This window comes from Nocardia sp. NPDC056064, assembly GCF_042266925.1.
In the GTDB taxonomy this organism is placed as follows: Bacteria; Actinomycetota; Actinomycetes; order Mycobacteriales; family Mycobacteriaceae; genus Nocardia.
The window spans coordinates 2,406,145-2,463,815 of sequence record NZ_JBHJWO010000001.1 but is presented as its reverse complement, the minus strand read 5'-3'; the positions used below and the strand labels follow the sequence as shown (position 1 = coordinate 2,463,815).

Sequence of the window (57,671 nt, the reverse complement as noted above, 5' to 3'; positions counted from 1 at the left end):
AACGTCGACAAGGGCTCGATCTGCGGCGCGATCGCCGAGGGCGCCTGCGATATCGCCCAGGTCAAGAGCTGCACCAACGCCGGTACCTCCTGCGGTGGCTGTGTGCCGATGATCAAGAAGCTGCTCGAGCAGTCCGGCGTGGCGATGTCCAAGGCGCTGTGCGAGCACTTCGAGCAGTCGCGCGCCGAACTGTTCGACATCGTCGCCGTCACCGGCATCCGCACCTTCTCCGAGCTGATCGTCAAGCACGGCAAGGGCACCGGCTGCGACATCTGCAAGCCGACCGTCGCCTCCATCCTGGCCTCGACCTCGAGCGATCACATCCTCGAGGGCGAGCAGGCCGCGCTGCAGGACACCAACGACCACTTCCTGGCCAACCTGCAGAAGAACGGCACCTACTCGGTGGTGCCCCGGATGCCCGGTGGTGAGGTCACCGCCGAGCAGCTGATCGTGATCGGCGAGGTCGCCAAGGAGTTCGGCCTCTACGTCAAGGTCACCGGTGGCCAGCGCATCGACCTGTTCGGCGCCACCGTCGACCAGCTGCCCCCGATCTGGCAGCGCCTGGTGGACGCGGGCATGGAGTCCGGGCACGCCTACGGCAAGTCGCTGCGCACGGTCAAGAGCTGCGTCGGGTCCACCTGGTGCCGCTACGGCCAGCAGGACTCGGTCGGCATGGCCGTGCTGCTGGAGAAGCGCTACCGGGGTCTGCGCTCGCCGCACAAGATCAAGCTGGCGGTGTCGGGTTGCGCGCGCGAATGCGCCGAGGCCCGCGGCAAGGACGTCGGCGTGATCGCCACCGAGCACGGCTGGAACCTCTACGTCGGCGGCAACGGCGGCCTGACCCCCAAGCATGCGGTGCTGCTGGCCGGCGAGCTCGACGACGAGACGCTGATCAAGTACATCGACCGCTACCTGATGTTCTACATCCGCACCGCCGACCGCCTGCAGCGCACCGCGCCCTGGCAGGAGGCTCTCGAGGGTGGCATGGACTACCTCAAGGCCGTCGTCTGCGAGGACAGCCTGGGCATCGCCGACGACCTCGAGGCCGCCATGGCCAAGCACGTCGAGGGCTACAAGGACGAGTGGGCCGCGGTGCTCGAGGACGAGAACAAGCTCTCGCGCTTCGTCTCCTTCGTCAATGCCCCTGACGAAACCGACCCCACGATCTCGTTCGACGACAGCGGCGAGCGCAAGGTTCCCGTGCTCCTGGGCCTGCCCCCCATGCCCGTGGGTGTTGGGTCCGACACAGCAGCAGCCGGGAAATAAGCGCTTAACCCTGCGGAAACAGGGCGCCTGTACCAATGAGTAAGGCGTTCGGAGGAGGAACCCGATGACCGTAATCGACACACCCACCATCACCACTCAGACCTCGACCGGCTGGACCAAGGCCTGCCGGCTCGACTTCCTGATCCCGGGCCGCGGCGTTGCTGTCCTGCTGACCGGCGGCCGGCAGGCCGCCCTGTTCCTGCTCCCCGACGGCACGCTCGCCGCCGTCGGCAACATCGATCCGTTCGGCCGGGCCGCGGTCATGTCCCGCGGCATCGTGGGCGACCGCGGCGGCCAGCCCGTCGTGGCCTCGCCGCTGCTCAAGCAGGCGTTCTCGCTGATCGACGGCCACTGCCTCGACGACGCGACCCAGTCGCTGCCGGTCTACGCGGTGCGGCTCGACGGTGGCATGGTCTCGGTGTCGAACGAACCGGTGACTTCATGACCTCTCCGATCGACAGCGGCCCCTGCCTGGCCGGCTTCACCATCGGCGTCACCGCCGCCCGCCGGGCCGAGGAGTTCGGCACCCTGCTCACCCGCAAGGGCGCGACCGTGGTCTCCGCCCCCGCCATCCGCATCATCCCGCTGGCCGACGACACCGAGCTGGAACGGGTCACCGAACAGCTCATCGCCGATCCGCCGCAGATCACCGTCGCCACCACCGGCATCGGTTTCCGCGGCTGGATGGAGGCGGCCGAGGGGTGGGGCCTGGCCGAGGTCCTGCGCGACACCCTCGCCTCGACCCGCATGCTGGCCCGCGGCCCCAAGGCCAAGGGCGCCATCCGCGCCGCCGAACTGCGCGAGGAATGGTCACCGGCCTCGGAGTCCTCGGCCGAGGTGCTCGACCACCTGCTCGCCGAGGGCGTGGAGGGCGTGCGGATCGCGGTGCAGCTGCACGGCGCCACCACCGAGTGGGAGCCGGTGCCGGACTTCTGCGAGGTGCTGCGCTGCGCGGGCGCCGATGTGGTTCCGGTGCCGGTGTACCGGTGGGAGCCGCCCGCCGACCGCGGGCCGATGGACACCATGATCGAGTCGATCGTCGCGGGCAGCCTGGACTGCGTCACCTTCACCAGCGCGCCCGCCGTGGCCTCGATGCTCATGCGGGCCAAGGAGACCGGGCTGCTCGAATCGCTGCTGCACGCGCTGCGCGGGCGGGTACTGGCCGCCTGTGTCGGCCCGATCACCGCCGCACCGCTCGAGGAACTCGGTGTGCCGACCACCATGCCGGGCCGGGCCCGTCTCGGTGCGCTGGCCCGCCACGTCGCCGAGGAGCTGCCCCGGCGCGCCAACCGTATCTACGCGGCCGGTCATCTGATCAGCGTGCGCGGTGGCTGCGTCGTCGTCGACGGCGAGGTGCGTTCGCTGGCGCCCGCGCCGATGGCGTTGATGCGGTCGCTGGCCCGTCAGCCCGGCCGGGTCGTCTCCCGCGAGGACCTGCTGTCCGCGCTGCCCGGCGGCGGTGACGACACCCACGCCGTGGAGACCGCCATCGCCCGGCTGCGGGCCGGTCTCGGCACCCCCAAGGCCATCCAGACCGTGGTCAAGCGCGGCTACCGGCTGGCCCTTGACGCCGCCGACTGCGCCGACACCCCGGTGCGCCCGCCGGTGCAGCCGCCGCACGCGGCAGGCATCGGCACCCCCGCCCGGTCACCGCGCGCGGTGCAGCCGATCGGAGTGTGGTGAGTACCGCGCGGCCGGGTGAGCCGGCCCTGGTGCTCGTCGCGCACGGCACCCGCAGCACGCGCGGTGTGGAGATGATCGCCGCGCTCGCCGAGGCGGTCGCCGTGGAACTGGGCGCGCAGGCCGAAGGCGCGGCGCCCAACGCGGCCCTGCGTACCGCCTTCGTCGACGTGCTCGGCCCCTCGCCCTCGGAGGTGCTGCGCGATCTCGACGGTCCCGCCGTGGTGGTCCCGGCCTTCCTGGCCTCGGGATACCACGTCTACCAGGATGTTCCGCGCGAGGTCGCCGAGAGCGGGCACAGCTCGGTCGCGGTGACCGCCGCCATGGGTCCCGATCCGGCGCTGGCCGCGATCATGGGCGTGCGGCTGCGCGCGGCGGGCTGGCGTCCGGGCGACGCGGTGGTCTTCGCCGCCGCCGGGTCCTCGGATTCGCGAGCGCGCCAGGATGTCCGGCGCGCGGCGGGCATGCTGGCCGAACAGCTCGGCGCACCGGTCCGCATCGCCTACGTGGCCACCGGTTCGCCCCGGGTGCCCGAGGTCGTCGCGTCGCTGCGCGAGACCGGGGCGCGCAAGGTCTTCATCGCCTCGTACCTGCTCGCGCACGGCCTGTTCCATCAGCGCCTGCACGACGCGGGCGCCGACGGGGTCGCCGAGCCGATCGGCGTGCATCCCGAGGTGGTCCGGCTGATCGCCGACCGCTACCGCACCGCCGCCCGCGAGCTGGTCCGCGCCCGCGTGCGCTGACCGGCCGGCGGGGCGGTGTCCGCGGGGTGGACCTCCGGCCGCCGGGCAGCCGGTGTCGGTCCCGGCCGATAGAGTGGGCCGGACTTCACCAGGAGGGGGCCAAGACCGTGCCGGATTCGTCGGCAGACCACAAGCATCCGCACACCGGGGATGAGCTGACGTCGTACCCCGACGCGGTCCCACCGCCCGCGGTCGCGTCCCACCCGCCCGCTGGTGCGGCCGTGCCGCTTCCGCCCGCCGGGGGAGTCCCTTCGGGAGCGATCCCGGCGCAGCCGTACCCAGCGGCGGTGCCTGTGGGGGCGGACCCGTACGCACCCGTCGCGGCGCCGCATCCGGGTGCGGCACCCGCCCAGCCGTACGCGCCCGCGGCTCCGTATCCGGGGGCGATGCCGTCGCCGTATCCGGCTGCCGCACCGTATGTGGACCCCGCGTACCAGGGCGCGCCCTACCCGGGCCTGCCCGGCGGACCCGCGGTCCCGCGTGTGGTTCCGCCGAGTGTGCAGAACGCCTTCTACCTGATGCTCGCGGGCGCGGTCGTCACCCTGCTCTCGCTGGTCTACTCGTTCACCATCCTCGACCAGACCCGCGGCGAGGTGCTGGATTCGACCGGCGGTGTGGTGCGCGGGTCCGATCTGGATCTGCTCATGTCGGTGACCGTGGGGTTCAGCATCGTCACCTCACTGATCACCGCGGGCCTGTGGGTCTGGATGGCCTTCGCCTGCCGCGCGGGCAAGAACTGGGCCAGGATCACCGGCACCACGTTCTTCGGGATCAATGTGGTGATGTTCCTGTTCGGCCTCCTCACCGCGATGCTGAGCTCCGGGCTCACGCTGGTGTTCCTGTTCTCCGGCGTCGGAATCGCCATCGGGCTCGCGGTGGTGATCCTGCTGTGGAGCGGCCGGTCCAAGGAGTTCTTCGCGCCGGCCCCCGTCGGTTACGCCCCCTATCCGGGCTATCCCGCGACCGGGCCGTGGTGAATTCCGGCGGATGTGTCGAAAGCGGGAGGACGGCTCCGACCGAAGGGTGACAGTCAGCCGGAACTCATCCCCCAGGAGCACATCATGTCCGTCACGACCTTCCTCTGGTTCGACGCCGACGCCGAAGCGGCGGCCCGCCTCTACACCTCCACGGTGCCGAACTCCCGCGTCACCGAGATCACCCGCCAGGGCGACGGCACCGCCTTCGTCCTCGAGCTCGACCTCGACGGCCACGCCGTCACCCTGATGAACGGCGGCCCGGGGCATCCGCACAGCGACGCCGCGTCACTGCAGGTCATCGTCGATTCCCAGGCCGAGCTCGACCGGATCTGGGACGCGCTCACCGAGGGTGGGGCGCCGGGCCCGTGCGGCTGGCTCACCGACCGCTTCGGTGTCTCCTGGCAGGTCGTGCCCACGGTCCTGCCGAAGCTGATGGGCGGGGAACCCGAGCGGGTCATCGCCGTGGGCACCGCGCTGCGGTCGATGTCCAAGCTCGACATCGCCGCCCTCCAGCGGGCCTACGAGGGGGCCTGACCCCCGAAACGACGACGGCCGCCGCGGATCGGTAGTCCGCGGCGGCCGTTTCGGCGGGGGAGGGGAGTCAGCCCGCCGAGCCGGTCAGCAGTCCGCCCAGATCGGCCGAACCGGTTCCGCCGCCGCCACCGGGGGTGGTGGGCTTGGCCGAGACCTCGACGGTCACGGTCTTGGAGCTGATCAGCTCCTGCACGGCCTTGATCTCGTGGGTCCCGGTGGTGGTCGGGGTCCAGGTGATGGTGGCCTTGCCGTCGGAGACCGACACCGGCTCACCGATCTGGGTGCCGTTGTCGGAGAAGGTCACCTTGAACAGGAACGAGGTCGCGGTGACGTCGGCGGTCACGGTGTAGGACGTGCCCACGTAGTGGGTGCTGCCGCTGACCGTGATGCCCTGGACGAGGGCCGAGGCCTGCGGTGCGGTGAGGACCGCCGCCGCGGCGACCGCGGTGAATGCCGTGAAGCCGAAACCGGCCCGGCGCGCCTGATAGGTCTTCATGTGTGTGCTCCTGTTCGCGCTGACCACTGCTGTGGTGTCGCGACAGTAGCGAGCCGTTTCACCCACTGTCCCGGAAACAGAAAAACACATGTTTAAAAATAATTCCGGCCGGGCACGCGCAGGTGGCACCCGATTTCACCCGGAGGGGGTGAGGTGCGCGATCCGACCGGCGCCGACACTGGGGAACATGTCGACGTCCGGACCTCTCCGCTATCAGTTCGTCATCGAGGGCGAACTCACCGAGCGCGTCCTCGCGGCATTCCCGGAGCTGCGCCGCAGTTCCCATTCGGCCACCGGAACCACCACCCTCTACGGCGTCGTCGCCGACAGCACGGCCATGCGCGGCGTGCTCGCCCGCCTCGACACCCTCGGCCTCACCCTGCTCGGCATGTCCCAACTGCCCGACTGAGCAGCCCGCCGGCGATGGCGTCGATCTGATAACGAGCCCGCGCTCAGGCCCGTACGGGCAAACGCGCAGCCTCCGATTCGCCTACCGTCGATCTCGGCGATCGCACGCGCGCAGCGCGGTGAACAGCGAGTTCAGGAGGGTGCGGATGACCACGTCGTCGGATTCGCTGGATCTTCGCGGTGGCAGCCCGGCGGTAGCTGTGAGCGGGGCGACGATCCCGGAACTGTCCTTCGCGCCGGTGCGCTGCCCGGCCGCGAGCACCCGGCTGGACCGCGCGCTGGCCTGCGGCGGCACCACCGTGCTGCTGTGCGGTCCGGCGGGCAGCGGCAAGACCGTCGCCCTGGTCGACTGGGTGACCCGCGCGCCGCGCACCAGGACGATCCCGGTGGCCTGGCTGTCGGTCATCGATCACCCCGACGACCTGCTGTCGGCCCTGGCCGGCCTGCTCGACCCCTCGCTGGTGCCCGACGGCGCCCTGCGCACCCCGGCCGACCGCGCCGCCGACCTGGTCGCGGCCCTGGCCGCGGGTGGCCCGGCGATCCTGGTCATCGACGACGCCCATCTGCTCACCGACCCGCTGGAACTGGCCGCGCTGGAGTACCTGCTCGCGCACCTGCCCGCCCACGTCACCGCGCTGGTCGCGGGCCGTTTCGATCCGCCGCTGCGCTGGCACACCCTCGAACTGGCCGGGCGGCTCACCCGGATCGGTGGCGCGGAGCTGGCGCTGTCGCCGGAGCGCGTCGCCCAGTTGCTCGCCCAGCACGGCTGCCGCCTCGACGAGGCCGACCTCGCCGTGGTGCACACGCTCACCCGCGGCTGGGCCGCGCTGGTCCGCATCGCCGCGATCTATCTGTCCGCCAACGCCGAGGACCGCGACACCGCCCTGACCGCGCTGGCCCGGCCCTCGCACGCGGTGGCCGATTTCCTCGTCGCCGAGCTGCTCGGCTCGCTGCCGCCGGCGACCCTGGACTTCCTGCTCGCCACCGCGGTGCCCACCCAGTTCTGCCTGCCGCTGGCCGAGGACCTGGTCGGTGAGGACGCGGCCCGCATCCTCGACGACCTGCTGCGCGCGAACTTCCCGCTGCACACCGTCGCGCACGGCGGCGAACTCTGGCACACCTATCACCCGCTGCTGCGTGCCTACCTGCTCGCCGAGGGCGCGCACACCCGCCCCGAGCGGGCCCCGGTCCTGCACCGCCGGGTGGCCGGGTGGTTCGCCGCGGCCGCCATGCCCGCCCCGGCACTCGAGCACGTGCTGGCCGAACCCGGCGCCCCCGGGCTGGTCGCGTTCCTGCGCGACTGGGGGTTGCGGATGGTGCTCGACGGCACCGGCCAGCTGCTGCTGGCTGCCGTCGAGCATCTGCCCGAGCCCGCCGAGGACACCTATACGCGGCTGCTGCGCGCGGCCGTCGCGGTGGAGGCGGGCGATATCGCCACCGCCGAGGTGTACCTGGAGGCCGCCCACATCGGCGCGGGCCCGGAGTCGCGGGTCGTCCCGGCCGCCTGGATCGACGCGCTCGACCGGGCGGTGAGCGCGGGTGTCGCGGTGCTGGTGGGGGATTCGTCGTCCACGCGGTGGCCGCTGCCCGCGGTGACCGGTCAGCCGGATCTCGACTGCTACGCGGGCCTGCACTGCGGCATCGCCGGGATCAGCGCGCGCGAGATCGACAGCGGCACCGCGGCGCTGCGGCACGCGATCGTGCACGCCGAGGAGGTGGGTCTGGGCCGGGTGGTGGTCCGCGCCAGGACCGGGCTGGCCCTGGCGGCGGGCATCGCCGGGCGGATCGGCGAATTGCGGTCGCTGGCCGAGCAGGCCGTCGAGAGCGCCGCGCGCTACGACCTGTCCGGTGAGGCCGGGCTCGCGCGGGTGGTCGCCGCGTACGGCGCCTACCAGCAGGGACTCGATTTCCCGCGGCCGCTGCCCGGCATGCCCGCCGCCGAGCGCGAGATCTGCCTGCCCGCGCCGCTGCGCCAGGCCGGCCTCGTCACCGCCCTGCTGACCTTCCCCGACGCACCCGACCGCGCGGCCGCCGCGACCGCGCTGAGCAGGCAGCTGCACCGGCTGCTCGACGAGGCCCCGGCACTACTCGGCAACGGCCGCGCCACCCTCGACGTGCTGTGGCTGCTGCTGCGCCTGCAGGCGCGCACCGAGGCGCAACAGCTGGTCGAGCACGCCATCCGGATGCTGGGCGCGACCCCGGAGACCGCGCTCGCCGAGGCCGGCCTGGCCGTCTACACCCATCGCCCGGCCGCCGCGTTGCCGCTGGTGGAACCGCTGCTCGGCCGGGTGCCCCCGGATCTGTCCGGCGCCGGTGTGGTCACCGGATGGCTGCTGGTCGCGGTCGCCGCCGACCGGCTCGACCGCCCGCGCAAGGCCGACGAGGCGTTCGAGCAGGCACTCACCCACGCCTGCGCCGAACGCCTGGTACGCCCATTTCTCGATGTGCCGGGCGCCCTGGAGGTGCTCGACCGTCTCGGCGGCCGCTTCGGCCGGTTCGACGCCTTCGTCGATCTGGTGCGCGCCCAGCGCGGCGCCACCGAGGGTGCCCCGCAACTCACCGAGACCGAACTCGTCGTACTGCGCCAGCTGCCCTCCGGGATGACCGCCATCAATATCGCGAGCGACCTGGGCGTCTCGGTGAACACCGTGAAGACCCACCTGCGCGGCATCTACCAGAAGCTGGGCGTCAACGCCCGCGCCGAGGCCATCGCCACCGCCAGGGGCCTCGGCCTGCTCTGACCCCCGGCATCTCGCGGAGTCGCCGGAACACGGTTACCGGGTGCGTTACGCTGTGGCTCGCGTCACTCGGCCGGGTCGGCGACCGCGGTCCGTGCGACGCGCCGCGCGACCCCGATGGAGCAGAGCATGACCGATGTCGTAGACCCGCAGCAGCTGGCGGCCCAGGTCGCCGCGGGCCTGACCGCGCCCGGCGCTCCCTTCGAGCTCACCGTCGAACCCGTGCTCGGCGTGCCGATTCCGGTGCTGGCCCACCGTAGCCGCAGCTTGCGCGCACTGCTCGAACACTCGCTGCGCTGGGGCGAGCGCGACTACCTGGTCACCGAGGACCGCCGCCTGTCGTTCACCGAGCACGCCGCCGCGGCCGGGGCGCTGGCCACCGCGCTGGCCCGGCGCTACGGCGTCGGCAAGGGCGACCGGGTCGGCATCCTGGCCGCCAACGGCCCCGACTGGGTGATCGCCTTCTGGGCCGCGCAGTGTCTGGGCGCGATCCCGGTCGGCTACAACGCCTGGTGGGCCCCGCCGGAGATCGCCTACGGCCTCGCCCACACCACCCCGAGCGTCGTGATCGCCGACGCGAAAAGGGCCGCGCGCCTGGCCGAGACGGGGACAGCCATCCCGGTGCTGGCCATGGAGACCGACCTGCCCGCGCTGCTCACCGAGTTCACCGGTGCCGAGATCCCGGAGACGCCGGTCGCCGAGGACGATCCGGCCGTCATCCTCTACACCAGCGGCACCAGCGGCAAACCCAAAGGCGTGGTGCACTCGCAGCGGAACATGGTGGCCGTCAGCGACTATCACCGTTTCACCGACGCGATGCTGGCCGCCTTCACCGGGCAGCCGCTCGGCGAGGGCCCCAGCGAACGCCGCTACCTGGTGACCGCCCCGCTGTTCCACATCGCCAGCCTGCACAATCTGGTGATCCCGCGCCTGGTCACCGGCGCGGCGGCGGTCTTCCCGCACGGCGCGTTCGAGCCCGGCCGGGTACTGAGCCTGGTCGAACGCGAACGCGTGACCAACTGGGCCGCGGTACCGACGATGGCCTCGCGCCTGCTGGAACACGATGTCGCCCAGCACGATCTGTCCTCGCTGACGGCCCTGTCGCTCAACTCCGCGCCCACCTCACCCGCTCTGCTGGCGGCCCTGCGCGCGAAACTGCCCACCCTGAACCTCTCGCTCACCACCAGCTACGGCCTCACCGAGAGCGGTACCGCCGCCACCGTCGCGACCCCGCCGGACCTGGCCGTCGACGACGCCTCGGTCGGCAGGCCGATCTTCGGTGTCGAGGTGCGCATCCGCGACACCGACGGCACCGTGCTGCCCGACGGCACCGAGGGCGAGATCTGCATCCGCAGCCCGTACGTCATGCTCGGCTACTGGAACGACGACGCGGCCACCGCCCGCGCCATCGACGGCGAACGCTGGTTGCGCTCCGGCGATTTCGGCACCCTCACCGACGGCAGGCTCACCGTCTCCGGCCGCCGCACCGACCTCATCCTGCGCGGTGGCGAGAACGTCTACCCCGTCGAGATCGAGAACGTCCTGACCGAGCACCCCGCCGTCACCGAATGCGCGGTCTTCGGCGTCGCCCACCCCGACCTGGGTCAGGAGGTCGCGGCCGTGGTGGTCACCGAGCCGGGCACGGTCGACCCCGCCGACCTGCGCGCCTTCGTCGCCGCCCGGCTCGCCCACTTCAAGGTCCCCGTCCACTGGCGGCTCACCGCGGAACCGTTGCCGCGCAACGCGACCGGCAAGGTGACCCGCCGCGACCTCGCGGTATGAGCGCGGCCGACACTCGGCGCGCGGCGGCCCCGTGTGCGGCCCCGGCAGCCTGATCTGCCACGCTCACCGGTGACCCCGTCCACCGCCGAGAGGATGCGACATGCCGGACGCGAACCGGATCACCTGGGGCAAACCCCGCAAGCCCAGCGACGCCGACCGTGCCGCCCTGCGCGCCGACCTGCTCGCCGAGGCCCGCGCGGTGCGCGCCGACGGCTGGGCCGCCCACCGCGACACCTGGCCCGCGGGCCGGGTAGCCGTCGTCGCCTACCTGCTCGGCGACACCGAGATGCTCACCGACCTCGAGGAAACCGACGCGACCGTGCTGAGCCGCTTCGCCGCCGACCTGTTCGGCTTCGTCGGCGGCCGCAAGGACAACGAGAAGGGCCTGGTCGAGACCCAGTCCTGGTTCGCCGCCGTCCGCGAGGAACTGGGCGCGTAGCCGCTCACACCGGGGCGTCGGTGCGCAATACGCATCGGGTGGTCGAGTAGATCGTGGGCATGCACTCGTTGCAGTGCGTACACAGCGAGCGGGTGTCCGCGTCGGTCCGCCAGCGCCGGATCAGATCGGGTTCGCGCAGCAGCGCGCGACCCATCGCCACGAAATCGAAACCGTCGTCGAGGGCCTGCTGGGCGGTCGGGCGATCGGTGATCCCACCGAGCAGGATCAGCGGCAGCGAGAGCTCGGCGCGGAAGCGCGCGGCCTTCTCGGCGAGATAGGCCGGGCGATAAGGGTATTCGCGCAGGAACTGCTTGCCGACCAGCTGGAACCCCCAGCGCACCGGCACCGGCAGGGTCTTGGCGAAGTTCTTGCGTGGCGCGTCCCCGCGGAAGATGGCCATCGGGTTGAGCAGCGAACTGCCCGCGGTGAGTTCGATGGCGTCGACCGCGCCGTCGTCCTGCAGCCAGCTCGCCACCTGCAACGATTCCTCGATCGGGAACCCGCCGCGCACGCCGTCCTCCATGGTGAGCTTGGCCGTCACCGCCATCGTGTCGCCGACCGCGTCGCGCACCGCGCGCACCAGTTCCCTGGCCATCCGCGCCCGGTTCACCAGCGGCCCGCCGTAGTCGTCCCGGCGCCGGTTGAGCATCGGGCTCAGGAACGAACTCGCCAGATAGTTGTGCCCGAGATGCACCTCGACGGCATCGAACCCCGACTCCTTCGCGAACCGTGCCGCCCGCGCGTGCGCCGCGACCACCTCCGCGATCCCGAGCGCGTCCGGTGTCTTGGTGAACCGCATCCCGAGCGGATTGAACATCCGGCTCGGTGCCAGCGCGGGCGCCCGATTGGACTTCGCATTGGCCACCGGCCCGGCATGCCCGAGCTGTGCGCTCACCGCGGCCCCCTCCGCGTGTACCGCGTCGGTCAGCCTGCGCAACCCCGGCACCGCCTCCTCGCGCATCCAGATCTGATGCCGATCGGTCCGCCCACCCGGCGCCACCGCGCAGTACGCGACGGTGGTCATCCCGACCCCGCCCGCGGCCACCTCCCGATGGAACTCCACCAGCTCATCGGTCACCAGCGCGTCAGGCGTGCGCCCCTCGAACGTGGCCGCTTTGATCACCCGATTGCGCAGGGTGAGCGGACCGAGAACCGCCGGTGCGAGGACATCGCTCATGCGCAAAAGTGAAACACGTTTCAGTTCGGTCCGGCAAGGGGTGCGGCCCGCTCAGTGGACGGCGAAACCCCGCCGGGACCGGGTCCGGGCGGGGTTTCGCGGGGTGCGACCTACCAGCGGTCGGGCGTGACCGGGGCGTCCCAGGCTTTGGCGAAGCGGGTCTTGTCCTTGGTCTCCACTTCCTTGCGGCGGTAGACGATGTAGGGTCGGGTGAGGTAGCCGATCGGCGCGCTGAACATGTGCACCAGGCGGGTGTAGGGCCAGGCGAAGACCAGGGCCAGCACGACCAGGCCGTGCAGCTGGAAGGTCCACGGGACACCGACCATCAGGCCCGGTTCGGGGTTGATCGAGAACAGGCTGCGGAACCACGGCGAGACGGTCTCGCGGTAGTTGTAGGTGCCCCACAGCAGGTTGGAACCCCAGGTGTTGAGCAGCCCGGTGACCAGCGCCAGCGTGAGCAACGTGTACATCAGGACGTCGTTGCGGCTGGTGTTGGTGCGCACCGACGGGATGACCACGCGCCGGTAGCACAGGATCGCCACCCCGGCGACCACCATCAGCCCCGCCACCGAGCCCGCGCCCACCGCCAGCAGGTGGTAGGCGTGCTCGGAGATCCCCACCGCGTGCGTCCACGACTCCGGGATGAGCAGTCCCATCACGTGCCCGAAGAACACCCCGAGCATCCCGAAGTGGAACAGCGGGCTGCCCAGCTGCAACAGCTTGGACTCGTAGATCTGCGAGGACCGCGTCGTCCACCCGAACTGATCGAACCGGTACCGCCAGACATGGCCCAGCACAAACGATGTCGCGGCGATGTAGGGCAGGATCAGCCACAGGCCTTCGGGAACGGGAATCGTGGCGTTCATCGGCGGCCTTCCGTGGCGTCGAACAGCGAGGGGTCCATGGCGAAGGGTTCGAGTCCGACCTCTTCCTCGGGCGGGCCCTGGGCGGCGAGTTCGGAGATGCGGCGGCGGTCGGCGGTGGTGACCGGGGGCAGCGTGGTCAGCACCGCGGCGAGCGCCCCGGCGTAGGGAGAGTCGTTGTCGCCCAGCGACAGTCGCAGCAGTTCGAGCACGGGCACGTGCTCGCCGAGCAGGCGCTCGCCGCCGACCGGGTCGACCGTGGCGGCGAACTCCAGCAGCACCGGCAGGTGGTCGGGCAGTTCCTCGTCGCCGAGTTCCACGCCCGCCTGACGGTAGGCGTGCTTGAACCGCAGCAGCGCCATCCCGCGCTTGCGGGTGTCGCCGTAGGCGTAGAAGGTCAGGTGCAGGCTGGCGCGGCGGCGCAGGTCGAAGGTCTCGACATAGCGCTGCGCCACCTCGATCGACGGGGTCTCGCGCAGGTAGTCCAGCAGGCCCGTGAAGTGCGCGCGCACCTCCTCGGGCAGCTGCGCGGCCGCCGCCGACACCCGGTCGAGCAGGCCGAGGGTCTGCTCGCCGGGGTAGTCCAGCAGCAGTGCCGCCAGCCGCCACACCATGCGCCGGTCGTGTTCGGCCAGCGCGGTGACCGGCTGGGGCCGCCTGCGGATCGAGAGCAGGCTCATGGCGCCACTCCGCTGACGGTGGAGCCGGCCACGGCAGCGCCGTTGCTGCCGTTGCCGTTGCTCGCGGCGCCGTTGCCGCTGCTCCCGTTCCCGTTGTGCCCGTTGCCGTTCGCGGTGGGCACCAGGCCGCTGGTGTTGCGTCCGTCCCAGTTGAGCAGGTTTATCCGCCCCGACTTGTCCTCGGGCGCGGCCTGATTCGTGTCGGCCAGCGAGAACTTCTCCACCACCTGGTCGAACGCGGTCATGCCGGGCCCGCCGTCGGTGTCCAGGCTGCACCCGGTCGCCAGCGAATCCAGTTCGTGGGCACGGGAAGTCGCGCCGGTGGGGATCACGTAGCGGTGCTCGTACTTGGCGATGGCCAGCAGCCGGTACATCGCCTCGATCTCCTCGGGCTCGAGCCCGATCGAGGGGGCGATGTGCTCGGCGGGTTCCTCACCGAGGTTCACCGACCGCATGAACGCGCGCATCCCCGCCAGCCGTTGCAGCGAGGCGCGCACCGGCCCGATCTCCCCGGCCGTGAACAGCTCGGCCAGGTACTCGATCGGGATGCGCAGCGCGTCGATGGCGCCGAACAGGTTGCCCGCGTCCTCGCCGTCGTGCCCGGTCTCAGTGAGCACGTCCACCACCGGCGACAGCGGCGGCACGTACCAGACCATCGGCATGGTGCGGTATTCCGGATGCAGCGGCAGCGCCAGCTGGTAGTCCACGATCAGCTTGTAGACCGGCGAATCCTGCGCGGCGGCGATCCATTCCGGCGAGATACCGGCCTTCTCCGCCTCGGCGATCACGCGCGGGTCGTGCGGGTTGAGGAACACCCCGAGCTGCGAGGGGTACAGGTCTTTCGGGTCGGTCACCTGGGCCGCCTCGAGCACCGCGTCGGCGTCGTAGAGCATCACGCCGATGTAGCGCAGCCGCCCGACGCAGGTCTCCGAGCACACCGTCGGGATGCCGACCTCCACGCGCGGGTAGCAGAAGGTGCACTTCTCGGCCTTGCCCGTCTTGTGGTTGAAGTAGATCTTCTTGTACGGGCAGCCGGTGATGCACTGGCGCCAGCCACGGCACTTGTCCTGGTCGACGAGCACGATGCCGTCTTCCTCGCGCTTGTAGATCGCGCCCGACGGGCACGACGCGGCGCACGAGGGGTTGAGGCAGTGCTCGCAGATGCGCGGCAGGTAGAACATGAAGGTCTCTTCGAACTCCAGTTTCACCTTGTCCTCGAGCTTGCCGAGCAAGGGGTCCTTGCCGACCGCTTCGGGACCGGAGCCGAGGTCGTCGTCCCAGTTGGCACCCCAGGTGACCTTGGTGTCCTGACCGGTGATCAGCGACTTGGGCCGCGCGACGGGGGTGGTGTCGGTGGGCGGGGAGGCCAGCAGGTTGTCGTAGTCGTAGCTCCACGGCTCGTAGTAGTCCTCGACCGTGGGCAGGTCCGGGTTGGCGAAGATGTTCATCAGGCGCTTGAACCGCGAGCCCGACTTGAGGGTGAGCTTGCCGCGCTTGTTGAGCGTCCAGCCGCCCTTCCACTTCTCCTGATCCTGGTACTGGCGCGGATAACCCTGTCCCGGACGGGTTTCCACATTGTTGAACCAGACGTATTCGGTGCCGCCACGGTTGGTCCACGCCTGCTTGCAGGTCACCGAGCAGGTGTGACAGCCGATGCACTTGTCCAGGTTCATCACCATGGCGAGCTGAGCCATTACACGCATGTCAGTACTCCACGTTCTGGTTACGTCGACGGATCGTGGTGACCTCGTCGCGCTGGTTTCCGGTGGGCCCGTGGTAGTTCAGGGCGAAGGACTGCTGGGCGTAGCCGCCGATCAGGTGCGAGGGCTTGATCAGCACCCGGGTCAGCGCGTTGTGGATACCGCCGCGCTTGCCCTTGGCTTCCTTCGTGGTCGCCTCGGTGCCCTCGATGCGCGGCACGTCCACCGCGCGGTCCTGCGCGTGGTACATGAACACCGTGCCCTCGGGCATGCGGTGCGAGACGATCGCGCGGGCCACCACGATGCCGTTGCGGTTGGTCGCCTCGATCCAGTCGTTGTCGGCCACCCCGATCTTGGCGGCGTCGCGATCCGACATCCAGATCGTCTGCCCGCCGCGCGAGAGCGTCAGCATGTGCAGGTTGTCCTGGTAGGCCGAGTGGATCGACCACTTGGAGTGCGGGGTCAGGTACCGCACGGTGACCCCGCCGCCGGCCACATTGCCGATCGACGGTTCGCTGAACAGCGCGGTCATGTCCAGCGGCGGCCGGAAGATCGGCAACTGCTCGCCGAGTTCGATCATCCAGTCGTGGTCGAGGTAGAAGTGCTGACGCCCGGTCAGGGTGTGCCAGGGCTTGCTGCGCTCGACATTGATGGTGAACGGCGAGTACCGGCGCCCACCGGACTCACTGCCCGACCATTCCGGCGAGGTGATCACCGGAACCGGGCGGGCCTGGGTGTCGGCGAAGGTGATCTGCTTGCCCTCGGCCTCGGCGGCGAGGTCGGCCAGTTCGGTGCCGGTGCGCCGTTCCAGCGCCTCGAAACCCTCGACCGCGAGGCGGCCGTTGGTGGTGCCCGACAGCGCCAGGATGGTCTCGGCGGCGAAGGTGTCCTTGGCCAGCGAGGGCCGCCCGGCCGCGACGCCGGAGACCACGGTGCCGTTCTTGCCCGCGAGGTAGGTCACCTCTTTGTCGGGGTAGGTGGTGATGCCCTTGGTGGTCACGCCCAGGGTGTCGACCAGCGGGCCCAGCGCCGCGAGCTTCTCGGCGATCTTGGTGTAGTCGCGTTCGATCTGCACGATCTTGGGCATGGTCTTGCCCGGAATCGGTTCGCACTCACCGGCTTTCCAGTCCAGCACCTTGCCGCCCGCCTGCGCCAGCGCGTCGGGGGAGTCGTGCTGCAGCGGCACCGCGACGATGTCCTTGCGGGTGCCCAGGTGCTTCTCGGCCAGCCAGGAGAACCCGCGCGCGATCCGGTGGAACGCCTCGAAGTCGGTCTTGGCCTCCCACGGCGGGGAGATGGCGGGGGAGAAGGCGTGCACGAACGGGTGCATGTCGGTGGAGGACAGGTCGTGCTTCTCGTACCAGGTGGCCGCGGGCAGCACGATGTCGGCGAACAGGGTGGTGCTGGTCATGCGGAAGTCCAGCGCCAGCAGCAGATCCAGCTTGCCCTCGGCGCCCTCCTCCCGCCATTCCAGTTCCTGCGGGCGCACGCCGGTGGCATCGGTGGTCTGCAGGTTCGAGCCGCAGCCCAGCAGATGCTTCTGGAAGTACTCGTTGCCCTTGCCGGAGGAGCCGAGCAGGTTGGCCCGCCAGACGGTGAGCACGCGCGGGAAGTTCTCCGGGGCGTCGGGGTCCTCGCAGGCGAAGCGCAGGTCGCCGGACTTCAGGCCGTCCACGACGTGCTCGCCGGGTGTCTTCCCGGCCTGCTCGGCCTCGTCGGCGAGGTCGAGGGGATTGCGGTTGAAGGTGGGGTAGCTCGGCATCCAGCCCAGCCGCGAGGCCAGGGCGATGTTGTCGGCGGCGGTGCGCCCGGCGAAGGTGCCCTTGCCCAGCGGGGAGGCGAACGAGTCGGAGGTGAACGGGTCGTAGCGCCACTGGTCGTTGGTGAGATACCAGAACACGGTGCCCTGCATCTGCCGCGGCGGACGCTGCCAGTCCGCGGCCGAAGCCAGTGTGGCCCACCCTGTTACGGGACGGCACTTCTCCTGGCCGACGTAATGCGCCCAGCCGCCACCGTTCTTGCCCTGGCAGCCGGTGAGCAGCGTGAGGGTGAAGAAGGCGCGGTAGATCTGGTCGGAGTGGAACCAGTGGTTGGTGCCCGCGCCCATCAGGATCATCGAGCGACCGCCGGAACGTTCGGCGTTGTCGGCGAATTCGCGCCCGATGCGCGCGGCCTGCACGGCGGGCACGCCGGTGATGCGTTCCTGCCAGGCCGGGGTGTAGGGGGAGTCGGCGTCGTCGTAGCCCTTGGCCCACTCACCCGGCAGGCCGTCGCGGCCCAGGCCGTACTGCGCCAGCAGCAGGTCGAACACGGTCGTGACCCGCTTGCCCGCGACGATCTTCGTCGGCACGCCGCGCAGGATGGTCTGGGCGGTGTCGGTGTCGAAACGCGGCAGCGCGATCGTGGCGGGGGCGTCGTCGGAGTGGCCGAGCAGGGTGAGCAGCGGGTCGACACCGTCGAGGTCGAGATTCCACTTGCCCGTGTCGCCCTCGCCGAAGCGATGGCCGAGGGAACCGTTGGGCACCACCGGATTTCCGGCCTGATCCAGCAGCACGGGCTTGTGCTCGACACTCTCGCCCGTATGGCCCAGGTCGGCGGCGGTGAGGAACTTGCCGGGCAGAGCGCCCTGCCGATCCGCCGCCTCGTCGAGGCAGATCAGGTAGGGCAGATCGGTGAAACGCTTGATGTAGTCGGTGAACATCGGCGTCTGCTTGTCGAGGAAGAACTCCTTGAGCACCACGTGCCCCATCGACATCGCCAGTGCCGCATCGGTTCCCGGGCGCGCGGCCACCCACTCGTCGGCGAACTTGGTGTTGTCGGCGTAGTCGGGCGAGACCACCACGACCTTCTGGCCGCGATAGCGCGCCTCGGTCATGTAGTGCGCGTCCGGGGTGCGGGTCACCGGGACGTTGGAGCCCCACATGATGAGATAGCCCGCGTCGAACCAGTCGGCCGATTCCGGCACGTCGGTCTGGTCGCCGAACACCTGCGGCGAGGCCACCGGCAGGTCGGCGTACCAGTCGTAGAACGAGAGCATGTAGCCGCCGAGCAGCGAGACGAACCGCGCGCCGGTGGCGTGGCTGACCATCGACATGGCCGGGATCGGCGAGAACCCGGCGACCCGGTCGGGCCCGTACTTCTTGATGGTGTGGACGTGCGCGGCCGCGGCGATCTCGGCGGCCTCCCACCACTCGGCGCGGACGAAACCGCCCTTGCCGCGCGCGGTCTTGTAGGTCTTGGCCTTGACCGGGTCCTCGACGATCGACTCCCAGGCCAGCACCGGGTCCTTGAGCTCGGTCTTGGCCTTGCGGTACAGATCCAGCAGCGCGCCGCGCACATACGGGTAGCGCACGCGGGTCGGGGAGTAGGTGTACCAGGAGAACGAGGCGCCACGCGGGCAGCCGCGCGGCTCGTACTCGGGCTTGTCCGAGCCCACCGACGGATAGTCGGTCTGCTGCGATTCCCAGGTGATCACGCCGTCCTTGACGTAGATCTTCCAGGAACACGAGCCGGTGCAGTTCACGCCGTGGGTGGAGCGCACCACCTTGTCGTGCGACCAGCGGTCGCGATAGAAGGCGTCGGCGTCGCGGCCGCCCACCTTGTGCACCGACCGGTGGTCGGCGGAGACCTCGCCGCGCTGGAAGTACTTACCGAGGTTCAGCAATGTGTCGCCGAAATCGGTGGGCGACGGACCATGAGTGCGCGAATTAACCACGACGCCCCCTTCGAGCTGTGCAAATCGGGCTGTTGAGGGCAACTGTAAAGAGGGGCGCTGATCCCGCAAAACCAACTTTTCACATCCTCGTTCGGGCTGCTGTGAGGTGTGAGGTCGGCGAAATCTCGTGGTCACGGGCGGGCCGCGGCGCCCGCCCGGCGAATCGGGGCCGACCAGGGTGAATGGGCGGCGAGCAGGCCCGACGCGGCTGCCGGGGAGCATGACCCCGGCTCCGCGGTGATGCTTCGGAAACGCTTGCTTCTCGGGCGGTTTACATTTGTTTACACAGCCGGGATGCCCGCTGAACAGGCCCGATGTGACGCCCCGCACATCGCGGCACCCGGTGCGCGGCGCCCGCCGGGTGCCTGTCGGGAAGGCGGATGGCCGAGGTGGGTGGTGGTGCGCGCCGGTGTTCGCGACGCCGTGATCGGGGTGGGCGTGGTCATCGGCGCGGGTCCGGCGGCCGGGTACCGGCGCGGAATTCTATAGCATTGCCGGAGGGAAGAATTGAAATCCTTTTAATTCGGTCCGGCGCACGGCATTTCGTGACCGGGCGCACAGTTGCCCACCGTTAACTACCCAAATGGCGGCGCGTCAATATAAAGAAACTGCATCTTTTCCGTTCGGTGCGTGGATCATGGTTGAACCGTCATCCAGGATTGGCCCGTGCAGACAGGGAGGGTTGGGGTGATACCGAAGTCGACGTCCGACGGTCCGGCGGGTCCACCGAAACCGCCGACACTCGGGGGGTTGCTGCGGCGGCTTCGCGACGATCGGCGGATTTCGCGGGAGAAGCTGGCCTTCGCGGCCGGGGTCAGCTCGAGTTACATCACACATCTGGAAAGTGGGGACCGCGATCACCCCACGCGTGCGGTGGTCGAAGCCTTGGTTCGCTATCTCGACCGGATCACGCCGGTCAGTGATATCGAACGCAGGCATCTGTTCGATCTGGCCGGGCTGGCACCGGTGGACAATCCCACCGTCGAGGACCTGCGCGCCGAGATCACCGCCGAGATGCGCCGCACCCTGGCACTGCAGGAGCCGGATCTGGCGGCCTACGTCGACACCCGCTGGAATGTGCTCGCGGGCAACGAATCCTACGATCGCGCGTTCCCCGGTCTGGTCGAGGACGTCAACATCCTGCGCTGGTTCTTCGGCAATCCGCTCTCGCGCAAGGTGATGGTGGAGTGGGAGACCGAGTCCACGCTCACCGTGCACTGGCTGCGCGGGCTGATCGGCCAGCAGGGCGGCGGCGACTGGGCCACCGACCTGCTCGACGAACTGGCGCAGTACCGCGACTTCCGGCGGATCTGGGACGACGGCGACACGGTGTACGGCCGCGAGCACACCGCCATGCGGCTGTGCGATCTGCACACCGGGGAGTACTACACCGTCGACGTCCAGCTCTTCCGCCTCGACTCGGTCGCCTACCCCGGCCGCATCCAGTACTACCTGGGCGTTCGCGGCCCCGATGCCGCCGGTCCGCACCCCGCCCGGCCGTGAACCGGGGGCCCGCGAACGCCCGTCCCCGTGCTCGCTGTCGCCGCGGTCAGCAGTCCCTGTCGGCGGCCAGTGCCGCGAGCAGATCCAGGTCGGCCATGGCGTCGGCGTCGGTCCCGATCCCGGAGATCGTGGCCATGGCCTCCTCGTACAGTTGCCTGGCCTGGCCCCTGCTCCATGCGCGGCCACCCGCCGCTTCGACCAGGTCGGCGGCCCGAACCAGTTCGCCGTCGTCGAGCGGATCCTCGCGCAGGTAGAGCTCGGCCAGGGCACTCGCCTCGGGCGTGCCGGAGCGCAGCGCGAACACCACCGGCAGCGACTTCTTGCGGCTGCGCAGATCGGAGAACACCGACTTGCCGGTGACCCGCGGATCACCCCAGATGCCGAGCAGGTCGTCGGTGTGCTGGAAGGCCCGGCCGATGCGCCTGCCGAATTCGCGCAGGCGCAGGATCTCACCGGAATCGGCGTTGCCGAAGAGCCCACCGAACGCGGCCGAACACCCGAACAGCGCCCCGGTCTTGCGGTCGACCATGGTGAGGCATTCCTCGACCTCGACATCGCCGCGCTGCTCGAATCCCAGGTCCGCGCACTGGCCTTCGACCAGATGCAGCACCGAGCGGCTCAGCAGCGTCGACGCCTCGACGATCGGTGTGCCGGGTGCTCCGGCCAGCAGGGAGTAGGCCTGGGCGAGCAGCGCGTCACCGGCGAGGATGGCGGGCCCGATCCCGAAGGCCGTCCATGCGGTCGGCCGGTGCCTGCGGGTGGTGTCGCGGTCCATCACGTCGTCGTGCAGCAGCGAGAAGTTGTGCACCAGTTCCACCGCGACGGCCGCGCGCACGGCGGCCGCCTCGTCCCCGCCGGTCAACCGCGCGGTCGACAGGACCAGCGCCGGGCGGATCGCCTTGCCGCCGTCGTGGCTTTCCGGTCGTCCACCGCGATCCCACCAGCCGAAGTGGTACCCCACGATCGTGCGCACCATGGCGGGCATCGTCTGGACCGAGCCGTGCAGGGTGGCCGCGCAGTCCTCCCGACAGCGTTCGAGCACGTCGGCGGCCGTGCGCGCGCGTGGCGCGACGGGCGGCGGCGCCACCGGGGTCGGTGGCAGGACCGGGGCGGTCACGGGCTGTGGCGTGCTCATCGGTTCACCTGCACTTCGGTGAGTGCACCCAGGGCGTCCGGAACCAGCACGGCCGCAGCGTGATTGGCGCTGATCAGATAGGAGGCGATCGCCCGGTCGTCGATCCCGGTGAAGCGGACGTTGATGCCTGGTTCGACCTCGTCGGGCAATCCGGTCTGGCGCAGGCCGATCACCCCGTCGTCGGATTCACCGATCCGCATGGCCAGGATCGTGCTGGTCCCGCTCGGTGAGATCGGGATCTTGTCCGAGGGCAGCAGCGGCACATTCCGCCACGCGTGCACCGTCTTCCCCTCGATGTCGGTGTGGTCCGGGTACACGCCGCGTTTCGTGCACTCGTGACCGAACTGCGCGATGACGCGGGGATGGGCGAGGAAGAACGCGGTCTTGCGGCGGCGGGCCAGCAGCCGATCGAGATCGTCGGGAGTCGGGCGGCCGGTGGCCGAGCACAGCCGCTGGCTCGGGTCCACGTTGTGCAGCAGCCCGTAGTCGTGGTGGGTCAGCAGGTCGCGTTCCTGCCGTTCCCGCAGCGCCGCCACCGACAGGCGCACCTGCTGGTCGAGCTGGTTCATCGGCTTGTTGTAGAGATCGGTGACCCTGGTGTGGACCCGCAGCAGCAGCTGCGCGACGCTCAGCTCGAGTTCGCGGGGATGCTGGTCGTAGTCGACATAGGTACCCGGCAGGGTCGGTTCGCCCTGCTGGCCCGACAGCATGCCGATGGTCGCCTGACCGTATTTGTCGGCACCGGCCTGTTCGGCGGCCACGACGGGCCCGACCCGCTCGATATGGGCGGCCAGGCGCGGGTTCCCGGCACACACGGCGTCGAAGTCGGTGCGCGGCAGGGCCAGGACGGTGCAGGCGGTGTTCGCGGTGGCGGTGTACTCCCAGATCGCCTGTCCGCCGAGCAGGGTGGCGGCGCCGAGCTGGCTGCCGTCGTCGAGCACGTCGAGCTGGACCTGCTGACCGTAGTCACCCGGGCCGGTGAGCACGACCCGGCCGTGGGCCACCACATAGGTCGCGTCGATCTCGTTGCCGAACTCGCAGATCGTCTCGCCCGCGGCGAACTCGCGCTGGGTGAACAGCTGGGCGAGTTCGCGCAAGGTGTCGTCGTCGTCGAAGTCGCGCAGCGCGCGCAGTTCGCGCAGTTCGGCCGGGACCACCTGGTACCGGCCCCCGGCCAGCGTGCAGGTGAGGTAGCCGTCCCCGACGGTGTAGGTCAGGCGGCGGTTGACCCGGTAGGTTCCGCCGTCGACCTCCACCCAGGGCAGCATGCGCAGCAGCCATCGGGGGGTGATGCCCTGCATCTGCGGAACGGATTTGGTGGTGGTCGCCAGGGTGCGAGCGGCGGCGACGCCGAGTGCGGTGGCCGGCTGCGCGGCGGTGCTGGTCACGGAGTGGTCCTTCCCTGCGAGGTGGCGTGGGCGGCGACGAGGCCGGGGCGGGCGGCGGCGGTGCCGAGGCCGGAGGGCCCCCACGCGCGGGTGGAGTGGGTGAGGGCGGGCGGTCGTCCGCTCGCCGGGTGGCGCAAGTGTTCCGGGCGGTAGCGGCTGGTGCCGCGATGCCAGTGCAGGATGCCCGCGATCCAGTCACGCAGTTCGTCGATGTAGCCGGCCAGTGCGGCGCGTGCGGTGTCGTCGAGGCGGTGGTGTTCGATCAGGACGGGCAGTTCGTCGTCGACGAGGCGCTGGAACTGCCGCATCCTGGCCCGCATCAGGTCGTCGACGATCGTCGCGGCGACATCGCGGTCGCAGTCGAAGAACGACTCGACCACCAGGATCGCGTTGTGCAGCTCGGCTTCGTACTCGATCTCCTTCTGATACGAGAAGAAGTCGTTGATCAGGCAGCCGTAGTCCTGCGCGGCGTGTTCGATACCGCGCAGGGTGGTCGACTCGAAGACCGCGTCGGGGACGAGGCCGCCGCGCGCGAGCTTCGACAGCGCGATCGTCAGATCCGAGCCGAAGGTCCGGCGGCGCATCTCCAGGTAGTCGACCGGATCGGGCACCCGGTGCTGGATGTGGTTGGCCAGCTCCCACAACCAGCTCTCGGTCATGGATTCCACCGCCGCCCGGAAGGTGGCGCGGGCGGCCGGCGACATCGACCGGGCGGTGCGCGACCACAGATCGGCCAGGGACAGCTCCAGCGGATTGACCGGTGTCCCGCTCTGGTGCAGATCCAATGGCATGAACGCCGACAGTCTGGTGTTGCAGACCTTCGCCGCGGCCATCGCGGCCGCACCCTGGGTAGGTGGGAAGACGGCGGGGAAATAGTCGTCGCCCCAGGTGCCCCAGGTGAGCCATTGCGCCGACAGCGTCAGCGTGTCGGCATCGGCGTCGGGGTCCAAACCCGCCGAGCACAGGGCGAAATCGAAGCCCGCCGTGTCCTCGCGCGTCCACAGGCGCCGCCCGCCGAGCTCGGGCAGCGGCTCGTGGAATCCCATCCGCTGCGCCCAGTCGATGCTCGCCGAACGTGCCACCGGCAGGTGCGGTGACAGGCTCAGCGCGAACGGCACCTCGAAGTCCGGCAGGGGCAGGGGACCGCTGCGGCGCAACGGAACCCGCGCGTGACTGCGCGCCCCGCCCGGCCCGGCCAGCCCCTTCCAGAAACCGGGCCTGGCCAGCTCGGTACCGATCCCGTTGGGACCGAACGACTTCGGGCCCTTCGCCGCGGCACTGTTCATGTACCGGTTCGACCGCAGATGCCATTCGTGGCCGCCCGACTGCCAGTCCTGGAGCCCCTGCGCGTAGGACAGCGTCGCCGCGACCTGCACCGCGTCGAGCCCGTGTTCGGCGAACAGCGGCGGCAGCTCGGTCAGCACGGTGTTCTCGAACTGGTGGATCCGCGAGGTGAGCTGGTCGTTGACGATCTCGGCGGCCCGCTGCGGCGAACAGCCGAAGAACCGCTCGACCACCAGGACCCCGTTGTTGACCTCTCCTTCCTCCTCGGTCTCGCGCTGATACGAGAAGATGTCGTTGCGCAGGTGCACCGCGTCGGAGAAGGTGTCCTTGAGCACGCGCATCGGCCGGGTGCCGACGACGGCTTCGGGAATCTCGATGCCGCGGGCGTATTCGACGAGATCCGCCGACCACGGCGCACCGCCGACCCGGCGCCGCATCTCGATGTAGTCGATCGGATTGGGAATCCGGGCGGTGTTGATGTTGCCGATCTCCCAGACACAGTCGAGCAGCAGATTGCGGGTGCTCTCGCGAAAACGTTCGCGCCAGCACTGCGACATCGACGGCACCGTCCGCGTCCACAGGTCGGCCAGGCCGCTCTCGTCGGGGTTGGCCGGTTGCGGCATGGCGGCACCGTCGGGCGGCATGAAGGTGGCCAGGCGGTCGAGATAGCGCCGGGCGCCGTCCATGTCGCCGGTGCGTTTGAACGCGTCGAGGAAATGGTCGTCGAAATAGAAGACCCAGGTGTACCAGTCGGTGACGGTGTCGAGCACCGGCGCGTCGGCGTCGGGATGGGTGTAGGCGCACAGGCCCGCGTAGTCCATGCCGTCGAAACTCGCTTCGTCCCACACCACGTCGCCACCGACGGCCTCGCCGAGCATGCCCATCTCGTAGGCCCACTGTTTGGTATGTGCCCGTGCCTGTTCCACGTGCGCGTTGAGCCGCGCGGGATGAGCGACGTAGAACTCGGGCAACACGAACGGCTGCACGGTCTCAGCCCTCGGCGCCGAGCTGAACGTTGTCGAGGATCGCGAGGGCGTCGGGTACCAGCACCGCCGCGGAGTAGTAGGTGCTGACCAGGTAGGAGATGATCGCCTTGTCGTCGATGCCCATGAAGCGCACGTTCAGGCCGGGCTCGTACTCGTCCGGAATCCCGGTCTGGCGCAACCCGATCACGCCCTGTGCCGCTTCGCCGGTGCGCATCAGCATGATCGAGGTGGTGCGACCGGCCGAGGTGCCGATCTTGTTGCACGGCAGGATCGGGACACCTCGCCACGAGGGCACCCGATGCCCGTTCAGCTCGGTGCTCGACGGGTAGATGCCGCGGCGGTTGCATTCGGCCCCGAAGGCGGCGATGGCCTTCGGGTTGGCCAGGAAGAACGCCGGCTCCTTCCACACGAGGGCGAGCAGTTCGTCCAGGTCGTCGGGCGTCGGAGCACCCGTGCGGGTACTGATCCGCTGCCGGGGCGCGGCATTGTGCAGCAGCCCGAAGTCGCGATTGTTGACCATCTCGTCTTCCTGGCGTTCGCGCAGGGCCTCGATGGTCAGCCGCAGCTGCTGTTCGATCTGGTCCATCGGCTTGTTGTAGAGGTCGGCGACGCGGCTGTGCACCCGCAGCACGGTCTGCGCGATGCTCAGCTCGTATTCGCGCGGGGACAGGTCGTAGTCGACGAAGGTGCCGGTCAGCTGCTGTTCGCCCTCGTGGCCCGAGGCGAGCTCGATCGAGCTCTCGCCGTGCGGGTTGGCCCGCTCGTCGGCGACCGCGTCGTCGAGCTGGGCCGCCCGCACGTGCTCGCTCAGCCCGGCGATCCGCGCGCCGACCTCGGCCAGCGCGCGCTCGGTGAGGACCAGGCAGGTGCACGCGGTGACGGCTTTGACGGTGAAGTCCCACGGCTGCGCGTCGGCGCCGAGGATCCGTTCCCCGAAGAAGTGGCCGTCGGTCATGATCTCGAGCACGGTCGGCTCACCGTAGGCGCCGGTGCCGAGCTTGTCGGCCTTGCCGTGGGCGAGGACCACCAGTTCGCCGGCGGGACTGCCCGCCTCGGCGATGATCTCGCCCGCCTCGTATCGCCGTTCGGTGAAGGAGTCCGCGAGCGCCTGTAGGGCGGCGTCGTCGGGGTAGTGCCGCAGGCTGCGCAGTTCCCGCAGGTCGGGTGCGAGAATCCGCGCCTCGCCCGCGGTGTCGTAGCAGGTGATCAAGCCGTCGCCCACGGTGTAGGTGAGGCGGCGGTTGACGCGGTACACGCCACCGTCGGCCTGGACCCACGGCAGCAGTTTGAGCAGCCACCGGGAGGTGATGCCCTGCATCTGGGGCACGGACTTGGTCGTGGTCGCCAGGTTCCGCGCGGCGACCGTGCTGAGGCTCAGCTGGGCGGCGATGGTTCCGGAGAGTGGTTCAGCCAGTTCAGTCATGAGTTCTTCCTGCTTCGAGAGACATGGGAGAAACGAGATGACGCACCACAGCGGGACGAATCAGTTATCTATCCGCTACTGATCGTGGCAAAAACGATGGTAGAACACCGCGCCTCGATCGCGCGGGTAAATCAGCATGAAAACTGTTGTGCCAGAACATCTTTCTAGATGAGAACAGTGCGTCTGCCGATGGGTTCGCGAAGAGGTGCGACCGTGTTCGGCGCGGGGTAGCGAATGCCGATCGATTGCTCATGAGCGCCTCGCCGCGATCCTGGCCGCACCGGCGGTCACGACGACCAGCAGCATCAAGGTGAGGGCCCAGCGTCGCTGCTCGACCACCACCGGCTGCGCCGCCACGGCCCGCGGTTCCGCCGCGGGATAGGTGACGAGCCGGGCGGAGGTGGGCACCGGAGTGGGGGACGGTTCCGGCGGGGGTGATGGGTCGGGCTCCGCGATCGGTGGTGGTGACGGGGGGACTTCCGGCTCGGGCGGCATCGTCACCGGCGGCGGAGGCGGGGCCGCGGGCAGCGGAGTCGGCTCGGGGATCGCGACCGGTGGCGGCGGCTCCGGAACCGGCGGTGCGGGAACGGATGTGGTCGGAGCCGGTGGCGGCGGTTTCGGGATGCGCGGCGGCGGAGCCGGCGCCGGGAGTGGAAGCGGGGCCCGCGGATGGTCGAACGGGCGGGCGGGGACGTGTAGTTCCAGGCCGCCGCGCGGCGGTACCGGAACCGGGACCGTCGGGCGATCCCGTGGGTGACCCGGCAGCGGAATCGCCGGCCCACCGAACCGGGGGACGGCAGGAACCTCGAATGTTCCTGTCGGCGTGGGGATCACCGGAGCCGATGTGGTGGGCGCCGGGGCGGCGATCGCCTGCCCGCCGGACACGGTACCGACCGATCCGGGCACGACCAGGCCCGCGCCCGCCAGCAGGCCCACCCAGATCACCCTGCGCCCCGGCCCGTTCATGTCAGTTGCGCCAGCACGGCGTCGAAGGCGGCCGGGCCGACGGCGGCGGCCCGGCCGTAGGGATTCTGCAGTTCGAAGATGGTGAAGATCATGAACGTCACCACCGCGGCGAAACTGGCCACCACCGCGACATGCACGCGTGCGCTGGTGCCCGCGAACAGCAGCGACAGGCCCACCGACAGAATCGCGCCGAGTGCCAGTGCCAGCCACATCATCGGCGACAACGCGCTACCCGCCGCCTCGATCCTGGCCTGGCGGGCCTCGTAGACCTCCCACAGCCGATCGGCCGCCGCGATCTGACGTGATCGCTGCCATTCGTCGGTGGCGGGACTGGTGGCGATGGCGGTGCGCACCGCCGACAGCCTGCTCCACGCCGTATCGTCGACCGGCGCCCCGGAGGACATGGCAGGCCATTCCACCTCGATCACCTCGCCGGTGTAGCCGTGCACGGCAGTGGTGATGGTGCCGCGGGCCGGCTCCGGCAACGCGTCACCGGCCCACTGGAGGGCGAGCAGTCGATCCGCCTCGTCCGAGGCCGCCTTCGCCGCGCCCGCATTGGCATCGAGCACGCCGATGAGCAGAAACGACGCCAGGACCACCTGCAGGCCCGCGACGAGGGTGAACACCTGGCCCACCGACTCGTTGGTGGCGTCGTCGTCGCGACCGTTGCCGCGCTTGCGCAGCAGATAGGCGGCGGTCCCGGCCAGTCCGGCGACCATGATCACCCACAGCAGTGCTTCCCAGAGCATGTCTCGGTAGTCCTTCGTCGTCGAGGGGCGATGATGCGCGCCGGAATATCACCAGAGAACTCGTGCGGAATGTCGCGACCGTCGACCACGGAACCGTAAGGGCGACAACGGCATCGAGAGTAGGTCGCGGGCCGGGGGCGGCGCAATGCTCGGGCAAACCGTCGACGCGCCGCCGCGACGCTTGCCGGTGGACCGATATCGGCAGGCGGGAACGGTCTTCGTGGCGCCCGATCGCCCGGGCCGCCCGCGCCGTCCTGGCACGACATCCCGGCGAACCTGGCACGGAATGCGAGTGTCGTGCGCGCGATTCACGGGCCGTCCCTGGTACGCGAATTCCGCTGTTATCCTTCGTGTTTCGAGAGCAGTTCCAGTTGTCGACGGGTGTGTTCGACCGGTGACGGATCAGTGATTTCGCGGTCCGTCTCCGGCGCCGAGGCACCCCTGCGCGGAGGTGGGATATGCACAGCGGAACAGACGCGCACACAATCGCCGCCGAACACGGTGGCCGCCGTCCGGGCCGGGCGGAGGGGGAGCCGGGCCGCCGGGTACGCAACGGCGCGGTGTCGTTCGGGGCGAGGCAATCGATGAGCGAATCGGTGCGGCCGGAGGCCACCTGCCCGCTGGAACCGCTGTGCCCGCCCGACAGGCGCGGGGTGAACCTGAGCGGGTCGCGTGATCTGCAGCGGGTGGCCTTCGGCTGTCACCTGCGGGCCGGTGAGGATTTCGCCGCCACGCTCTGGACCGCGAGCACCGGCGCGGTGCTGGTCGCCCGGCTGCGCACCTCCGACATCGTCACCGAGCGCGACGCCGCGGGCGCCGAGGACCACTACAGCCAATACCTGCAGCTGGGACTGGTACTGGCGGGCCGGGTCACGCTCGAACAGCAGGGGCACCGGTCCACCGCGGTGGCGGGGGAGGCGTTCGCGCTGTGCCTGGACAGCCCGTTCCGGTCGGTCCTCGCGCGCGGCGACACCGCGGCCACCGATGTGCTCTACCTCTATCTGCCGGTGAGTTCCCTGGCCGCGTGGGGTCTGGACGCCCCGGCGGCGGGCGGCCGCTCCTGGCCGCTGTCGCGCGCCGCGATGTCGGTTCTCACGGTGGCGCGGGACCTCACCTGCGGTGCGACCATGCCCGGTCATCTGCGCATCGTCGCGCGCATCGACGAGATCCTGTTCCGTGCGGCGGTGGTCGCGCTGCTCGAACGCGATCTCACCGACGCGACCAGGGAACTGACGGCCGAGGACGTGCTGCGCCGGCGCGCGGCCGACTTCATCGACCGGAACTTCGCGGACCCGGCGCTGAACCCGGACGCGGTCGCGGGCAGGCTACATGTGAGCAGGCGAACCCTGTTCCGGGCGTTCGAACTCCAGGGCACCTCGGTCGCGCGACTCATCCGCACCCGCCGCCTGGCCGCCGCGGCGAGCGCGCTCTGCGACGGCACCCGCGGCCTGCGCGACATCGCCGACAGCTGCGGCTTCCGCACGGTCGACCAGCTCTCCCGCGCCTTCCGCGCCAAATACGGCGTGACCCCGGCCGCCTACCGCACCACCCGCCGCGGGAACCGCTGACCTCCCGGCGACCGGCACCGGCTGCGGGACGCACGCCGACACCAGCCCCGCCAGCATGGTGGCCACCTGCTCGGGGTGGGTCAGCGCGGCGCCGTGGCCCGCGCCCGCGACGGTGCGCACGGCCCCGGCGCCGGGCAGCCCGGCCGCCAGCAGGGCGCACTTGCCGGTGGTGCTGTTCTGGTCGTGCTCCCCGCGCAGCACCAGCGCGGGCACCCGGATCTCACCCAGGCGCTCGAGCACCGAATCGCGGTCGATCAGGCACCGCGCCGCCGGACGGATCGCGGCGCGGTCGGCCGCGAGCCACCGGTCGATCCACGGCCGCCACATCGCCGGATCGTCGCCGCCGATCAGCCGGGGCGCGAGCCCTTCGGCCAGGGGTGCCAATTCGCCTGTCCCACACCAGGCATCGAAGAAGCCCTCGTAGTCGGCCGCCTCGTCGGGCGTGCAGGCCCCGGCTTCGGTGTCGAGCAGGGCGAGCCCGTACACGCGTTCGGGCGCACTCAAGGCCATCCGTAATGCCGTGTATCCGCCCTGGCTCATTCCGCCGACGATCGCGCGTTCGATTCCGAGCGCGTCCAGTACGCGGAATCCGTCGGCGGCTTGATCCCAATAGTCGAATGCGGGTGTGTCCCCGGTGCGGCCGTGCCCGCGCGCATCCCAGGTGACCACATTGATATCGGTGTGCCCCAGTATTCTCCGGATCGGATCGAACATCGATTGATTCATCAGGAATCCGTGTGCCAGCAGCACGGTGGGGCCGTGGACGGCGCCCGTGCGGAAATGGATGTTCACCGAATCGGAGTGCACGAAAGGCATGGCCGAAACATACAAGTCCGGCGGGGTGTGCGGTCCGGTTGCGGCGAATATGTGACCGCCTGTTGCGTGTAGTTCCGGAGGGGTGTTTTCACTGGCCGGTGGTGGTACCTCACCGGGGGACGACGGTTTCCGGGTCCCGGTGGACAAGAGTGTTCCTGGTCGATTGGATGAGAAGTGCACCGATATTCATCTCGAATCGGAAAACGGGGAACACAGATGAGGGTGACCGAGCAGGGGCAGGACGCTCACATAAGTCTGGCGGCGGCGGGTGACAGCGTGTCGGACACATTCGCGGTCTGCGACGCGGAGGGGAGAGCGCTCTGGTACGGCCCCTTCGTCGAGGCCGATACCGATCATCCACGCGGCGACCGGCTCGCCGCGACCATGGGCGCGGCGGGTCGCGCGATCTGGCTGGCCGGGCGCGCCGGCGAAGACCTCGCGCTGTCGGGGGCCACCTTGCATCTGACGGTGAGTGAGCCGGGACTCGACGTGGTCACCCTGGCCTGCACCGCGTCGATGGCCGGGCTGGCGCTCGACATCATTGTCACCGACGACAATCCGGCACTGGACTGGTGCCATGCCTTCGGCAGGCTGGACTGGACCGCGGGCCCGCTCACCGGCCTGGTCGACCCGCCGAAGCGCAGGCGACCCCGGCCCTCCGGTCGATCTCCGGTGGACTCGACCAGCAGACCGAATCACAGGAAAGGCCGCTCATGCCCGAACACGCTCACGATCCCTGGACGGAACTGCGCTCGGCCCTGGAGAGCCTGCTGCTGCACGACGCGATCGGCATGGACGCGAAGATGCGTCACGCCGTGGCCGCGGTCGTCCATCTCGCCGTCGACACCCCGCACGGCCCGCCCGAGGACGCCGCGGAGTTCCTCGGCCGCCTCGACGCCTCCTGGCTGGTGGCCGCCTGGCTCGGCCACGACACCGAACTCTCGCTCATCGCCACCCTGGCCGCCGGCGAGATCCCGGCGCTGTCGTGGTGCGAACTGATGTTCACCACCACGCTCGCCCCGTGGTCGACCGGTCCCGTCGCGGTCCACGCCCGCCGGGTGTTCGCGACGGTGCAGCGCGGCAAGCTGGGACCGGTCCGCGCCCACGTCGGCTGAAAAACGGTGCGCGTCAACGCTCCACGACGGTGACGCCGAGTTCGCGCAGCCGGGCGACGACGTCCGCGGGCACGAGTTCGCGGGGGAGTACGGTCAGGCCGCTGATGTTCGTCACGACGGCCACGTCCCGGCGCAGGGCGAGGGTGGTGATGTCGGCGTAGCGGGTGCGCAGCAGATGGGTCCGGGTCTGGTAGACCAGGGCATCGGCGCCGAACTGGGTGGCCAGGACCGACCCGGGAACCGCGTGCCGGACGGTCCGCGCGGCCTCGGGCCCGGGCCTGCGGATCGCGCGGACGGTGCCGTAGACCATGATCGCGAACATCAGGATCGGCAGCGCCATCCAGCCGGGCCCGACCAGCCAGCCGATCAGTCCGGTGGTGGCGACGGCGCCGAATCCGAACCGGAGCAGGACCCCCGGCCGGGCGAGCGGTTCGCGGATCTCCGCGGCGAACAGGGTGCGCGCGGTGGTCTCGTCGGCGACCAGCGCTGCCTGCGGGTGCAGCAGGGTGGGCAGTGGCGGCAGTGGTGGTGGAGCGCCGTGCTGGGGATTGCCGCGATGCCAGATCAGGTGGCGCAGGTGCTCGGCCATCGGCGCGGGGAACAGTTCACGCGGGAAGGTGAGCCGCAGGCGGTTGTCCACCTGCAGCACCACGACCGCGCCCGACGTGCGGACCGCGCTGATCCGTTCGTAGTCCAGCCGCACGTAGGAGTGCGCATCGCCGATATCGAGCGCGTCGGGCCCGAGCTGGACCGCCATGGTCGCGCCCGGCGCGCAGATCACGTCGAAGGACCGGCGCAGCCGCCGCCGGGCGGTCACGAAGCCGAGCACGGGCGTGCCGATGCCGACCACCGGTGCCGCGACGGCCAGCAGCCACATCTCGCCGATGACCGCCATCGGCACCAGCACGACGAGCGCGAGGGCGAGCGTGAACAGCGGACCCGGACGCAACGCGACCCGGAGCGCACCCTGGTTCGCCAGCCGGGCGGCCGTGCCCGGCACCGCGGTGAACACGGTGTGGGGACGCGGCGGGAGGGGCAGTGCGGGCGCCGGATGGATCCACCGGGCGTCGACGTCGGGTGCTCCCGGCAGGGTCATCGGCGAGGTCCGGTGACGTCGACGTCGGCGAACGAGCTCACCCAATCATGCGGCGGCCGTGGCTGATTCGGCTCGCCGGGCCGGTGTATCCCGACCACCTGCCAGCCCGCCGTGACGGCCGCGTCGAGCTCGTCGGGATGATCGGACAGGAACAGGATCTCCGCGGCGGGCACCACGATGCTCTCGGCGATGAGGTCGTAGGACGAGGGCTCGCGTTTCGGGCCCGCGCTCACCAGGTCGTAGTGGCCCGCGATCAGTCCGGACAGGTCGCCCGGTTCGGCGAAGGTGAACCAATCCCGTTGGTTGCGTTCCGATCCCGAGGAGTACACGTACAGCGCGAGTCCGGCATCGTGCCAGGCGGCCAGCGCGGGCGCCACGTCGGCGAAGAAGCGCCCGTGCAGCGCGCCCGCCCGGAAACCCTGCGCGCAGATGGCACCCTGGGCGGCCTTGAGCGGTTCGGCCTTCACATCCGATTCCAGCCAGCCACGCAGGATCTCGGCGACGCGCTCCGGGTCGGCGTCCGGCTCACCGGCGAGCTCGCGGGTGCCCGCGAGGACGGGATCGGCGGCGCCGCCGATGTTCTCGGCCAGCCAGGCGGGCAGCCGGGCGGCGGTGTAGCCGTAGAGGTCGGTGCGAACCGAATCGGTGGGGCTGGTCGTGCCCTCGATGTCGAGGACGATCGCCCGGGTCACGAGGCGGCGAGCAGGTCGTCGAGGGTGGGGAAGCCCGCGCTGATCTTGTCGCCGGTGAAGTCGCCGATCCAGCCGTCGGCCTCCTCGAAGAAGCGGATGGCGATGAAATCGGGGGTGGTGCCCATGTCGAACCAGTGCAGGGTGCCCGCGGGGACCGAGAGCAGATCGCCCGCCTCGCAGACGGTGGCCAGCACGGCCTCGCCCAGGTGCAGGTAGAAGCAGCCGCGACCGGCGGCGAAGAAGCGCACCTCGTCCTCGGCGTGCCGGTGCTCGTCGAGGAACTTGGCGCGCGCGCCCGCGGCGGTGGCGGGCCAGTCGGGGTTGTCGGCGTCGGGGTGGATGCGCGCGATGTCGATGTGCCGGTACCGGCCCGAGGCATTGAGTTCGGCGATCTGCGGGGCGTAGTGGGCCAGCAGGGTCTCGGAGTCGGTGGTGGCGGCGTCGTCGAGCACGGGCCAGTGCGAGTAGGCGATGCCGTGCTTCGCCAGTTCGGTGCCGATCTCGGCGGTGTCGGTGGTGCGCACGCGCACCTCGGTGGCGTCGCCGGCGGCCATCACTTGCAGCAGGGTCATGTGTCTATCCGATCTCGGGAGGCAAGGCAGCGGTGGTGCGCCCGGTGCGGGCGATCAACTCGCACAGGGCTTCCAGGCATTCGGCGCGATCGCGCGCCTGGGACAGAGTGTCACCCCAGGTGGTGATGCCGTGCCCGGTGATGCACAGAATCGGTGGGGCGGAAGGGTTCTCGCGCAGGAAGGCTTCGATGTCGGCACCGATGCGCGGCACGTCGGGCCAGTTCGGGAACACCGGGATGCCGACGGCCGACGGGTCGGCCACACCGAAACCCTTGAGCAGTTCGAAACCGCTGACGGGCACGATGCGCACCTGCTCGGCCGAGGGCACGGCCGTGGTGGCGAAGGCGGTGGCGAAGGGGGAGTGCACGTGCACCACGGCGCGCGCGCCGGTGGTGCGGTAGACGGCGGTGTGAATGCTGGTCTCGGCGGAGGGTTTCCGGTGCTGTCCCGGCCGCGCGGTCGTATCGGCGATGGCGACGCGCACCATATCCTCTTCGCCGAGTTCACCTTTGGACAGGCCGCTGGCGGTGACCAGGGCGTCGTCGGCCACGCGCACCGAGATATTGCCCGCCGTTCCCGGCATCCACCCGCGCCCGTAGAGCTGCCGTGCGATGGCGGCGATCGCCCCGGCCGCCTCGACGCCGGAGTCTGTGGCACCGGTGGTTGTCGCGGTGGCGGCCTGCGTGGTGACCGACGCCGTCACGTCCGCGGGGGTGGCGACAGCGCGGCCGTTCGCGTCGAAGCGGTCCGCATTGCGGTAGACGACACCGGTTTCGGTGACCACGGCGGTCACCAGGTCGGCCGGGGTGACGTCGAAGGCCGGGTTGAACACGGCGGTGCCTGCCGGGGCGGTCTCGACGCCGCCGAATCCGGTGACCTCCGTGGCGGCGCGCTGCTCGACCACGATCTGCGCGCCGGTGGCCATGGCGGGGTCACGGGTGGATTCGGGGGCGACCACGACGAAGGGGATGCCGTGGTGGCGGGCGGCCAGGGCCAGGGCGAAGGTGCCGATCTTGTTGGCGACGTCGCCGTTGGCGGTGATCCGGTCGGCACCGACCAGGACCGCGTCGACCTGACCGGTGGCCATGGCCCAGGCGGCGGCGGAATCGATGGTGAGCCGGTGCGGGATGCCCGCCTCGGCCAGTTCCCAGGCGGTGAGCCGGGCGCCCTGCAGCAGCGGGCGGGTCTCGTCGACGATCACGTCGGCGACCGCCCCGCGCTCGTGCAGCACCCGCAGCGCGCCGATCGCGGTACCCACCGCGCTGGTGGCCAGGCGACCGGTATTGCAGTGGGTGAGCAGGCGCAGCGGCCGGTCACCGCACAGGCGCTGCACCAGGTCGGCGGCGTGGGTGGCGGCGGCGAGGTTCACCCGGCCGTCCTCGGCCAGCAGGTCCAGAGTCTCGGCGAGCACCGCATCGGCACCGTCGGCGATCCGGGCCCGCACCCGCTGCACCGCCCACATCAGATTCACCGCGGTCGGCCGGGCCGCCGCGATCCGATCCGCCTCGGCTTGCACCGCGGCCACATCGACCACGCCCGTCGAGCCTGCCTCCGCACCACTGTCCGCCGGACCGGTCGTGTGGGCGCGCGTCGCGATGACCACACCGAAGGCCCCCGCGATGCCGATCGCCGGGGCGCCGCGGATCGCGAGGGTGGTGATCGCGTCGATGATCTGGTCGACGGTCTCCAGGCGCAGTTCGCGCACCTCGTGCGGCAACCCGCGCTGGTCGATGGTGAGCAGTGCTCCGTCATCCCAGGTGAGCGAGCTGTCGTCCATCCTCGTCCTTACCTAACGTCCCCGTAGTAGTGCCTGGTCAACGGTATCCGACACCACCCGGCCGCTACTCCCGGCCCCGGACAGGTGATCACCCGCTGTGGCGGCCGTGTCCGGGGCCGACCCTGTTCTTCGCGGTCGGAGAGCGCGGGTCTACTCGGCGACGTACTCCGCCTCCCGTTCCACGGCGTCGATGGTGGTCTGCGGGACCTGGATGGGGCCGGGGGTGTAGGTGACGGCCCGCAGCGCGCCGGTGTAGCGGAAGGAGCCGCGGCGTTCGCGCAGGTCCCACGACACCGGGCCGCGCGCGTCGACGCCGACCGAGATGCCGGTCCACGGTGCCATGCCGACGAGCTGCACCTGATCGGTGAGCTCGGCGACCGCGACCCCGTCGGCTTCGACGACGAAGTCCCAGCGCAGGTGCGGCCGGATCGCCGCGCGCACGGTGATCACCCTGGTGCCGCTCGGCAGCGGGGCCGCCACCGAGGCATAGCGGCCGTAGCTGTTGACACCGAACACGACCTCGTCGTTCTCGACATAGAGCAGGTACCCGCCGAGCGGATCACCGTGCGCGACGAGTACACCCTCGTCCCCCGCACGGAATCCCTCGCTCACCGGGACGGCATCGGCGTTGCGGCCCGCCGCGTCCGCGCTGCCGGACGTGCTCGCAGTGTTCGGTGTGGCGCCGATCGCCGGGGTCGCCCCCGGTACCCGTCGACCGGTCAGGTCGGCGGTGATGGTGAAGTCGCGGTAGGCGATGAGTCGCTGGGAGCGGTAGCGCTCCAGGGTGGGGGTGCCGGGCAGGAGCCGGACCGGTGCGGCGAAGCGGGCCTCCTCGGGCCGGCGGCGGAACAGGTCGGCGCGGGTCAGCAGCGGGAACACCGTGTTCGCCCAGGCTGATTCGTCCCAGGCGGCGGCGAGTTCGGCGGCCTTCTCGGGATACCGCGCGGACAGGTCGTGCAGTTCGGTGGGGTCGGCGCGCACGTCGAACAGCTGCCAGTGCGGTGCGTCGATATCGGCGTCGGCCTCGTGCAGCGAGAGCAGTTTCCAGCCGTCGCGGTAGAAGCCGCGGTGACCGGTCATCTCCGAGTACTGCTCGGTGTGCCGGGTCGGCGCGGCCGGATCGCGCAGCAGGTCGGCGGCCGAGACGCCGTCGAAGTCCTTGGCGGGCAGCCCGTTACGCACGCTGGGTCGTTCCAGCCCGGCCAGCTCCAGCAGGGTGGGGGCGAGGTCGGTGACGTAGGCGTACTCGTGCCGGATGCCCGCGTCGGCCTCGGTGCGCGGCAGTCCCTTCGGCCACGACACGATCAGCGGCACCCGCACGCCACCGGCGAAGGTCTGGCCCTTGTAGAACCGGAACGGGGTGTTGGACGCCTGGCCCCAGCCGCGCGGATAGTGCACGCCCAGCTTCGCGGTGCCGATCAGGTCCTCGTCGTGCGGCACGTCGCCGATCCACTCCGGATCGTCGATGTGGGCGAACTCGGCGAAGTAGGACCGGGTGCCCTCCGGGCCGCCCTCGGCGGTGCCGCCGTTGTCGGAGGTGAACACGATGATGGTGTTGTCGAGTTCGCCGAGGTCCTCGAGCAGATCGACGATGCGGCCCAGGCTCTGGTCGATGCTGTCGACCATGCCCGCGTACACCTCCATGTACTTGGCGTAGCGGCGCTGCTCGTCGGCCGAGAGCGAATCCCATTCCGCCGCTTCGTAACCCGGTTCGGTATTGCGCGGCTTCTGCTGGGTGCCCGGCGGGAACAGGCCCTGCGCGAGCTGCTCGGCGAACCGCTTGCGGCGCAGCTCGTCCCAGCCCTCGGCGTAGCGGCCCCGGTATTTGGCCTGATCCTCGGGCTTGGCCTGGAGCGGTCCGTGCATGGCCACGTGCGCGAAGTAGAGGAAGAACGGCTTGGTGGCGTCGTGGGCGCGCAGGTCCTTGATGTACGACAGCGCCTTGTCGGTGAGATCGTCGGTGAGGTAGTAGCCCTCCGGGTATTCCTCGACATCGACCACCGAGCTGTCGGAGACCAGCTGATTCGGGTAGTAGAAGGAGTTCAAGCCTTCCAGCGAACCGTAGTAGCGGTCGAAACCGCGCTGGGTGGGCCAGGAATCGCGGTGCGCGGCCGGGTTCATCGTGGCGTCGCGCACCAGATGCCACTTGCCCACCGCGTAGGTGGCGTACCCGTTGCCGCGCAGGATCTCCGGCAGGGTGAGCACGTCGTCGGCCAGTTCCAGGCGCAGGCCGGGGTAGCCGGGATCGGCATTGGCGACGAAGCCGAAACCCGCACGGTGGGAGTTGATCCCGGTCAGCAGCGCCGCGCGCGAGGGCGAGCACAGCGGGGTGGTGTGGTAGTTCGACAGCCGCACACCGCGCTCGGCCAGCCGGTCCAGCGTCGGGGTCTCGATCTCGGAACCGAACGGGCCGATGTCGCTGTAACCCATGTCGTCGACGAGGACGACGACGATGTTGGGCGCACCGGCGGGCGCGGTCGGCGGAGAGGTCCACTGCGGGGACGACCCGGCGGACGTGCGCGCGGCCGTGCCGCCGAAGGATTCGTAACCACGGGCATGGGAGGGGACTGGCATACTCGCAGTAAATGCGGAATCCCCGCAGGTCACCAGGGTTATATGCACGGTGCGCGCAATCGGTGACCGCCCCGGGCACACCTTGTTAGCGTTCCAGCCATGCCCACGAACCAGCCCGCCGCTCCCCGCGAGGAGCGCACGCAGGACCCGTCCTGCTGCTGTTCGTGTCGCGTCCCGCGCGGCTGACCCGCCGCGGTGTGCGGCCGTGTCGAGCCGACTGTTCCCCCGCCCTGCCGGTGCGTGTGTGCGCGCCGAATCCTCGAGGATCCTCACGATGAGCTCTACCCCCGGCGGCTTCGACCGCCGTAACTTCCTGCGCGCCGGCGGGATCGCCGCCGCCGCCATCTTCGGTGGCGCGGCGCTGGCGGCGTGCACCTCGGCCGTCCAGGAACAGAAGGCAGGCGGTGACGACGCCACCCCCGTGCGCGGTGGCACGCTGAAGGTGGGCATCCGCGACGACCTCGCCCCGGCGAACCTGCTCACCAACACCGGCGCCACCCCGGTGCTGATCGGCCTGGTCTACGAATCGCTCATCCGCTACCGCAACGACACGCTGGAACCGCAACCGCTGCTGGCGAAGTCGTGGCAGCTCGCCGCCGACGGCCGCTCGCTGAGCCTGGACCTGCGCGACGACGTCACCTTCCACTCCGGGCGCCAGTTCACCGCCAAGGACGTGGAGTTCTCGATCCGCACCTATGCCGACGCCAAGTGGTCGGCGCAGCTGCGCAGCAGCGCCGCGGCGGTCACCGGCTTCGACATCGTCTCGCCGACCCGGATCACGTTGCAGTTCGCGCACCCGCTCAGCAATGTCTACGACCTGCTCGACACCGTGCCCATCCTCGACAGCGAGAGCATCGACCAGCTCGGCAGCGGCGAGAAGTACATCGGCACCGGTCCGTTCAAATACGTGCAGCGAATCCCGAACTCGCAGATCGTCTTCGAGAAGAACCCCACCTACCGGGTGCCCGACCGGCCGTACCTGGACCGGGTGGAGGTCTCGATCATCGCCGACCCCCAGGCCCTGCTCAATGCACTCAAGTCCGGCCAGATCTCGCTGGCCAGGGAGCTCAACTATCGCGACACCGAGAACCTGGCCAAGTCCGGTGGGTACAAGGTGCACGATCTCGAGGGTGCCGAATTGCAGGCGTATGTGGGCGTGAACGTCACCGAGCCCGCGCTGGCCGATGTGCGCATCCGCCAGGCCATCGCCTTCGCGCTGGACCGTGAACGCATCATCGCCGAGGTGTTCCGCGGCTCGGGCTACCCGCTCAATGTGCCGTGGCCGAAGAACTCGCCCGCCTACGACGAGTCGCGCAACACCCGCTACAGCCGCGATGTCGGCAAGGCGGAAGAGCTTGTCACGCAGGTGGGTAAGCCGCCGGTGCTGCCGCTGACCTTCGCCCCCGGCTACGACGAACTCGCCCAGATCGTGCAGGCCAACCTGGCCGAGGCTGGCATCGAGGTCACCCTCGATCCGGTCGACGGCGCCACCTTCGTCAAGCAGCTCACCGGCCAGCAGTTCCGCGGCCTGTGGGTCACCGACCACTCGTGGGCGCAGTTCGTGCCCTCGACGCTGACGGTGAGCGCCTACCCGTTCAACGCCCGGCGCAATGCCTCCCGTTACGACTCGCCCGCCTACACCGCGGCCGCCGACGCGGCCTGGAAGCTGCCGCAGGGCACCGGGCCCGAGGCCGTGCGCGCCTTCCACGCCGTCAGCGACCAGCTGCTCGAGGGCCTGTTCCTGATCGAGATCGGGGTGCGCTACCAGCAGTTCGCCGGGTCGAACAAGGTGCACGGATTCGGCTGGACCAAGCGCAGGGAAACCCTGCTCACCGACACCTTCCTGTCATGACGCGCTATGTGCTGCGCCGGTTGCCCTCGGCGCTGCTGGTGCTGTTCGGCGCCTCGGTGCTGATCTTCCTGGTACTGCGCCTGGTGCCCGGCGATCCGGCCACCATCCTCGCGGGCAACGACGCGACCCCGGAATCGATCGCCGCCATCCGCCACCAGCTGGGGCTGGACCGGTCGATTCCGGTGCAGTACCTGAGCTGGCTGGGCGATCTGTTCACCCTCGATCTGGGCCGCTCCTACATCATCGGCGGGCAGATCACCGATCTGGTCGGCCGCGGCCTGACCAACACCCTCGTGCTCACGGTGAGCGCGCTGGTGCTGGCGGTGGTGGTGAGCCTGGTCGTCTCGCTGGCCTCGGTGCTGTGGCCGAGCAAGTGGCTCAACAGTGTTGTCGCCGCGGCCAATACGGTCGCGGTGGCACTGCCGACCTTCGTGGTGGGCCCGCTGCTGGTGCTGGTGTTCGCGGTGGCGATTCCGGTGCTGCCCGCCGGTGGGGTGCCGCCGGACGGGTTCATCGCCCGCCCCGATATCGCCGTGCAGTACCTGCTGCTGCCCGCCATCTGCCTGGCGCTGCCGGTGGCGGCCGCGCTGACCCGCTTCCTCACCGAATCGCTGCGCACCGAACTCGGCAAACAGTATGTGCTGACGGCCCGTTCGCTCGGTGTCACGCACCGCGAGATCGTCACCAGGGGCGCGCTGCGCAACGCGCTGCCGACCATGCTCACCGTGCTCGGCCTGCAGACCGGGCAGCTGCTGGGCGGGGCCGTGCTGGTGGAGGCGGCCTTCGTCTGGCCCGGCATCGGGCAGCTCATCGAGCAGGGCATCAGCCGCCGCGACTATCCGGTGATGCAGGTGCTGTTGCTGCTGTCGGTGGCGGTGTTCGTCACCATCCAGCTGCTCACCGATATCGCCCACGCCTGGCTCGACCCGCGCGTCCGGATCGGAGGAAAGGCATGACCGCGACGAAAACCGCTCCGGCGCCGGTGGATTCGCCGCGCCGTGCGGGGCTGTCCGCCGCCCTGACCAAGGGCCAGGGGCTGGCCGGAGTGCTGCTGATCGCGGTGATCGCCCTGCTGGGTGTCTTCGCCGGACTGCTCACCTCCTACGACCCGCTCACCCAGATCCCCGGCGCCAACCTGCTCGGCCCCGGCGCCGAACACTGGCTCGGCACCGACCATCTGAACCGCGACGTGGCCGCCCGGGTCCTCGCCGGCATCCGCATCGACCTGCTGATCGTGCTGATCGCGGTGCCGATCGGCGCGGTGATCGGCTCGGTGGTCGGGCTGCTCGCCACGGTGAACCCGTGGGCCGATGTGGCCGTGCAGCGGGCCTTCGACCTGATCCTGGCCTTCCCCGCGCTCATCTTCGCCATCGCGCTGGCCGCGATCACCGGGCCCGGCTGGCACGCGGTGGTGATCGTCATCGTGGCCACCGAGATCCCGCTGTTCGGCCGCCAGATCCGCACCGCCGTCCTCGCGGTGCGCGAGCAGCCCTTCGTCGAAGCCTCCGAGGTGATCGGCGCCGACACCTGGTGGACACTGCGCAAGCACGTGCTGCCCAATGTGCTCGAGCCGCTCGGGGTGCAGTTCGCGCTGTCGCTGTCGATGGCGGTGTTCATCGAGGGCGCGATGAGTTTCATCGGCATCGGGGTGCGGCCGCCGCAGCCCTCGCTCGGCGCGCTCATCGGCGAATCGATCGCCAATCTCGACGCCAACCCGTGGATGGCGATCGGGCCGCTGACCGTGGTGGCCGGGCTGACGCTCGGCTTCCTGTTGATCGCCCAGGCCCTGGGCCGGGCAAGGAGAACAGCATGAGCACCGCGCCGCAACCGGTACTCGACATCGATGAACTGTCCGTGCTCTTCGGCACGCGCACCGTGGTCGACGGGGTGAGCCTGCGGGTCCACCGGGGCGAAGTGGTCGCGCTGGTCGGCGAGTCCGGATCGGGCAAGTCCCTCACCGCACGGTCGGTACTGGGCCTGCTGCCCGAGACCGCGCACGCGACGGGCTCGGTCCGGCTGGACGGCACCGAGGTCGTCGGGGCCACCGAATCGGCGCTGCGCGAGCTGCGCGGCACCGCGGCGGCCATGGTGTTCCAGGAACCGCAGACCGCGCTGAACCCGGTGCAGAAGATCGGCACCCAGCTCGCGCAGGCCCTGCGCGCGCACGGCGTCACCGACAAGGCGGCCGCCAGGGCCCGCGCGATCGAGCTGCTCGCCGCCGTCGACCTGCCCGAACCCGAACAGCGCCTGGACTGGTACCCGCATCAGCTCTCGGGCGGCCAGAAGCAGCGCGTGGTCATCGCCCTGGCCCTGTCCGGCGACCCGGCCCTGCTCATCGCCGACGAACCGACCACGGCCCTGGACGTGACGGTCCAGGCCGAGATCCTCGACCTGCTGCGCACCCTGCAACGCGAACGCGGCACCGCCACACTGTTCATCACCCACAACCTCGGTGTGGTCGCCGAGATCGCCGACCGGGTGGTGGTGATGAACGCGGGTCGCGTGGTCGAGGAGCAGACGGTGTTCGGCCTGTTCGCCGCGCCGGGCGAGGAGTACACACGCACCCTGCTCGCCGCGGTGCCACGATTGCCCGCGGTGACGGTGCGGGGTGGTGTGCGTGCGGTCGATTCCGTGCCGTCGGCCGAGGCCGAGACGATCGGTGACTCGGGTGAGTCTGTGGAATCGGAGGGTACAGAGCACGGCGAGAGTGCCGGCGTGGCCGGCGATGACGTGCCGGTGGGTGGCCGGGTGGCCGCGCAGAGCGCGGGGCCGACCGACGGTGCCGCGGTCGCCGATGGCGAGGTGGACAACGATCGCCCGGCAGCCGAGTCGGATCGTGCGGTAGCACCGGCGGATTCGGCAGATGATGGGCCGTCGGGCGAGCCCGGCGCGGTGGAACCCGGGGTTCGCGGTTTGCTGCGGCGGGTGGTGTTGCGAGGGCCCGCGGTGGTGGCCGAGAAGGGTGGCGGCACCGGGGAGCGCGAGTACGCGGATGTGCTGCGGATCGACGAGCTGTCGGTGGTGTATCCGGGCAGTCACGGTGGCGCGGAATTCCCGGCGCTACAGGATGTCTCGCTGAATCTCGGGCCGCGCGAAGTGCTCGGGCTGGTGGGTGAGTCCGGGTCGGGGAAGTCGACGCTCGGACGCACGGCGCTCGGGCTGGTGCCCGCGACCTCGGGAACGGTGACCCTGCAAGGGGTTTCGCTGGCGGGGTTGTCACCGAGGGAGCTGCGGGGGTTGCGCAAGCACGTCGCGCTGGTGCATCAGGATGTGAGCGCCTCGCTCGATCCGCGCCGCAGTGTCGAGGACGCGATCGGGGAGCCGCTGCGGGTGCACCGGGTGGCCTCGGGCGCGCTGCTGCGCTCGCGGGTCGGAGACCTGCTCGAATCAGTCCGGCTGCCACGGGATTACGCGCAGCGGCGGCCCGGCGAGCTGTCCGGTGGGCAGCGTCAGCGGGTGGCGCTCGCGCGGGCGCTGGCCCTGGCGCCGCGGCTGCTGGTGGCCGACGAGCCGACCAGTGCCCTCGATGTCTCCGTGCAGGCGCAGGTGCTCGACCTGTTCGCCGACCTACGCGCCGAATACGGCTTCGCGAGCTTGTTCATCAGCCACGATCTGGCGGTTGTGCATCAGGTCGCCGACCGGGTTGTGGTGCTGCGGCAGGGCCGGATCGTCGAAACCGGCGAGGTGCGCGCCGTGTTCGCCGCACCGGCTCAGGAGTACACCCGCCGCCTGCTCGACGCGGTGCCGGTGCCCGATCCGGCGACGGCTCGGCGGGGGCGGGACGAATCCGCGGCGAGCGCGCGGACGCGGGTCGGGGCCTGACGTGGACGAGCCGCCGGAAACAGTTCCGGCGGCTCGTCGACACACGGATATCAGAGATGGCCGGGGCGGCGCGGTTCACGCCGTTCGTCCTGGCCGGCTCGCGTGCCGCCCTGCATGTTCTCGCCCTGCTCCTGCCGCTGTTGCTGCTGCTGGCGCGGCATCTGCTTGGGCATCTTCTTAGGCGTCTTCTTCGACTTGTCAGCCATTCTCCACACGGTCCTTTCCGAGGGATGAGTAATTCGCCTAATGCACGTCCGACGCGGTCCGTCTTCGTGGTGCAGGGCGGGCTACGCCTGACTGGATCCACGATAGGCATCGATACGGTGCAGGGGAACAGCTGACGGCAAAATAGGGTCTCTACCTGCGCGAAAGCGGCGTGTCCACGGTTGCTCAGCAGGGGAGCGGGAGGAATTCGACGCGGTCGCCGTCGGCGGCGTCGGGTCCGACGAGCACCAGGCCGTCGTAGTCGATCAGCCCGGCCAGATGCGCGGTGCGCACATTCGCCTCGCCGAGCCAGCCGCCCTCCGGGGCGTAGCGGGCGGGAGTGATGCGCTGGACCGGGCCCGCGATGGCCGCGGCATTGTGCAGCGGGCCGACGACGGTGCGCGGCAGCGGTGCCCCGGTGCGCCCGGCCACGATCGCGGGCGTCAGCGCGAGCAACACGGCGACCGCGGCGAACGGGTTGCCTGGCAGGCCGAGAACCGTTGGTCCCGTGGGAAGTTCGGTGACGATCGTCGAACCACCAGGGCGCAGTGCGAGTCTCGGCACGAGGACGTGGGCGTCGGCGCGGGCGAGCGCGGTGCGCAGCTGGTCGGCGGCGCCGCCACCGGTCGCGCCGACCACCACCAGCAGATCGAAACCCTCGGTGGCGGTGAGCATCTCGTCGAAGCCGTGTTCGGTGTCGCGCAGGTGCACGCGGTCGAGTACGCGCACGCCGAGTCCGGCGAGCAGGTCGGGCAGGACCGGGCCGATCGAGTCACGGGTCTGCCCGGACTGCAGGGGGCCGGTCGCGCGGATCTCGTCACCGGTCATCACGATGCGCGCCCGCACCGGGCCGCGGACCTCGGCGGTGGTGACCTCCACCGAGGCGGCCGCCGAGCGCAGGGCCGCGCTGACCCGGGTGCCCGCGGGGGCGACCACGTCGCCCGGTAGCTGGTCCTCGCCGCGCCGGCGGATGTCGCCGCGGACGGGGGTATCGGGGCGGCGGGCGAGGTGATCGCCGGTGATCATGGCGAATTCGTCGCGCAGTACCGAGGTGGTGCCGTCGGGGACGTGCGCGCCGGTGGCGATGCGCACCGCCTCACCCGCGCCCAGTCCGGCCGGGCGGGCCCCGCCGGCGAAGCCGATGTCGCGGCGCAGGACCCACGGGCCGTCCCCGGCGACGGCGTAGCCGTCCATCGCCGACACGTCGAAGCGGGGCAGCGCGCCCGCCGCGATCAGCGGGGCCGCCAAGGTGGCGCCGGGGACCTCGCCGAGGGCGGCCTCGTAGGCGACCAGCGGGGTCGACTCGGCCGCGAGCACGGCTCTGGCCTCGGTGAGATCGAGGCGGGTGGTCGCGCGTTCGGCGGCCAGGCGGGCGCGGGCGCGGCGGACCTCGTCCTCGGTGTCGCAGTCGCCGGTGTCGGGGAGATCGACCAGCAGGGGGTCGGTGGGGACGATGGCCTTCATCGGCTGGTTCACCGGGGAATCGAGCGCCGCCACGGCGGCGGCCAGGGCGCTGCGGCGCCACACGCCGACCAGGTATTGCGGGCGGCCCGCGGCGTCGATGGCGAAGACGGCGTCGGCGCTCGATCCGGCGGCGTGGCGCAACAATTCGTCGACGGTGTCGGCGGTGAGGAAGGGCATGTCGGCGGCGAGGACCACGACCCACGGCGCGCCCTCGCGCGGCAGTGCGGCCAGCCCGCTCGCGATCGCGGCCACCGGCCCCGACCCGGGCGGAGCTTCGCGCACCTGGGCGATGGTGCTCGCCAGCTCCGGGCGATGCGGCCCGACCACGACGACCGCGCCGCACTTGCCCACCGCGTCCAGCGCCACCGCCAGCATCGAGCGCCCGCCCACCACGATGGCGGGCTTGTCCACCCCGCCCATCCGGCTGGCCCGCCCACCGGCGAGCACGATCGCCTCGGCGGCGGTCATCGGCGGAGACGGAATCGCAGGATCAGCACGTCTTCGATGCTAATCGCGTCCGGCCCCGATACCCCGCCGCGCACCCCACCCCGCGCGGCGACGCCCGCCACCGCCTCGGTCCGCGACGGTTGTGGCCTGGTTGATTCAGGCTGCGGGTATCGCGGCGCGGAGTTCCGGGCTGCTGCGACGGCCGTCGTCAGGTTGAGTGGGGGCTCACAGCCGGGCCGTACGCAGATCGACACGGCCGTCGGTGATGGGGACGCCCTCTTCGGCGAGGAGGCGCAGCTGGCGGGTGGCCAGGTGGGCGGCGGGGCGGCCGGAGGCGCCGAGGACGCGGTGCCAGGGGAGGTCGGCGGAGTCGGTGCGCATGATCCAGCCGACGGTGCGCGCCGAGGACAGGCCCGCGGCGGCGGCGATGTCGCCGTAGGTGGCGACCCGGCCGGGCGGGATCGCGGCGACCAACGCACGGACGCGTTCGACCTGCTCCTCGGTGGTGGCGGCCATCGCGTCAGAGCACCGCGGCGATGAGGGCGGCGGTCTCGGCGGGGCGGGCCTGGGCGACCATGTGGTCGCAGTCCCAGTCGTAGGCGGTGAGCTCCGCACCCAGGTGCGTGGCCAGCGCCGTGCGGAACTCGGCGCTCACATACGGCGGACTCACCTTGGCCGCGCGCACCAGCACGGTCGGCAGATCGGCGGGCGGGAGGACGGCCGGGCGCGCGAGCTGCCCCCAGTAGGAGGTGATGGCGGGCTGGAACATCCGCCAGCCCACCCGGCCGCCGGTCGTGGGCACCAGGTGCTCGGCCAGTTCGCGTTCCAGGATCGCCGGGTCGACCTCCTCGGGGCCCCAGGCGCTGACGTGTTTGTCGGAGCGGGCCTCGGCGACATCGGTGTAGTCGGGGGAGGCGAGGTTGGCGGCGGCGATCTGCTCGATCAGCTTCGCGTCGATGCCCTGCGCCGGGTCGAGCAGCACGAGCGCGCGCACCAGCTCGGGGTGCTGCCGGGCCAGCCGGATGCCCGCCGCGCCGCCGAAGGAGTGCCCGACGACCACCACGGGCTCGGTGGTCTCGGCGCGCAGCAGCTCGGCCAGATCGTCGACGATCGTCTCGAAATCCCATGGCGGCAGCGAGGTGGAACGGCCGTGTCCGCGCAGGTCGGGGGCGAGCACACGAGCCTGCGGCAGATGCTCGGTGGCGAGGTTCTCCCAGCGGTTGCCGTGCCCGGTCAGACCGTGCAGGGCGAGGACGACGGGACCGTCGGCGGGGCCGAACCGGTGCACATGAAGCGAGGACACGACTGCCATTCTGGCCGGTCGCGCACCGGGGCGCAGCGTGTCCCCCGCGTGGGGTGGCGGTGGCGTGTCGGAGGGGTCTGTTGCAATAGCCGATGTGGTGCGATCGGATAGCTCGGTGCGACTTGTGCGCCGAACGACACGGGCGCCCCGGCCGCGGGCCTGGGGCGCCGCTGTCCGCGCGCTGTTCGACGAACAGGCCCAGCCCGCCCCCGCCCGACCCGGGTGGTCGCCCTGGCAGGTGCTCGGCGGTCCGGGCACCGGCAAGACGGCGCTGCTGGTCGACCTGGTCACCGCCCGCGTCCGCGCGGGCGCCGACGCCGAATCGGTGCTGGTGCTCACCCACACCAAGCACGCGGCCGCGGCCCTGCGCGACGCGATCACCACCCAGCTCGGTCCGCACGCGGGCGGCATCCCCGGCGCCAGCCGCGAACCGATGGTGCGCACCCTGCACTCCTATGCCTTCTCGGTGCTGCGCCGCCACGCCGACCTGCACGGCAATCCGCCGCCGCGTCTGCTCACCGGCGCCGAACAGGACGCGGTGCTGCGCGAGATGCTGCGCGGCGACCTCGCCGACATCGAAGCGGGCGCCACCGGGCTGTGGCCGCCGCGGCTACAGCCCGCGCTCACCCTGGGCGGCTTCGCCGAACAACTGCGCGACCTCATGCTCCGGGCCACCGAACGCGGCCTCGGCCCCGAGGACCTGATGGACCTGGGCCGCGAGCACGACAACGACGCCTGGATCGCCGCGGGCCGGTTCTTCGAGCGCTACGAACAGGCCTCCATGCTGCGCTGGTCGGTCGGCGTCACCGCGCCGGAGGCCACCGCGCCTGCCCTGGACGCCGCCGAACTCGTCGGCGCCGCCCTCGACGCGCTCGCCGGGGACCGCAATCTGCTCGCCGCCGAACGCGACCGCATCCGCTACCTGCTCGTCGACGACGCCCAGCACCTGGACCCGCAGGCCGCCCAGCTGGTGCGCGCGATCGGCACCGGCCCGGCGAGCACCGTCGTCACCGGCGACCCCGACCAGAGCGTGTTCACCTTCCGCGGCGCCGACCCGGCCTTCCTCACCGACCTCGCGACCACCCCGCAACGCCGGATCGTCCTGCGCCACAACCACCGCAGCGGCGACCCGATCCGCCTGACCACCGCCCGCATCGCCGCCCGGCTGCCGGGCAGCGCGCGTCACCGGGTGCTGCCGGGTCAGCGGACCGAGACACCCGATACGGCCGAACCCGCTGTCACCGAGCCGGATTCGGGTGAACTTCCGATCGGTCTGTTCGGCGAGGACGATGCGGACGACCTCGCCCCGTCCATGGCGCCCGAGGCGAGTGTGCGGGTGCGGGTGCTGGGGACCGCGGCGAAGGAGGCGGCGCTGATCGCCGATCATCTGCGGCGCGCGCATCTGACCGACGGGGTGCCGTGGTCGGAGATGGCGGTGATCGTGCGGTCGGTGCCGTTGTCGCTGGCGCCGTTGCGGCGGGCGCTGCTGGCGGCGGGGGTGCCGGTGCGCAGGCCCGCGGTGGCCGAACCACTGGCCCGGCGACGCGGTGCGGCGTGGATGGTGCTGGCGCTGCGGGTGCTGCTGGCCGGTGACCCGTCGCGGCCCGGTTCGCGTCGCGCGATCGACGCGATGTTCTCGCCCGAGGACGCCATGGACCTGCTGTCGGGCCCGCTCGGCGGCGCCGACCAGATCGCGCTGCGCCGGTTGCGTCGCGGGGTGCGCCGCGGCGTGCTCGACCTCGAACGCGCCGGGCTCACCACCACCGATCCCGACGCCGACGACACCGAACAGTTCCTGCTGTGGGACGAAACACCCCCGCCCCCACCGGAACTGCCCGATCCCGACCCGCTGGACGACGACTGGCTCCCGCCCGAACCCGACCCGGACGACCCGCTGCGCCCCGATCCCGAACCCGCCTGGGACAGCGCCGAGGACCTCCCCGACGACATCGATCTCCTCGACACCGAAACCCCGCCCACCGCACCGCCGCCGGTCGCGGGCCCACCCCGGCCCGAACCGGAGCCACCGGCGGTGCCGCTCATCGACCAGTCCTCGGCGGAGATCCTGCGCGACCTGATCGTCGGGATCGGCGAGGAACGTCTGCTCGACCGGCTCACCGAGGTGGAGGCCGCTCCCTTGCAGCGGGTCCTGCGCGCGGTGCGCAAGGCGGAGGAAACCCGGTCGAGGGGACAGGGACTCGAAGACGTGCTGTGGACCCTGTGGACGAGTTCACGGCTGGAACGGCGCTGGTTCCGCCAGTCGCGGCGCGGCGGCGCTGCCGGTATGCAGGCCGACCGTGATCTCGACGCGGCCGTCGAATTGTTCGACGCGGCAGCGGGTTACGTCGACCGGCTGCCGCGCGCGAGCATCGAGGGATTCGTCGAATACCTGCTGCACCAGCAGATTCCGCAGCAGGGCAGGCCGCTCGCCGCCGAGGGCGAGGCCGTGTCGCTGCTCAGCGCGCACGCGGCGGCGGGCCGCGAGTGGGACGTGGTGGCGGTGGCCGCGGTGCAGGAAGGCATCTGGCCCAACCCCCGCGCGCGCGGCACCCTGCTGCACACCGAGGACCTCGTCGACCTGGTCGCCGGGGTGGACCCGGGCGCCACCACCAGCCGGGCCGCGCCGATCCTCGCCGAGGAACGGCGCCTGCTGCTGGTGGCGTGCAGCCGCGCCCGCCGCTCCCTGCTGGTGACCGCGGTCGAATCGGCGGCGGGCGACCAGGATCTGGTGCCCTCGCGCTTCCTCACCGAACTGCTCGGCGACGACGACACCGGCGAACCCGGCGCACTGCCGGTCGCCGATCCCGGCCGCGCCCTGGTGATGCACGCGCTGGTCGCCGAATTACGCGGCGTGGTCTGCGATCCCGGCGCCGATCCGGACCGTCGCGCCCGCGCGGCCCACCAACTGGCCCGCCTCGCCGACGCGGGGGTGCCCGGCACCGATCCCGACGACTGGTACGGCACCGCCGAACTCAGCTCCCGGCGCGAACTCTGGGACGACGACGATTCCCCCATCGGCCTGTCGCCGTCCACGGTGGAACTGCTGCGCACCTGCCCGCTGCGCTGGGCACTGGAACGTCACGGCGGTACCGACGGCGACAACCCGCACGCCCTCAAGGGCAATCTCGTGCACACCCTGGTGCAGGCGCTGGCCGGTGACGTGCCGGAGGCGCAGGTCCGCGCCGCGCTGGATCAGGCGTGGAAGGCCGTCGACCCGGCCACCGGCTGGCATTCCCGCCAGGAGCTGCGCCGCACCGAGGCCATGCTGGAGACCTTCCTCGCCTGGGTGCGGAGCACGCGCGGCGAACTCACCCAGGCCGGCGTGGAGGTACCGGTGGACTGCGTGCTGCCCGCGCGCGCCGAGGGCGAACGCGCGGTGCGCATCCGTGGACGCATCGACCGGCTGGAGCGGGACGCGCAGGGGCGCTTCGTGATCGTCGACGTGAAGACCGGCAAGACGCCGGTCAGCGCCAAGGACGTGGCCGAGCACGCGCAGCTGGCCACCTATCAGGTCGCCGCCGCTGAGGGCGCGCTGGACGAGGACGAGGACGCCGCCGCGGGCGAGCCCGGCGGCGCCCGGCTGGTCTATGTCGCCAAGCGCAACACCAGGACCGGGGCCACCGAACGCGAACAGACCGCCCTCGACAGCGAGGGTCTGGACAAGTGGCGCACCACGATTCACGACGCCGCCGACGCGACCCGAGGGCCGGAGTATCTGGCGGTGCGCAACGACGGGTGCAGGCACTGTCCGGTCGCGGGCAGCTGCCCGGTGCAGGACACCGGACGGCAGGTGACCGACGAGTGAGCGGCGTGCGCGTCACCCCGCAGCGGCTGGCCGACGCGCTCGGTCTGCCCCCGCCCACCGACGAGCAGGCGGCCGTCATCGCGGCACCGCCCGGCCCGACGCTGGTGGTGGCCGGGGCGGGCGCGGGCAAGACCGAGACCATGGCCGCGCGCGTGGTGTGGATGGTGGCCAACCAGCTCGTCGCCCCCGACGAGGTGCTCGGGCTCACCTTCACCCGCAAGGCCGCCCAGCAGCTGACCGCCCGCATCCGCACCCGGCTGGCCCGGCTGGCGGGCGCGCCGCTGCTGCGCGAGATCGACCCGAGCGGTGCGCTGCGCACGGTGATCGCCGGGGCCGAACCCGAGATCAGCACCTATCACTCCTACGCGGGCAGGCTGCTCACCGCGCACGGGCTGCTGCTGCCGGTGGAGCCCTCGGCCGCACTGCTCACCCAGACCCAGCTCTGGCAGCTCGCGCACGAGGTGGTGCGCTCCTGGGACGGCGATCTCGACACCGACCGCACGCCGGTCTCGGTGACCGAGGCGGTGCTGGCGCTGGCCGGTCAGCTCGCCGAGCACCTGGTGGAACCCCAACAGCTCGCCGAGGCGCACGCCGAACTCGAGAAGCTGGTCTTCACGCTGCCACCGGGCCCGCGCCAGCGCGGTGGGCCGAAGAAGGAACTCCAGGACATCGTCACCGCCCAGCGCGAACGCGTGGCGCTGCTCCCGCTCGTCGGCCAGCTGGACGAGGCCCTCAACCGTCGCGGCGCCCTGGATTTCGGTTCCCAGATGTCGCTGGCCGCGCGCCTGGCCGTCGACCATCCCGAGGTCGCCGCCGCCGAACGCGCCCGCTTCCGGCTGGTCCTGCTCGACGAATACCAGGACACCGGGCACGCCCAGCGCGTGCTGCTCTCGGCCCTGTTCGGCGACGCCGACGCCGCTCAGCCCCACCACACCGCGCCGCCCACCCGCCGCCGCGCCGCCGCTCCCACTCCGCCGCCGGAGAACGACACTCTCTGGTCGATGGACGAGCCGGGCTCACCGCGGACAGCCGGTGGCGGTGCCTCCGACGATCGGGACGAGGACGGCCGCGACGGACACCCCAGCGGCGGTGCCGCCAGGCGTGATCCCTCGGGGGCCGGTGCCACTGCGCGTCCGGCGGACGACCACGGTCCGGGCGCCCAGGTGTACGGACGGTCACTGGCGGTGACCGCCGTGGGTGACCCGATGCAGTCCATCTACGGCTGGCGCGGCGCCTCGGCGGCCAACCTGCCGCGATTCGCGACCGATTTTCCTGTCGCACCGGATGTTCCGGCACCGGTGCTGCCGCTGCTGACGAGCTGGCGCAATCCGCCCGAGGCGCTGGCACTGGCGAATCTGGTGGCCGATCCGCTGCGGGTGCGGGCGCGCGCGGCCGGGGGAGCCACGGTGGACGCGTTGCGGGCCAAGCCCGCGGCGGAGGCGGGCACGGTCGAGTTCGCCGTCACCGAAACGATCGCGCAGGAACGGGACTGGGTCGCGGCCCGGATCGCGCGCGAGTGGGCGCTGGCGCGGGAGGCCGAGGCCGAGCCGCCCACCTCGGCGGTGCTGATCCGGCGCAATGCCGATGCCGCGCCGCTCGCGGAAGCGTTGCGCGAGCAGGGATTACCGGTGGAGATCGTCGGGCTCGGTGGGCTGCTGGCCACGCCGGAGGTCGCCGATATCGTCGCCACCCTGCGGTTGATCGCCGAACCGGGGACGGGCAGCGCGGCGGTGCGGATCCTGACCGGTGCGCGCTGGCGGATCGGCGTGGCGGACCTGGCGGCGCTGGCGCGCAGGGCGCGCATGCTCTCGATCGGCAGCCTGTCCGGTGACACCGCCACCGCCATCACCGATGCCGCGGGCCTCGCGTCGGCCCTGCGCGAGGTCGCGCCGGAACCCACCGAACAGGCCGGTCTCGCCGACGCGATCGCCGATCCCGGTGCGCCGGACCAGTATTCCGCCGCCGGATACACGCGCATTCTCGCACTGAGCGAAGAACTCGCGGCCCTGCGCGAACGCAGCGGTCAGCCGCTGGTCGAGCTGGTCGCCGATGTCGAACGCACCATCGGTGTCGGTGTCGAGACCCAGACCCGGCGGGCCATCGCCGGTGGCGGCGCGGGCCGCGAGCACCTCGACGCCTTCGCCGATGTGGTGGCGGGCTACGCGGCCGACACCAGGGCCTCGCTGAGCGGGCTGCTCGCCTTCTTCACCGCCGCCGAATCCGTCGAGAACGGTTTGGAGCCGGGCGAAGTGGAGGTCGCGCGCGATCGGGTGCAGATCCTCACCGTGCACGCGGCCAAAGGTCTGGAATGGGAGGTCGTCGCCGTCCCGCACGTGAGCAGCTCGGTGTTCCCGTCGAGCACCGCCCTGAGCACCTGGCTGGGCACGCTCGCCGAACTACCGACCACCCTGCGCGGCGACCGCGCCCAGCCCGACGCCGCCGAGGGCGTGCCCGTTCTCGACCTCACCGGGCTCGCCGATCGCGCCGAACTCGAGCGTGCCATCGTCGCCCACAAATCCGCGCTCAAGGCCCGCAGGCTCGACGAGGAACGCCGCCTGTTCTATGTCGCGCTCACCAGAACCGAACGGGTCCTGCTGGTTTCGGCCTATCACTGGCCCGAGACCGGCAGCTCCCCGCGCGGCCCGTCGGAATTCCTGCTCGAACTGAAGCAGGCCGTCGAGGACCCCGGCAGCCCGGCCTTCGGCGCGGCCACCGTCGCCCGCTGGGACGACCCACCCGCCCCCGACGCGGTCAACCCCTTCGCCGACAACCCGCCGACCGCCCAGTGGCCGCGCGATCCCCTCGGCAGTCGCCGCGACCCCGTCGAGCAGGGCGCCGCCCTGGTCCGCACCGCCCTCGACCGGCTGCGGGACACACCCGCCGAGCCCGCGCCCGAGGACGCCGACGACCCGGACGGCTGGGCCACCGACGTCGACGCGCTGCTGGCGGAATTCACCGCCGCCGAACTCGCCGACCAGCAGGTGGAACTGCCCGGCCAGCTCCCCGCCACGGCGCTGGTCGAGTTGCGCGCCGACCCCACCCGTCTCGCCGCGCGCCTGCGCCGCCCCCTGCCGTACCCGCCGAACCCGATGGCCCGGCGCGGCACCGCCTTCCACGCCTGGGTGCAGCAGTGGTTCGGCACCGACCAGCTGCTGGGCTCCGGCGAACTGCCCGGCGCCGCCGACGGTGCCGCCGAACTCGGGCGCGCCGACCAGGAATTGGCCGCCATGCAGGCCGCCTTCCGGCGCTCACCCTGGGCACACCGGAACCCCGTCGACGTCGAGGTCCCCTTCGAGACCAGCATCGCCGGGACCGTCATCCGCGGCCGGATGGACGCCGTGTTCGCCGAATCCGGCGGCCGCTGGATCGTGGTCGACTGGAAGACCGGCGCCGAACCCGGCCCTGCCGACGAACCCGCCGTCGCCGTCCAGCTCGCCGTCTACCGCCTCGCCTGGGCCCGCCTCATGGCCGCGCGCACCGGCGAGACCGAGGCGACGATGCTCGAACGCGTCGGCGCCGCCTTCCATTACGTGCGCACCGGCCGAACCATCGCCCCGGCGAACCTGGCGGGCCCGGCGGAGCTGGCCCGCCTGATCCACGACGCCGCGCCGGAAAAGATCGACACCGATCGTCGCGAAGGACCATGAACCGATACGCTTGCGACGCAGACCGGTCGTGAACTGGTCGGCCTCTTCCGGGTTCTCGGCCGCCTCGATTCTGGACTGACGGAGCGAAGGAGCGAAGCGACTGAGCGGAGGAGGGAAGAATCGAGGCCCCCAGGGCCGAGAACCCCGCGGCACCAGCCGCCAAAAAACACAGGAGCGCTGGATGTTCGGTGACACGCGCACCCCGGTCGGGTTGGGCAGCAGTCCCGACTACGCGCTGGTGGGGCTGCTGCGGATTCCCGCCACCCAGAGCAGTCCCTGGATCTCGCTGACCCGCCGCGTCCTGTTCGCCGTCCTGTTGCTGTTCACCGCGGCGACCGTGGTGTATGTCGGCCGCGACGGCTATCACGACAACAGCGGCGACGAGCTGTCGTTCCTCGACGCCATGTACTACGCCACCGTCTCGCTGTCGACCACCGGTTACGGCGATATCGCCCCGGTCACCCCGTCGGCGCGCCTGGTGAACACGATCGTCATCACCCCCCTGCGCATCCTGTTCCTGATCGTGCTGGTCGGCACCACTCTCAGCGTGCTCACCGAACGGTCGCGGCAGGCGTTCAAGATTCAGCGATGGAGGCACACCGTGCGCAACCACACCGTCGTCGTCGGTTACGGCACCAAGGGACGCACCGCGATCGACGCGATGGTCGCCGACGGGGTCCAGTTGTCCGACATCGTCGTCGTCGACACCGACGCGGTCGCGTTGGAGGCCGCAGCCGGGGTCGGGCTGGTCACCGTGCACGGGTCGGCGACCAAGTCCGATGTGCTGCGGCTGACCGGCGTGCAGCGCGCGTCGGCGGTGGTGGTGGCCACCAACCGCGACGACACCGCCGTGCTGGTGACGCTCACCGCGCGCGAACTGAACAAGACCGCCAAGATCTCGGTCGCGATCCGCGAGGCGGAGAACACCCATCTGGTGCGGCAGTCGGGCGCCGATTCGGTGGTTGTGTCCTCGGAGACCGCGGGCAGGCTGCTCGGCATCTCGACCACCACGCCGACCGTGGTGGAGATGATGGAGGACCTGCTCACGCCCGAGCAGGGTTTCGCCGTGGCCGAACGCGAGGTGGAGCCGCAGGAGGTCGGTGGTTCGCCGCGGCACCTGAGCGACATCGTGCTGGGTGTGGTGCGTGGCGGCGAGCTGATCCGGGTGGGCGACGCCCAGGTCGACGCGCTCGAGACCGGCGACAAGTTGCTCTACATCCGGCACACCGGTAAATAGCCGCAGCGGTTAGGCTCGACAGTGTGTCGTTCCGGCTGAAAGACGTTCCGCTGCTGTCGCGTTCCACCATCGATCGGGCCGAGCACGTCCGGCTCGACCCGGACGCGTTGCGCGAGGGGTGGGGCAAGGCGAGGGTGTTGCGTGTCGACGCGCGCGGGAAGGTGCGGGTCGAGGGCTCCGGGGTGGTGCTCGACGCGGCGCTCACGGTGGCCGCGGAGCCGGGCGCCGGCGCGGTGTTCCTCGGGGTCGCCGAGGGCGCGCACCTGTGGGCGGTGCGGGAGCCCGAGCTCGACGGCACCCTGAAGGATCTGCGGGCGCTGGGCAGCGTCGACGATTTCACCGCCGACCTGCTGGCCACCGCCTACGCCCTGTTGAACTGGCACGACCGTGCCGGATTCCACGGCGGCGACGGGACCACCACCGTCGCGGCGCGCGGCGGCTGGTCGCGGCTCACCGAGACCGGCGAGGAAGAGTTCCCGCGCATCGACCCCGCCGTGATCTGCCTGGTCCACGACGGTGCCGACCGGGTCCTGCTGGCCCGCCAGCACACCTGGCCCGCGACCATGTTCTCGCTGCTGGCGGGCTTCGTCGAAGCCGGCGAGTCGCTCGAGCACTGCGTGGAACGCGAGGTGCGCGAAGAAGTCGGCGTCGACTTGCGCGAGATCGAATACCTCGGCAGTCAGCCGTGGCCGTTCCCGCGCTCGCTCATGGTCGGATTCGCCGCCGTCGGCGACCCCGCCCAGGAACTGGTGTTCTCCGACGGCGAGATCGCCGAGGCGCACTGGTTCACCCGCGACGAAGTCCGCGCGGCCCTGCGACTCGGCGACTGGTCGGCCCGTGCGACCGACGCCCGCCTGCTGGTACCCGGATCCATCTCGATCGCCCGCACGATCATCGAATCCTGGGCTGAGTAGATGGCGGCTGGTGCCGCGGGTTCGCGGCCCCCGGGAGGCCCGGGGGGGGGGGGGGCGCCGGGTGTGCATTGTGGCCGAACCCCCACCGCCCCACCCCCCCCGCGCCGCCCGCGAACGGCCCCACACGCGGGGCG

The 57,671-nt window shown here is 71.0% G+C and carries 42 protein-coding genes and 1 pseudogene (1 of these 43 running past the window's edge); 21 read left to right on the top strand and 22 right to left on the bottom strand.

Annotated features, from left to right (window positions below):
- From nirB to ACFC06_RS11210, 6 genes are all read left to right on the top strand, one after another.
- Nucleotides 1-1,266, top strand: partial view of a nitrite reductase large subunit NirB gene (gene nirB / locus ACFC06_RS11235; protein ID WP_375929633.1) — the 3' portion only. The gene continues 1,272 nt to the left of window position 1, outside the view; only the last 1,266 of its 2,538 coding nucleotides appear in the window; its start codon lies off the left edge, out of view; the stop codon is at nucleotides 1,264-1,266.
- Nucleotides 1,267-1,330: 64 nt separating this feature from the next.
- On the top strand, nucleotides 1,331-1,711 hold the full coding sequence (gene nirD / locus ACFC06_RS11230; protein WP_375929632.1) for a nitrite reductase small subunit NirD: 381 nt from the start codon (nucleotides 1,331-1,333) through the stop codon (nucleotides 1,709-1,711).
- Entirely contained in the window at nucleotides 1,708-2,949 is a 1,242-nt protein-coding gene (locus ACFC06_RS11225; RefSeq protein ID WP_375929631.1) for a uroporphyrinogen-III synthase, read from the top strand. The genes nirD and ACFC06_RS11225 overlap by 4 nt, the downstream gene beginning before the upstream one ends.
- Complete coding sequence (locus ACFC06_RS11220) at nucleotides 2,943-3,689, top strand: sirohydrochlorin chelatase (protein ID WP_375929630.1); 747 nt, start codon at nucleotides 2,943-2,945, stop codon at nucleotides 3,687-3,689. The genes ACFC06_RS11225 and ACFC06_RS11220 overlap by 7 nt, the downstream gene beginning before the upstream one ends.
- A gap of 287 nt (nucleotides 3,690-3,976) precedes the next feature.
- Nucleotides 3,977-4,666: a hypothetical protein gene (locus ACFC06_RS11215; RefSeq protein ID WP_375929629.1), complete on the top strand. Its 690-nt coding sequence runs from the start codon at nucleotides 3,977-3,979 to the stop codon at nucleotides 4,664-4,666.
- Between the two features lie 84 nt (nucleotides 4,667-4,750).
- A complete protein-coding gene (locus tag ACFC06_RS11210; RefSeq protein ID WP_375929628.1) occupies nucleotides 4,751-5,200 on the top strand; it encodes a VOC family protein in 450 nt (149 codons plus the stop codon).
- A 67-nt stretch (nucleotides 5,201-5,267) separates the two neighbouring features.
- Here ACFC06_RS11210 and ACFC06_RS11205 read toward each other — a convergent pair whose 3' ends face one another.
- Nucleotides 5,268-5,696 carry a hypothetical protein gene (locus ACFC06_RS11205; protein WP_375929627.1) on the bottom strand — a complete coding sequence of 143 codons (429 nt, stop codon included), beginning with the start codon at nucleotides 5,694-5,696 and terminating at the stop codon, nucleotides 5,268-5,270.
- Between the two features lie 187 nt (nucleotides 5,697-5,883).
- Here ACFC06_RS11205 and ACFC06_RS11200 point away from each other — a divergent pair, with 187 nt between their 5' ends.
- From ACFC06_RS11200 to ACFC06_RS11185, 4 genes are all read left to right on the top strand, one after another.
- On the top strand, nucleotides 5,884-6,105 hold the full coding sequence (locus ACFC06_RS11200; RefSeq protein ID WP_375929626.1) for a hypothetical protein: 222 nt from the start codon (nucleotides 5,884-5,886) through the stop codon (nucleotides 6,103-6,105).
- Nucleotides 6,106-6,250: 145 nt separating this feature from the next.
- A complete protein-coding gene (locus ACFC06_RS11195; protein ID WP_375929625.1) occupies nucleotides 6,251-8,845 on the top strand; it encodes a LuxR C-terminal-related transcriptional regulator in 2,595 nt (864 codons plus the stop codon).
- Between the two features lie 126 nt (nucleotides 8,846-8,971).
- Nucleotides 8,972-10,624 (top strand): class I adenylate-forming enzyme family protein, encoded by a 1,653-nt coding sequence (locus ACFC06_RS11190; protein ID WP_375929624.1) that lies wholly within the window; start codon nucleotides 8,972-8,974, stop codon nucleotides 10,622-10,624.
- Nucleotides 10,625-10,724: 100 nt separating this feature from the next.
- Nucleotides 10,725-11,063: a hypothetical protein gene (locus ACFC06_RS11185; RefSeq protein ID WP_375929623.1), complete on the top strand. Its 339-nt coding sequence runs from the start codon at nucleotides 10,725-10,727 to the stop codon at nucleotides 11,061-11,063.
- A gap of 4 nt (nucleotides 11,064-11,067) precedes the next feature.
- On the opposite strand, the gene ACFC06_RS11180 is transcribed toward ACFC06_RS11185, so the two are convergent.
- From ACFC06_RS11180 to ACFC06_RS11160, 5 genes are all read right to left on the bottom strand, one after another.
- A complete protein-coding gene (locus ACFC06_RS11180) occupies nucleotides 11,068-12,240 on the bottom strand; it encodes an NADH:flavin oxidoreductase (RefSeq protein WP_375929622.1) in 1,173 nt (390 codons plus the stop codon).
- A 110-nt stretch (nucleotides 12,241-12,350) separates the two neighbouring features.
- Nucleotides 12,351-13,106 carry a respiratory nitrate reductase subunit gamma gene (narI, locus tag ACFC06_RS11175; RefSeq protein ID WP_375929621.1) on the bottom strand — a complete coding sequence of 252 codons (756 nt, stop codon included), beginning with the start codon at nucleotides 13,104-13,106 and terminating at the stop codon, nucleotides 12,351-12,353.
- Nucleotides 13,103-13,783, bottom strand: coding sequence for a nitrate reductase molybdenum cofactor assembly chaperone (gene narJ, locus ACFC06_RS11170; protein ID WP_375929620.1), 681 nt, complete (start codon nucleotides 13,781-13,783; stop codon nucleotides 13,103-13,105). Before narJ ends, narI begins: the two co-directional genes overlap by 4 nt.
- On the bottom strand, nucleotides 13,780-15,477 hold the full coding sequence (gene narH / locus ACFC06_RS11165) for a nitrate reductase subunit beta (protein WP_375935383.1): 1,698 nt from the start codon (nucleotides 15,475-15,477) through the stop codon (nucleotides 13,780-13,782). Before narH ends, narJ begins: the two co-directional genes overlap by 4 nt.
- Before the next feature lie 10 nt (nucleotides 15,478-15,487).
- The gene (locus tag ACFC06_RS11160) at nucleotides 15,488-19,198 is read right to left on the bottom strand and encodes a nitrate reductase subunit alpha (RefSeq protein WP_375929619.1); all 3,711 of its coding nucleotides are present in this window, start codon (nucleotides 19,196-19,198) and stop codon (nucleotides 15,488-15,490) included.
- A gap of 750 nt (nucleotides 19,199-19,948) precedes the next feature.
- On the opposite strand from ACFC06_RS11160, the gene ACFC06_RS11155 reads away from it, so the two are divergent.
- The gene (locus tag ACFC06_RS11155) at nucleotides 19,949-20,701 is read left to right on the top strand and encodes a helix-turn-helix transcriptional regulator (RefSeq protein ID WP_375929618.1); all 753 of its coding nucleotides are present in this window, start codon (nucleotides 19,949-19,951) and stop codon (nucleotides 20,699-20,701) included.
- 46 nt (nucleotides 20,702-20,747) lie between these two features.
- On the opposite strand, the gene ACFC06_RS11150 is transcribed toward ACFC06_RS11155, so the two are convergent.
- From ACFC06_RS11150 to ACFC06_RS11125, 6 genes are all read right to left on the bottom strand, one after another.
- Nucleotides 20,748-21,836: a family 2 encapsulin nanocompartment cargo protein polyprenyl transferase gene (locus tag ACFC06_RS11150; RefSeq protein WP_375929617.1), complete on the bottom strand. Its 1,089-nt coding sequence runs from the start codon at nucleotides 21,834-21,836 to the stop codon at nucleotides 20,748-20,750.
- A complete protein-coding gene (locus tag ACFC06_RS11145) occupies nucleotides 21,833-23,224 on the bottom strand; it encodes a family 2B encapsulin nanocompartment shell protein (RefSeq protein WP_375929616.1) in 1,392 nt (463 codons plus the stop codon). The genes ACFC06_RS11150 and ACFC06_RS11145 overlap by 4 nt, the downstream gene beginning before the upstream one ends.
- Nucleotides 23,221-25,494, bottom strand: a complete 2,274-nt coding sequence (locus ACFC06_RS11140) for a germacradienol/geosmin synthase (protein ID WP_375929615.1) — start codon at nucleotides 25,492-25,494, stop codon at nucleotides 23,221-23,223. The genes ACFC06_RS11145 and ACFC06_RS11140 overlap by 4 nt, the downstream gene beginning before the upstream one ends.
- 4 nt (nucleotides 25,495-25,498) lie before the next feature.
- Complete coding sequence (locus ACFC06_RS11135) at nucleotides 25,499-26,917, bottom strand: family 2B encapsulin nanocompartment shell protein (RefSeq protein ID WP_375929614.1); 1,419 nt, start codon at nucleotides 26,915-26,917, stop codon at nucleotides 25,499-25,501.
- A 249-nt stretch (nucleotides 26,918-27,166) separates the two neighbouring features.
- A complete protein-coding gene (locus ACFC06_RS11130) occupies nucleotides 27,167-27,325 on the bottom strand; it encodes a hypothetical protein (RefSeq protein WP_375929613.1) in 159 nt (52 codons plus the stop codon).
- Between the two features lie 554 nt (nucleotides 27,326-27,879).
- Nucleotides 27,880-28,632: a hypothetical protein gene (locus tag ACFC06_RS11125; RefSeq protein ID WP_375929612.1), complete on the bottom strand. Its 753-nt coding sequence runs from the start codon at nucleotides 28,630-28,632 to the stop codon at nucleotides 27,880-27,882.
- Between the two features lie 458 nt (nucleotides 28,633-29,090).
- Between ACFC06_RS11125 and ACFC06_RS11120 the strand changes: the two genes are divergently transcribed.
- Nucleotides 29,091-30,200, top strand: coding sequence for a helix-turn-helix transcriptional regulator (locus ACFC06_RS11120; protein WP_375929611.1), 1,110 nt, complete (start codon nucleotides 29,091-29,093; stop codon nucleotides 30,198-30,200).
- Between the two features lie 72 nt (nucleotides 30,201-30,272).
- Here ACFC06_RS11120 and ACFC06_RS11115 read toward each other — a convergent pair.
- Nucleotides 30,273-31,016: pseudogene (locus ACFC06_RS11115) on the bottom strand (alpha/beta fold hydrolase); the annotation flags it as partial.
- A 713-nt stretch (nucleotides 31,017-31,729) separates the two neighbouring features.
- Between ACFC06_RS11115 and ACFC06_RS11110 the strand changes: the two are divergent.
- Nucleotides 31,730-32,131, top strand: a complete 402-nt coding sequence (locus ACFC06_RS11110) for a hypothetical protein (RefSeq protein ID WP_375929610.1) — start codon at nucleotides 31,730-31,732, stop codon at nucleotides 32,129-32,131.
- 13 nt (nucleotides 32,132-32,144) lie between these two features.
- Here ACFC06_RS11110 and ACFC06_RS11105 read toward each other — a convergent pair whose 3' ends face one another.
- From ACFC06_RS11105 to ACFC06_RS11085, 5 genes are all read right to left on the bottom strand, one after another.
- The gene (locus tag ACFC06_RS11105; protein WP_375929609.1) at nucleotides 32,145-33,227 is read right to left on the bottom strand and encodes a hypothetical protein; all 1,083 of its coding nucleotides are present in this window, start codon (nucleotides 33,225-33,227) and stop codon (nucleotides 32,145-32,147) included.
- On the bottom strand, nucleotides 33,224-33,919 hold the full coding sequence (gene mtnC / locus ACFC06_RS11100) for an acireductone synthase (protein WP_375929608.1): 696 nt from the start codon (nucleotides 33,917-33,919) through the stop codon (nucleotides 33,224-33,226). Before mtnC ends, ACFC06_RS11105 begins: the two co-directional genes overlap by 4 nt.
- The gene (locus ACFC06_RS11095; RefSeq protein ID WP_375929607.1) at nucleotides 33,916-34,491 is read right to left on the bottom strand and encodes an acireductone dioxygenase; all 576 of its coding nucleotides are present in this window, start codon (nucleotides 34,489-34,491) and stop codon (nucleotides 33,916-33,918) included. The genes mtnC and ACFC06_RS11095 overlap by 4 nt, the downstream gene beginning before the upstream one ends.
- A 4-nt stretch (nucleotides 34,492-34,495) precedes the next feature.
- Entirely contained in the window at nucleotides 34,496-36,268 is a 1,773-nt protein-coding gene (gene mtnA, locus ACFC06_RS11090) for an S-methyl-5-thioribose-1-phosphate isomerase (protein ID WP_375929606.1), read from the bottom strand.
- 150 nt (nucleotides 36,269-36,418) lie between these two features.
- Complete coding sequence (locus tag ACFC06_RS11085) at nucleotides 36,419-38,842, bottom strand: arylsulfatase (protein ID WP_375929605.1); 2,424 nt, start codon at nucleotides 38,840-38,842, stop codon at nucleotides 36,419-36,421.
- A gap of 274 nt (nucleotides 38,843-39,116) precedes the next feature.
- Here ACFC06_RS11085 and ACFC06_RS11080 point away from each other — a divergent pair, with 274 nt between their 5' ends.
- Genes ACFC06_RS11080 through ACFC06_RS11065 form a run of 4 tightly spaced genes read left to right on the top strand, consistent with a single transcriptional unit; the run spans nucleotide 39,117 to nucleotide 44,516 of the window.
- Nucleotides 39,117-40,694: an ABC transporter substrate-binding protein gene (locus tag ACFC06_RS11080; protein ID WP_375929604.1), complete on the top strand. Its 1,578-nt coding sequence runs from the start codon at nucleotides 39,117-39,119 to the stop codon at nucleotides 40,692-40,694.
- The gene (locus ACFC06_RS11075) at nucleotides 40,691-41,650 is read left to right on the top strand and encodes an ABC transporter permease (protein ID WP_375929603.1); all 960 of its coding nucleotides are present in this window, start codon (nucleotides 40,691-40,693) and stop codon (nucleotides 41,648-41,650) included. Before ACFC06_RS11080 ends, ACFC06_RS11075 begins: the two co-directional genes overlap by 4 nt.
- Nucleotides 41,647-42,507 (top strand): ABC transporter permease, encoded by an 861-nt coding sequence (locus ACFC06_RS11070; RefSeq protein WP_375929602.1) that lies wholly within the window; start codon nucleotides 41,647-41,649, stop codon nucleotides 42,505-42,507. Before ACFC06_RS11075 ends, ACFC06_RS11070 begins: the two co-directional genes overlap by 4 nt.
- Nucleotides 42,504-44,516, top strand: coding sequence for a dipeptide ABC transporter ATP-binding protein (locus tag ACFC06_RS11065; protein WP_375929601.1), 2,013 nt, complete (start codon nucleotides 42,504-42,506; stop codon nucleotides 44,514-44,516). Before ACFC06_RS11070 ends, ACFC06_RS11065 begins: the two co-directional genes overlap by 4 nt.
- Nucleotides 44,517-44,566: 50 nt before the next feature.
- On the opposite strand, the gene ACFC06_RS11060 is transcribed toward ACFC06_RS11065, so the two are convergent.
- The 4 genes from ACFC06_RS11060 to ACFC06_RS11045 all read right to left on the bottom strand — a co-directional run bounded on the left by ACFC06_RS11060 (nucleotide 44,567) and on the right by ACFC06_RS11045 (nucleotide 47,943).
- Complete coding sequence (locus ACFC06_RS11060) at nucleotides 44,567-44,722, bottom strand: hypothetical protein (protein WP_375929600.1); 156 nt, start codon at nucleotides 44,720-44,722, stop codon at nucleotides 44,567-44,569.
- A 184-nt stretch (nucleotides 44,723-44,906) separates the two neighbouring features.
- Nucleotides 44,907-46,652, bottom strand: coding sequence for an NTP transferase domain-containing protein (locus ACFC06_RS11055; RefSeq protein WP_375929599.1), 1,746 nt, complete (start codon nucleotides 46,650-46,652; stop codon nucleotides 44,907-44,909).
- A gap of 204 nt (nucleotides 46,653-46,856) precedes the next feature.
- Complete coding sequence (locus tag ACFC06_RS11050) at nucleotides 46,857-47,147, bottom strand: MGMT family protein (RefSeq protein WP_278263453.1); 291 nt, start codon at nucleotides 47,145-47,147, stop codon at nucleotides 46,857-46,859.
- Nucleotides 47,148-47,151: 4 nt separating this feature from the next.
- Entirely contained in the window at nucleotides 47,152-47,943 is a 792-nt protein-coding gene (locus ACFC06_RS11045; RefSeq protein ID WP_375929598.1) for an alpha/beta fold hydrolase, read from the bottom strand.
- Nucleotides 47,944-48,058: 115 nt separating this feature from the next.
- On the opposite strand from ACFC06_RS11045, the gene ACFC06_RS11040 reads away from it, so the two are divergent.
- From ACFC06_RS11040 to nudC, 4 genes are all read left to right on the top strand, one after another.
- Nucleotides 48,059-51,739 carry an ATP-dependent helicase gene (locus ACFC06_RS11040; RefSeq protein WP_375929597.1) on the top strand — a complete coding sequence of 1,227 codons (3,681 nt, stop codon included), beginning with the start codon at nucleotides 48,059-48,061 and terminating at the stop codon, nucleotides 51,737-51,739.
- Nucleotides 51,736-55,386: an ATP-dependent helicase gene (locus ACFC06_RS11035; protein ID WP_375929596.1), complete on the top strand. Its 3,651-nt coding sequence runs from the start codon at nucleotides 51,736-51,738 to the stop codon at nucleotides 55,384-55,386. The genes ACFC06_RS11040 and ACFC06_RS11035 overlap by 4 nt, the downstream gene beginning before the upstream one ends.
- A 181-nt stretch (nucleotides 55,387-55,567) precedes the next feature.
- Nucleotides 55,568-56,623 carry a potassium channel family protein gene (locus ACFC06_RS11030; RefSeq protein WP_375929595.1) on the top strand — a complete coding sequence of 352 codons (1,056 nt, stop codon included), beginning with the start codon at nucleotides 55,568-55,570 and terminating at the stop codon, nucleotides 56,621-56,623.
- Nucleotides 56,624-56,646: 23 nt separating this feature from the next.
- Nucleotides 56,647-57,537, top strand: coding sequence for an NAD(+) diphosphatase (nudC, locus tag ACFC06_RS11025; RefSeq protein WP_375929594.1), 891 nt, complete (start codon nucleotides 56,647-56,649; stop codon nucleotides 57,535-57,537).
- Nucleotides 57,538-57,671: the final 134 nt, after the last annotated feature.

What these genes read in the sequence shown, in the direction of transcription:
- nirD (WP_375929632.1), top strand. Translation starts at nt 1,331, where the DNA reads ATGACCGTAATCGACACACCCACCATCACCACTCAGACCTCGACCGGC.
- ACFC06_RS11225 (WP_375929631.1), top strand. Translation starts at nt 1,708, where the DNA reads ATGACCTCTCCGATCGACAGCGGCCCCTGCCTGGCCGGCTTCACCATC.
- ACFC06_RS11210 (WP_375929628.1), top strand. Translation starts at nt 4,751, where the DNA reads ATGTCCGTCACGACCTTCCTCTGGTTCGACGCCGACGCCGAAGCGGCG.
- ACFC06_RS11205 (WP_375929627.1), bottom strand. Translation starts at nt 5,696, where the DNA reads ATGAAGACCTATCAGGCGCGCCGGGCCGGTTTCGGCTTCACGGCATTC.
- ACFC06_RS11200 (WP_375929626.1), top strand. Translation starts at nt 5,884, where the DNA reads ATGTCGACGTCCGGACCTCTCCGCTATCAGTTCGTCATCGAGGGCGAA.
- ACFC06_RS11195 (WP_375929625.1), top strand. Translation starts at nt 6,251, where the DNA reads ATGACCACGTCGTCGGATTCGCTGGATCTTCGCGGTGGCAGCCCGGCG.
- ACFC06_RS11190 (WP_375929624.1), top strand. Translation starts at nt 8,972, where the DNA reads ATGACCGATGTCGTAGACCCGCAGCAGCTGGCGGCCCAGGTCGCCGCG.
- ACFC06_RS11185 (WP_375929623.1), top strand. Translation starts at nt 10,725, where the DNA reads ATGCCGGACGCGAACCGGATCACCTGGGGCAAACCCCGCAAGCCCAGC.
- ACFC06_RS11180 (WP_375929622.1), bottom strand. Translation starts at nt 12,240, where the DNA reads ATGAGCGATGTCCTCGCACCGGCGGTTCTCGGTCCGCTCACCCTGCGC.
- narI (WP_375929621.1), bottom strand. Translation starts at nt 13,106, where the DNA reads ATGAACGCCACGATTCCCGTTCCCGAAGGCCTGTGGCTGATCCTGCCC.
- narJ (WP_375929620.1), bottom strand. Translation starts at nt 13,783, where the DNA reads ATGAGCCTGCTCTCGATCCGCAGGCGGCCCCAGCCGGTCACCGCGCTG.
- narH (WP_375935383.1), bottom strand. Translation starts at nt 15,477, where the DNA reads ATGGCTCAGCTCGCCATGGTGATGAACCTGGACAAGTGCATCGGCTGT.
- ACFC06_RS11150 (WP_375929617.1), bottom strand. Translation starts at nt 21,836, where the DNA reads ATGAGCACGCCACAGCCCGTGACCGCCCCGGTCCTGCCACCGACCCCG.
- ACFC06_RS11135 (WP_375929614.1), bottom strand. Translation starts at nt 26,917, where the DNA reads ATGACTGAACTGGCTGAACCACTCTCCGGAACCATCGCCGCCCAGCTG.
- ACFC06_RS11125 (WP_375929612.1), bottom strand. Translation starts at nt 28,632, where the DNA reads ATGCTCTGGGAAGCACTGCTGTGGGTGATCATGGTCGCCGGACTGGCC.
- ACFC06_RS11120 (WP_375929611.1), top strand. Translation starts at nt 29,091, where the DNA reads ATGCACAGCGGAACAGACGCGCACACAATCGCCGCCGAACACGGTGGC.
- ACFC06_RS11110 (WP_375929610.1), top strand. Translation starts at nt 31,730, where the DNA reads ATGCCCGAACACGCTCACGATCCCTGGACGGAACTGCGCTCGGCCCTG.
- ACFC06_RS11105 (WP_375929609.1), bottom strand. Translation starts at nt 33,227, where the DNA reads ATGACCCTGCCGGGAGCACCCGACGTCGACGCCCGGTGGATCCATCCG.
- ACFC06_RS11095 (WP_375929607.1), bottom strand. Translation starts at nt 34,491, where the DNA reads ATGACCCTGCTGCAAGTGATGGCCGCCGGCGACGCCACCGAGGTGCGC.
- mtnA (WP_375929606.1), bottom strand. Translation starts at nt 36,268, where the DNA reads ATGGACGACAGCTCGCTCACCTGGGATGACGGAGCACTGCTCACCATC.
- ACFC06_RS11085 (WP_375929605.1), bottom strand. Translation starts at nt 38,842, where the DNA reads ATGCCAGTCCCCTCCCATGCCCGTGGTTACGAATCCTTCGGCGGCACG.
- ACFC06_RS11080 (WP_375929604.1), top strand. Translation starts at nt 39,117, where the DNA reads ATGAGCTCTACCCCCGGCGGCTTCGACCGCCGTAACTTCCTGCGCGCC.
- ACFC06_RS11075 (WP_375929603.1), top strand. Translation starts at nt 40,691, where the DNA reads ATGACGCGCTATGTGCTGCGCCGGTTGCCCTCGGCGCTGCTGGTGCTG.
- ACFC06_RS11070 (WP_375929602.1), top strand. Translation starts at nt 41,647, where the DNA reads ATGACCGCGACGAAAACCGCTCCGGCGCCGGTGGATTCGCCGCGCCGT.
- ACFC06_RS11065 (WP_375929601.1), top strand. Translation starts at nt 42,504, where the DNA reads ATGAGCACCGCGCCGCAACCGGTACTCGACATCGATGAACTGTCCGTG.
- ACFC06_RS11060 (WP_375929600.1), bottom strand. Translation starts at nt 44,722, where the DNA reads ATGGCTGACAAGTCGAAGAAGACGCCTAAGAAGATGCCCAAGCAGATG.
- ACFC06_RS11055 (WP_375929599.1), bottom strand. Translation starts at nt 46,652, where the DNA reads ATGACCGCCGCCGAGGCGATCGTGCTCGCCGGTGGGCGGGCCAGCCGG.
- ACFC06_RS11050 (WP_278263453.1), bottom strand. Translation starts at nt 47,147, where the DNA reads ATGGCCGCCACCACCGAGGAGCAGGTCGAACGCGTCCGTGCGTTGGTC.
- ACFC06_RS11045 (WP_375929598.1), bottom strand. Translation starts at nt 47,943, where the DNA reads ATGGCAGTCGTGTCCTCGCTTCATGTGCACCGGTTCGGCCCCGCCGAC.
- ACFC06_RS11030 (WP_375929595.1), top strand. Translation starts at nt 55,568, where the DNA reads ATGTTCGGTGACACGCGCACCCCGGTCGGGTTGGGCAGCAGTCCCGAC.